Origin of the sequence: Bacteroides acidifaciens (assembly GCF_024623065.1) — a bacterium.
Taxonomy (GTDB): Bacteria; Bacteroidota; Bacteroidia; order Bacteroidales; family Bacteroidaceae; genus Bacteroides; species Bacteroides acidifaciens.
Genome location: NZ_JANJZR010000007.1, coordinates 56,793 through 100,227, shown reverse-complemented (window position 1 = coordinate 100,227; position 43,435 = coordinate 56,793). Strand labels below are relative to the sequence as shown.

Genomic DNA, 43,435 nt, shown 5'->3' with positions numbered 1-43,435 from the left:
TTCGGAATCGCTCAGCGTCAATTTCTTGATTTTCATTTATCATGCGGTTTTGTTCGAGGCAAAGATAATGTAATTTCAACATAGGTGAAATAATTATGAATAACTACTTATTAAGGAAGAACATTCGCAGTTTGCCATGGCAGGGGATCATACGGCCTTTTGGATTCCCGGTGACTATGATACGCAGGAATATGACTATACCGAGTCCAAACTTTCGGAAATCCGTGGGTTATTGCAGGGAGCAATTACCGGAAACGCTTCTCAAACTTCTTTTTCGCCGACAGGCGTACAGACTTCTCTGCAAATGAAAACAGCCGACGGCCTGTACATCAACTTGCACGAAGCAGCTTTGGTAGACTATTCTTGTATGCATTTGAATCTCGACGATAAGAATTTGATTTTTGAATCATGGCTGACACCTGACGCCAAAGGGGATAAAGGATATATGCAAGCTCCTTGTCGGTCACCTTGGCGCACAGTGATTGTCAGCGATGATGCCCGCGATATTCTGGCTTCCAAATTGACGTTGAACCTGAACGAGCCTTGTGCTTACGAAGATGTTTCCTGGATTAAGCCGGTGAAGTATATCGGTGTATGGTGGGAAATGATTAGCGGTAAAAGCTCATGGGCATATACGGACGATGTTTATTCTGTGAAACTTGGTGAGACGGATTATTCAAAGACAAAGCCGAACGGACGGCATGCTGCGAATAATGACAATGTGAAACGTTATATTGACTTTGCGTCTCTGCATGGATTTGACCAGGTACTGGTGGAAGGTTGGAATGAGGGTTGGGAGGACTGGTTCGGCCATTCCAAAGATTATGTTTTTGATTTTGTTACTCCTTATCCCGACTTCGATTTGAAAATGCTCAATGCTTATGCGAAGGCAAAAGGAGTGAAGCTGATGATGCATCACGAAACTTCTGCTTCCGCGCGCAACTATGAACGTCATTTGGATACTGCTTATCAATTTATGGTAGATAACGGATACGATGCTGTCAAGAGTGGTTATGTAGGTAATATCATTCCTCGTGGAGAACATCACTACGGACAATGGATGAACGATCATTATCTGTATGCAGTGAAGAAAGCGGCGGATTACAAGATTTGTGTAAATGCGCATGAAGCGGTTCGCCCGACGGGATTATGCCGTACTTATCCCAATCTGATTGGCAATGAATCGGCACGCGGTACGGAATATGAGGCCTTCGCAGGCAATAAGCCGTTCCATACGACACTGCTTCCTTTCACCCGTCTGATTGGCGGCCCGATGGATTATACTCCGGGCATCTTCGATACAAAACTTTCTTTCCTGCAAGGCGACCATAGTTTTGTGCGTACCACGCTGGCAAAACAACTAGCTCTTTATGTCACGATGTATAGCCCGTTGCAGATGGCAGCCGATTTTCCGGAGAATTATGAGCGCCACTTGGATGCTTTCCAATTTATTAAAGATGTAGCGCTCGATTGGGACGACAGTAAATACCTGGAAGCAGAACCGGGGGATTATATCACTGTAGCCCGTAAGGCTAAAGGCACTGATAACTGGTTTGTGGGCGGTATCACCGACGAAAATCCCCGCACTTCTACGTTCACGCTCGATTTCCTTGAACCGGGAAAACAATATGTAGCTACGCTGTATGAGGATGGCAAAGACGCGGATTTTGAAAAGAATCCGACTTCTTATCAAATAAAGAAAGGTATCGTAACCGCTAAAACCCGTATTTCGGCGAAACTTGCCCGGAGCGGTGGATTTGCTTTGAGTCTGATCGAAGCAACCCCGGCAGACAGGAAGATAATTAAGAAATGGAAATAAGATTCAGGTAGAGGGATTGTGTTCGGATTTCCCGCTTTTAATAAATATTAGTTATTGCCCCGCGAAGAAATATTAAACTTTGCGGGGCTCTTTTTTTATCAGACGGATTCTTTTTTGTACTTTTGCGCATCTTTTTTAAAACATCATCAATAAAGAGAACGACATGGGAGGTTTTTTCGGAACAGTCTCGAAAACTAGTTGCGTGACTGATTTATTCTACGGTACAGATTATAACTCACATCTGGGTACAAAGCGGGGAGGACTCGCGACATATAGTAAGGAAAAAGGGTTTATCCGTTCCATTCATAATTTGGAAAGTACCTATTTCCGAACCAAGTTCGAAGGAGAACTGGACAAGTTTAAAGGAAACGCCGGTATCGGCATCATCAGTGACACAGACGCACAACCTATCATTATCAACTCTCACCTCGGCCGCTTCGCCATTGTTACCGTCGCAAAAATAACCAATATCCAACAATTGGAAGACGAACTTCTCAGCCAGAATATGCACTTCGCCGAACTTAGTTCGAGCAGTACCAATCAAACGGAACTTATCGCGCTGCTTATCATACAAGGCAGAAACTTTGTCGAAGGGGTCGAAAATGTGTTCAAGCATATCAAAGGTTCTTGTTCCATGCTTATCCTGACGGAAGATGGAAGTATCATCGCTGCCCGCGACCAGTGGGGACGTACTCCGGTGGTAATCGGCAAGAAAGACGGTGCTTATGCTGCGACAAGCGAATCGTCCAGTTTCCCGAATCTGGATTATGAGATTGAGAAATATCTGGGGCCGGGTGAAATTGTCCGTATATATGATGACCACATTGAGCAGCTTCGCAAACCGAATGAGGATATGCAGATTTGTTCGTTCCTGTGGGTGTACTACGGTTTCCCGACTTCCTGCTACGAAGGCAAGAATGTGGAAGAAGTCCGTTTCACAAGCGGATTGAAGATGGGGCAGATGGACAAATCCGAGGTCGATTGTGTCTGTGGTATCCCGGATTCGGGAGTAGGTATGGCTTTAGGATATGCCGAAGGAAAAGGGGTGCCCTATCATCGCGCTATCTCGAAATACACGCCGACATGGCCCCGTAGTTTTACACCCAGCAATCAGGAGTTGCGTTCGCTGGTTGCTAAGATGAAGTTGATTCCGAACCGTGCGATGCTTCAGGGAAAACGTCTGTTGTTCTGTGACGATTCAATAGTCCGCGGTACGCAGCTACGTGACAATGTGAAGATTCTATATGATTATGGAGCAAAAGAGGTACATATGCGTATCGCCTGTCCGCCGTTGATTTATGCTTGTCCGTTTGTGGGATTCTCTGCTTCCAAGAATGCGTTGGAATTGATAACCCGCCGTATTATCAAGGAACTGGAGGGTGATGAAAATAAGAATTTGGAAAAATATGCCACTACCGGTTCGCCCGAATATGAAAAGATGGTCAGCATCATTGCCGAGCGTTTCGGGCTGTCTTCCTTGAAGTTCAATACGCTCGAAACACTGATTGAAGCTATCGGATTGCCCAAATGTAAAGTGTGCACACACTGCTTTGACGGCAGCAGCCACTTTTAAAAAAGATTATACAATAAAAAAGAGCCGTGAATTGCTTTGTAATTCACGGCTCTTTTTTTACCTTTACGGCATTGTAAACTATCAAATAGTAAGTAGTAAATCGTTAAATCGTAAATAAAATGACTTTAGTAGACAGATTTTTAAAGTACGTGAGCTTCGATACACAATCTGATGAATCGACAGGGCTTACTCCCAGTACTCCGAAACAGATGGTATTCGCCGAATATCTGAAAGCGGAACTGGAATCTTTGGGATTGGAGGATATTACTTTGGACGGACATGGCTATCTTTTTGCTACGCTTCCTGCCAATATAGATAAAGAAGTGCCGACTATCGGATTCATAGCCCATATGGATACAAGTCCTGATATGAGCGGCAAGGATGTGACTCCGCGCATCGTTGAAAAGTATGATGGTTCGGACATTGTGCTTTGTGCGGAAGAGGATATAGTCCTTTCTCCTGAGCAATTCCCGGAATTGCTGCAGCATAAGGGGGAAGACTTGATTGTAACCAATGGGAAGACTCTGCTCGGTGCTGATGACAAGGCTGGTATTGCAGAAATCGTATCGGCAGTGGTTTATCTGAAAGAGCATCCCGAAATCAAACATGGAAAGATTCGTGTCGGTTTCAATCCTGACGAGGAAATCGGCGAAGGCGCTCATAAATTCGATGTTGAGAAGTTCGGTTGTGAGTGGGGATATACAATGGATGGCGGTGAAGTGGGAGAGTTGGAGTTTGAAAACTTCAATGCTGCTGCCGCTAAAGTTATTTTTAAAGGGCGTAATGTGCATCCCGGATATGCCAAGAACAAGATGATTAACTCTATCTATCTGGCTAATCAATTTATCAACTTGCTTCCTGCACAGGAAAGGCCGGAACATACTACGGGATATGAGGGTTTCTATCATCTGATAGGAATTCAGGGTGAAGTGGAGCAAAGTACTGTTTCTTATATCATCCGTGACCATGACCGTGCTAAATTTGAAGACCGCAAGAAGGAGATGGAACGTTTGGTGGCTCAAATGAACGAAGAATATGGCGAAGGTACGGTGACTCTTGAGTTGCGCGACCAATATTATAATATGCGTGAGAAGATAGAACCGGTAATGCATATCATCGACACTGCTTTTGCCGCAATGGAAGCTGTGGGCGTGAAGCCGAACGTGAAACCGATTCGTGGTGGTACGGATGGCGCGCAACTTTCTTTCAAAGGGTTGCCTTGTCCGAATATCTTTGCCGGCGGTTTGAATTTCCACGGACGCTACGAGTTTGTTCCTGTTCAGAACATGGAAAAGGCTATGAAAGTCATCGTGAAGATTGCCGAACTGGTTGCTTCCAAATAAAAAGTCTTGCTTGGACTGCTTCCTGATAGCACATAATACTTGATTCTTAATACTTGAAACTTAATACTTTAAAATAATGAAAACCACTCCGTTTACAGAGAAACATATAGCACTCGGTGCTAAGATGCATGAATTTGCAGGTTATAACATGCCTATTGAATACTCCGGTATCATTGACGAACATCTCACTGTTTGTCAGAATGTCGGTGTGTTCGACGTGTCCCATATGGGAGAATTTTGGGTGAAAGGGCCGAATGCGTTGGCTTTTCTTCAAAAAGTAACTTCCAATAATGTGGCGGCACTGACTCCGGGAAAGGTACAGTATACTTGTTTTCCTAATGAAGAAGGTGGTATCGTAGATGACTTGCTGGTATATCATTTTGAACCGGAAAAATATATGCTGGTAGTCAATGCTGCCAATATGGAGAAAGACTGGAACTGGTGCGTTTCACATAATACGGAGGGTGCGGAACTGGAAAATTCTTCAGATAATATCGGGCAGCTTGCCGTGCAAGGCCCGAAAGCGATTCTTGCTTTGCAGAAGTTGACGGATGTTGATTTGTCGGCTATTCCGTATTATACGTTCAAGGTAGGGAAGTTTGCGGGTGAAGAGAATGTAATTATCTCCAATACGGGTTATACCGGTGCGGGAGGTTTTGAGATTTACTTCTATCCGGATGCTGCCGATGCTATTTGGAGGGCTGTTTTCGAAGCGGGTGAGGAGTTTGGCATCAAGCCTATTGGTTTGGGAGCCCGTGACACGCTCCGGTTGGAAATGGGATTCTGCCTGTATGGTAATGACCTGGATGATACGACTTCTCCGATAGAAGCCGGATTGGGATGGATTACTAAGTTTGTAGAGGGTAAGGATTTCATTAACCGTCCTATGCTTGAAAAGCAGAAAGCGGAGGGGACTACCCGTAAGTTGGTTGGTTTTGAAATGATTGACCGCGGGATTCCCCGTCATGGCTACGAACTTGTTAGTCCGGAGGGGGAGAAGATTGGTGTAGTGACTTCGGGCACTATGTCGCCTACCCGCAAGATTGGTATCGGTATGGGGTATGTGAAGCCTGAATATAGTAAGGTGGGTACGGAAATCTGTATCGATATGCGCGGACGTAAATTAAAAGCAGTAATAGTAAAACCACCTTTCAGAAAATAAGATTTTAAATCTGTCTTGTTTGATTAGGCCCCGGATAAGTTCTGAATTTATCCGGGGCTGATTGGTTTTATGCGGGTTATTTAAAACATATCCGTTAATATGTTGTTTATACCATAGATTTATTATAATTTTGTCAGCAAATATGATGAAATAATGTCTCAATTACCTACCCTGATAGCTGACCTTGCACTGATATTGATATGTGCGGGTATTATGACTTTGTTGTTTAAGAAGTTGAAGCAACCTCTAGTCTTGGGATATGTGGTTGCCGGTTTCCTGGCGAGCCCGCATATGCCTTATACACCTTCCGTGATGGATGCTGCGAATATCAAGACATGGGCGGATATAGGTGTTATCTTCCTGCTGTTTGCTCTTGGACTGGAATTTAGTTTTAAGAAGATTGTGAAAGTGGGCGGTTCTGCTATTATTGCCGCTTGTACTATTATCTTCTGTATGATTTTGTTGGGAATAGGCGTTGGCATGGGCTTTGGCTGGCATCGGATGGACAGTCTGTTTCTGGGTGGTATGATTGCGATGTCTTCCACTACCATTATTTATAAGGCATTCGATGATCTCGGATTAAGAAAAAAGCAATTCACCGGATTGGTGTTGAGTATCTTGATTTTGGAAGATATTCTTGCTATTGTGCTGATGGTAATGCTTTCTACTATGGCGGTAAGCCATAATTTTGAAGGTACGGAGATGTTGGAGAGTATCGGCAAACTGGCATTCTTCCTTATTTTGTGGTTTGTAGTCGGTATTTATCTGATTCCGGAATTCTTGAAACGTTGCCGTAAGCTGATGGGGGAGGAAACGTTGCTTATCGTATCTCTGGCGCTTTGCTTCGGTATGGTGGTAATGGCTGCCAATACGGGATTTTCTGCTGCATTCGGTGCATTTATCATGGGCTCTATTCTGGCGGAAACGATTGAAGCGGAATCTATAGACCGGTTGGTGAAACCTGTAAAGGACCTTTTCGGAGCAATCTTTTTCGTTTCAGTGGGCATGATGGTGGATCCTGCAATGATTTTGGAATATGCTGTGCCTATTATTGTCATTACTATGGCTGTCATTTTGGGGCAGTCCATATTCGGAACTTTTGGGGTGATACTCTCTGGTAAACCGTTAAAGACGGCTATGCAATGCGGATTTAGTTTGACTCAGATTGGTGAATTCGCCTTTATTATAGCATCTCTGGGAGTCTCTTTGCATGTGACGAGTGACTTTTTGTATCCGATAGTGGTGGCAGTCTCTGTCATAACCACTTTTCTTACTCCTTATATGATTCGCCTTGCCGAACCTTCTTCTTCTTTTGTGGACGCCCATCTTCCCACTTCGTGGCAAAAACTCCTGATGCGCTACTCTTCCGGATCGCAGACTGTGCTCAACCATGAGAATTTGTGGAAGAAGCTGATATTGGCGATGGTACGTATTACGGTGGTTTACTCTATTGTCAGTATATCGATTATCGCGCTTTCTTTTCGCTTTGTCGTGCCTTTCTTTAAGGAGAATTTGCCGCATTTTTGGGCATCATTGCTGGGGGTGGTATTTATCATTCTTTGTATCGCTCCTTTCTTGCGGGCTATTATGGTGAAGAAAAACCATTCGGTGGAATTTATGACATTGTGGCATGATAGCCGGACTAACCGGGCTCCTTTGGTATCGACAATCGTTATACGTATTATGATAGCGGCGCTTTTTGTTATCTTTGTCATTTCCGGTTTGTTCAAAGCGTCTATCGGATTGGTTATCGGAGTTGCTGTCCTTGTTGTGTTGTTGATGGTATGGTCGCGCCGTTTGAAAAAGCAATCCATATTGATTGAACGCCGTTTTTTTCAGAATCTTCGTTCCAGAGATATGCGTGCGGAATACTTGGGGGAGAAGAAACCGGAATATGCCGGACGTTTGTTGTCGCATGACCTGCATCTGGCGGATATGGAAATTCCGGGAGAATCCAACTGGGCGGGAAAGACATTGATGGAATTAAATTTGGGGAAGAAGTTTGGCGTCCATGTCGCTTCCATTCTCCGAGGTAAAAGGCGGATTAATATACCGGGTGGTTCTGTCCGCCTGTTCCCGATGGACAAGATACAGGTGATAGGAACGGACGAGCAACTGAGTGTATTCAATGAAGCTATGCAGAATGGAGCCAAGATAGATTGGGAGATATATGAAAAGAGTGAAATGACTTTGAAGCAGTTTATCATTGATAGTGATTCTGTTTTCTTGGGCAAAACACTCCGTGAATCGGGAATCCGGGATAAATACCATTGTATGATAGCCGGTGTGGAAAGCGAAGACGGGTCATTGATGGTTCCCGACGTAAATATACCGCTCAAAGAAGGTGATGTGGTATGGGCGGTAGGAGAAAAAGAGGATGTATACCAATTAGTCAATCAAAAAAAAGAAAAAGTACAAGCCGGATAAAAATGGATTCCTTATTTTTGCAGCGATAAAAACTTAAAATTATAATAATATCATGAAGAGCGATCCGAAAGAATGTCTGTATTGCCAGAATAATGAAACGCTGCATAATCTGATGATTGAGATTGCGCAGCTGAGCGTATCACGTGTATTCCTGTTTAAGGAACAAACATATCGTGGACGTTGCCTTGTTGCTTACAAAGACCATGCGAACGATTTAAATGAATTGAGTGATGAAGACCGTAATGCTTTTATGGCAGATGTAGCGCGTGTTACTCGTGCCATGCAAAAAGCTTTCCAACCGGAAAAGATTAATTATGGTGCATACTCGGATAAATTGTCTCATCTGCATTTTCATTTAGCGCCTAAGTATGTGGATGGTCCTGATTATGGAGGTGTATTCCAAATGAACCCAGGGAAGGTTTATCTGACTGATGTGGAATATCAGGAATTGATTGATGCTGTTAAAGCAAATCTATAAACAGCAATTTACCGGCGTAGCGCCGGAGCAAGGTTTCCCTGCGGGATGTTGTCATTTTTAGGAGCTCACCACGGATTACACAGATTCACACAGATTAAATAAATATGTAATCAGTACCCTAATTCGCTATGGGGATTCAACGAAAATGAAAATAATCTGTGTGAATCTGTGTAATCCGTGGTGCCTCTTAAATTCCTATTTATTATTCTTCACTGTCGAAATCGAAATCAAAGTCGAAATCATCCATGAATTCCGGAGTTGTAAATTCTTCCAGTTCCCGGCGGTCTTTCTTGGTCGGTCGTCCGGTTCCACGTGCACGATCTATGAATCCGCTGATTTTACTCATTTCAAGCAGTTCGTATTGATCGGGAGTAGTTACGTTTTCCATCATTTCCGATACAAGTTTGGCACCCACACGCTTTTCTATAGTTTGCAATACCTTGAATGAATAAGTGATGGGTGGTTTCTTCACCTGAATAACATCTCCCGGTTTTATCATACGGGCAGCTTTGGCTAGAGAACCGTTGATGGTAATACGTCCTTTTTTGCAGGCTTCTGCTGCAATTGTACGTGTCTTGAAGATGCGGACAGCCCACATCCATTTATCTATTCTTGCTTCGGCCATTTTAGTTAGTTATTTAGTGATAAATAATTCTTTGGTTAGTATTAGTTGACCTTGTCATTTATTGCTAACCATTTATTGTCATCTTTATTTTTTAGGGGGACTAGTCCATTATTTCTTATTAAACTGGTTCATTGTGATGTCGATTCCGGCCAGACAGAAACTCTTGATAATATCTCCTGCCATTTCCAGCCTTTCGCCCATTGTCTTCCAGTCTTCATCCGTGAAGTGTCCGAGTACATAATCAATCTGTCCGCCGCGTGGAAAATCGTTTCCGATACCAAAGCGTAAACGGGCATAATTCTGAGTACCCAAAGTGGCGGCGATATTCTTTAGCCCATTGTGTCCGGCATCGCTTCCTTTGCCTTTCAGGCGTAATGTGCCGAAGGGGAGAGCCAGATCATCTACTACGATCAGTACATTTTCCAAAGGAATATTTTCTTTCTGCATCCAATAGCGAACAGCCAGTCCGCTCAGGTTCATAAAAGTCGATGGCTTAAGCAAAACCAACTGGCGTCCTTTGATAGAAAAACTGGTAGTGAATCCATATCGTCCATCCATAAAAGGAGGAGCGTTATTGATTCTGGCCAATGTTTCTACTGCCATAAATCCGATATTATGTCGGGTTTCATGATATTCGGGACCAATGTTTCCCAGTCCGACAACTAAGTATTTTATCATTGTTTTTCCGTAAACAGTTCATTAATATAGAAAGCGAAACGCAGATTAATACAAATTAATGCAGACTGAACATCTGCTTTAATCTGCATTAATCTGCGTTTGAAGTATATCTCTTTACAGGGATAATCTCAATTACTTACCAGCGGCTGCTGCTGCACCTCTTGCTGCACGAGTCAACTTAACAGCACATACAACGGCTTCTTTAGCACTGATCAGTTCAAGACCTTCGTAGCTCAGTTCGCCAACTTTAACAGTCTTACCCAATCCCAGGTGAGAAACGTTAACTATCAGTCTTTCAGGAATTACATTGAACAAAGCTTTCACTTTGATCTTACGCATCTGTAATGCCAATTTACCACCGGCTTTAACACCTTCTGCAAGGCCTTCCAACTGTACTGGAACTTCCATTACGATAGGTTTAGCTTCATCAATCTGATAGAAGTCAACGTGCAGGATAGTATCTTTTACCGGGTGGAACTGAATGTCTTTCAAGATAGCGTTTACTTTTTTGCCATCGATATCCAGGTCTACTACGTAGATGTGCGGAGTATAAACCAGGTTGCGAAGTCCTTCGTTTGTTACAGTGAAGTGAACAACTTCATTACCACCATACAATACGCACGGTACACCACCGTTCTTACGGATTACTTTCAAAGCTCTTGCTTGTTCTGAAGAGCGTTCTGCAATAGTTCTTGCAGTTCCTTTTACTTCAATTGATTTCATTTCTTAAAAAAATGTGTTACTCTAAATTAAGTTAGTTTGCTTAATTCACCATCACACGATGTGGATTATCACACGATGTTGCAAAAAGCGGTGCAAAAGTACGTCTTTTTTTTGAATAATCAAAGAGTTACTTTCTTAAAAGTCGATGTCAATCTTAATTTCACTTTCTAATTTGTCCTCTTGTACTTCTTCGGCAGCTTTCCGTTCGTTATTTTCATCAGCTTCTGCGGTGATACGGCTGATATGCTCGTTCATGTCGTTGCGTTCTATGAAGTTGACAGCTTCTTCAAGTCCTGCCATAAACTTCTGAAAGTCTTCCCTGTATAAGAAGATTTTGTGCTTCTCGAAACTGACTTGAGAATCATCACCTTCTCCCGTTATCACTTTCTTACTCTCTGTAATAGCCAGGAACATCTCATCTTTACGATTCTTTTTTACGTCGAGGTAGTAGATGCGTTTACCTGCTTTAATAGACTTGGAAAATACAATCTCCTTGTCATTCATGTCTGCGCTCATTTTCTTTTTTAAATCTTCCATATCTTACGATCTGTTTATAATCGGCCTCAAAATTGGATATTTTTTTTAAACTGTCAAAAGAAAAAGCGCAGAGAATGAAATACTGCATTAAAAAATGTGATTTATTTGTGGAAACTCGCTAAAAATATCTACTTTTGCAATTCGATAACAACAGTATTAATTTGAATTATGATCAACAGAGTTCTTATTCGTCTTAAGATTATACAGATAGTATATGCCTATTATCAGAATGGCAGCAAAAATCTAGACTCAGCGGAGAAAGAGTTATTCTTTAGTCTTTCAAAGGCGTATGACCTTTACAACTATTTGCTAATGCTGATGATAGCATTGACAGAGTATGCACAAAAGCGCATTGATGCGGCAAAAGCCAAACTGGCACCCACAGCAGAAGAGTTATATCCCAACACAAAGTTTGTGGACAATAAATTTATTGCCCAGTTGGAAGTTAATAAACAACTGGCAGAATTTATTGCCAATCAGAAGAGGACTTGGGTGAACGACCAGGACTTCGTGAAAGAGCTCTACGAGAAAATTGTGGGAACCGATATTTATAAAGATTATATGGCTTCTGATGACAATTCGTATGAAGCAGACCGTGAATTATGGAGAAAAATCTATAAGACATACATCTTTAATAATGATTCTCTCGATCAGGTATTGGAAGACCAGAGTTTGTATTGGAATGACGATAAGGAAATCGTAGATACATTCGTCCTGAAGACAATCAAACGCTTTGACGAGAAGAAAGGCGCGAATCAGGAATTGCTTCCTGAATTTAAGGATGACGAAGATCAGGAATTTGCGCGTCGTCTGTTCCGCCGCACTATTTTGAATTCTGATTATTACCGTCACTTGGTAAGTGAGAATACGAAAAACTGGGATTTGGACCGTATTGCATTTATGGATGTTATTATTATGCAGACGGCATTGGCGGAAATTTTAAGTTTTCCAAACATTCCGGTCAGTGTTTCGTTAAATGAATATGTAGAAATTGCGAAACTGTATAGTACATCCAAGAGCGGTAGCTTTATTAACGGAACATTGGATGGAATAGTTAATCAATTGAAAAAAGAAGGTAAGTTGACTAAAAACTGATACCTTTGTCCATATAGTAGAAACTAAAACAGATTATTTATGAACGTATTGACTGTATTATTGCAAGCTCCTGCCGGTGCTGCCGCAGACGGAGGTATGATGTGGATCATGCTGATAGCAATGTTTGTTATCATGTATTTCTTTATGATCCGTCCTCAAAATAAGAAGCAGAAAGAAATAGCTAATTTCCGTAAATCTCTTCAGGTAAATCAAAATGTGATTACTGCAGGAGGTATTCATGGAACAATCAAGGAAATTAATGACGACTATATAGTACTTGAGATCGCTTCTAATGTAAGGATTAAAATAGACAAGAATTCTATATTCGCTGATGCTTCAGCGGCTAGCAATCAGTCTAAATAAATAGTCGGTAAAGAAATGCCTATGTTTGATCGTAGGAAAATAAGATATACATATTTAAAACTATCTAAGAGAATTAAGGATTTTCTGCTCAGTGATAAGAGCAGGGAGTTCTTAATTTTTTTAGTCTTCTTCTTGATAGCCGGTGGTTTTTGGTTGCTTCAGACATTGAACAATGATTATGAAGCGGAATTTTCTATTCCGGTACGTATTAAAGACGTTCCTAATAATGTAGTACTGACTTCGGAGCCCCCTTCCGAACTTCGCGTTAGAGTGAAAGATAAAGGTACTGTTCTCCTTAATTATATGCTGGGAAAAAGTTTTTTTCCGGTAAATTTGAGTTTTTCCGATTATAAAGGGAAAAATAATCATGTGAAGATTTACGCATCCGATTTTCAGAAAAAGATATTGAGTCAGTTGAACGTATCTTCCAGAATACTTTCCATTAAGCCTGATACGTTGGATTATATTTATTCCGAAGGGAAATCCAAGCAGGTGCCTGTCCGCTTTCAGGGAAAAGTGACTGCCGGACTTCAATATTATGTTTCTGATACGATTTGTAGTCCGGATTCTGTATTGGTCTATGCCCCGGAAGGAATTTTGGATACGATAACCACTGCTTATACTCAGAAGATAAATCTGGAGAATATATCCGATACCACCCGCCGACAGGTTTCTTTGGCTTCGGAAAGAGGAGTGAAGTTTGTCCCGACTTCGGTTGAGGTTACTTTTCCGGTCGATATTTATACGGAGAAGACGGTGGAAGTGCCCTTGTATGGGATTAATTTCCCGGCGGATAAAGTGTTACGTGCTTTTCCTTCAAAGGTTCAGATTACCTTCCAGGTAGGGTTGAAGCGCTTTCGCAGTATAAAGGCGAGTGATTTTGTGATTAATGTCTCTTATGAGGAATTGCTTAAATTAGGTTCGGATAAATATACGGTCAAACTGAAGTCTTTCCCGAACGGCATCAACCAGATACGTATTGTCCCCGAACAAGTTGATTTTTTGATAGAACAAGTATCTTCAAATGGCGATTAAGATTGGTATAACCGGTGGCATCGGCAGTGGGAAAAGTGTAGTTTCCAGACTGCTGGAAATAATGGGAATCCCTGTTTATATCTCGGATACAGAAGCGAAACGCATCACGAATACCGATGAAGTGATTCGCCGGGGGCTTTGTTCCTTGGTGGGGCATGAAGTGTTTCAAAATGGAGAATTGAATCGCCCTTTGCTGGCATCCTATATGTTTGGGAATCCGGAGCACATAAAAGAAGTGAATGAAATCATTCATCCGCAGGTGAAAGAAGATTTCCACCAATGGGCTATCCGGCAGCAGGAGAACCAACCGCTGGTTGGCATGGAATCTGCCATTCTTATTGAAGCCGGATTTAGAGGTGAAGTCGATTTTCTGGTCATGGTCTATGCGCCGCTGGAAGTAAGAGTGGAGCGTGCTGTAAAACGTGACGGCTCATCAAGAGAATTGGTGATGAAGCGTATCGAAGCTCAAATGAGTGATGAAGTTAAGAGAAATCATGCTGATTTTGTGATAGTGAATGATGATGAAACACCGTTAATTCCACAGGTTTTGGAGCTTATTTCTTTGCTATCTAAAAATAATCATTACCTTTGCTCCGCAAAAAAATAATTAATAAACAAAAGGTTATATACTATGTTGAAGACTATCTTGTCTATCTCCGGTAAACCGGGATTGTACAAACTTATTTCGCAAGGAAAAAATATGTTGATTGTCGAATCAATCAATGCTGAGAAGAAACGTTTCCCCGCTTATGGTAATGAAAAAATTATCTCACTGGCAGATATAGCAATGTACACGGATGATGCGGAAGTTCCTTTGTACGATGTGCTGGAAGCAATCAAGGAAAAAGAACAATCGGCAGCAGCTTCTATTGACCCCAAGAAAGCTACACCCGAACAGTTGCGTGAATATTTGGCGGAAGTATTGCCGAACTTCGATCGTGAACGCGTGTATGTAGCGGATATTAAGAAGTTGATTTCCTGGTATAATATTCTGATTTCTAATGGCATTACAGAATTCAAACCGGAAGAAGTTAAAGAAGAAAAGGAAGAGGCAGCTGCAGAATAGCCAGTGCCACTTGTTTTGAAAGACTAAGGAACATGATAATCAACTTTTAAATGATTATCATGTTTTTCTTTTATATGGGTGCTTGTGAATTCAAGAAAATCTAGTATATATCGGGTAGTCTTTTCTTTAAATAAATGTCTTCTACTTATACTGTAAACAATGATGCTTTTTTATGTATCTATGCACCGTTCATTAATCCGAACTGTCAACCTGAAGTTCGGAGAGGGGCATATACGGAAATGTAAAAGTCGGTAGGTCTTTATCAGACCTGCCGACTTTTACATTTTGCATGCTGCTGTTTAATTTCGGAATACCAGTCCGTCTCCACCAGCATCAACGATAATTGCTCTGCTTCGGTCTACCTCCTGAGATAGTAGCTTTTTGGATAGATCATTCAGCAGATAACGTTGGATAGCCCTTTTTACCGGACGCGCTCCAAATTCAGGATCATAACCCACTTGCGATAAGAAGTTCAATGCTTCTTCTGTCAATTGCAGTTCCACTCCATTCTCTGCAAGCATCTTCTGTACTCCCTTAATTTGTAAGAGCACGATTTGCCTGATTTCTTTTTCGTTCAATGGTAAGAACATAATCGTTTCATCAATACGGTTCAGGAATTCCGGACGAATCGTCTTTTTCAACATATTCATCACTTCCTTCTTCGTTTCTTCGATTACTTCTTCCTTATTGGAACCATGCAACTTCTCCATCTGACTTTGTATATATGAACTGCCCATATTTGAAGTCATGATGATAATGGTATTTTTGAAGTTGACCACCCTTCCTTTATTGTCAGTCAGTCGTCCGTCATCCAATACCTGCAACAAGATATTAAAAACATCCGGATGGGCTTTCTCTATTTCGTCAAATAAAACAACAGAGTAAGGTTTTCGCCGTATAGCTTCTGTCAACTGACCACCTTCATCGTATCCAACGTATCCCGGAGGCGCTCCGACCAAACGGGAGACACTATGTTTTTCCTGATACTCACTCATATCGATACGAGTCATCATCGTTTCGTCATCAAACAGAAACTCTGCCAATGCCTTTGCTAATTCGGTCTTACCTACGCCGGTGGTTCCCAAGAAGATAAATGAACCGATCGGACGTTTCGGATCTTGCAATCCGGCACGACTACGACGCACAGCATCTGCCACCGCTTCGATGGCTTCGTCCTGACCGATAACCCGTTGATGCAGTTCTTCTTCCAAGTGCAACAGTTTATCTTTTTCACTTTGCAGCATCTTGCTGACAGGGATACCAGTCCAGCGGGAAACAACATCAGCAATGTCTTCAGCGTCTACCTCCTCCTTAATCATGGCTTTATCGCCTTGCATATCACGCAGTTTCTTTTGAGTATCTTCTATTTCTTTATCCAAAGCCTGAAGTTTGCCATAACGGATTTCGGCTACTTTACCGTAATCGCCTTCACGTTCGGCTTTTTCTGCCTCGAATTTCAAGTTCTCTATTTCTACTTTATTCTGCTGAATCTTATCCATCAGCGTTTTCTCACTTTGCCATTTAGCTTTGAATGATTTTTCCTGTTCTTTGAGCTCGGCAAGTTCCTTGCCTATGATTTCCAATTTCGGTTTATCGTTTTCACGTTTGATAGCCTCGCGCTCAATTTCCAGCTGCTTGATTTTACGGGAAATCTCATCCAGTTCTTCAGGAACAGAATCTACCTCCATACGCAGTTTGGCTGCGGCTTCATCCATCAGGTCGATGGCTTTATCCGGCAGGAAACGGTCGGTGATGTAACGGCTACTCAATTCGACGGCTGCAATGATTGCGTCGTCTTTGATACGTACGTGATGATGGTTCTCGTAGCGTTCTTTCAATCCGCGAAGGATGGAAATGGTACTCAAGTTATCCGGTTCGTCCACTTGCACGATTTGGAAACGACGCTCCAATGCTTTATCCTTTTCGAAGTATTTTTGATACTCGTCGAGGGTGGTTGCTCCGATGGAACGTAGTTCTCCACGAGCTAAGGCGGGCTTTAGAATGTTGGCGGCATCCATGGCACCTTCACCTTTTCCGGCACCTACCAGCGTATGAATCTCATCAATGAACAGAATAATATCACCTTCTGATTTCTTCACCTCATTGACAACTGCTTTCAATCGTTCTTCAAATTCACCTTTATACTTTGCGCCGGCAACCAATGCTCCCATATCCAGTGAATAAACCTGTTTGTTCTTCAGGTTTTCGGGCACGTCTCCGCGAAGGATACGATGTGCCAACCCTTCTACAATAGCCGTTTTACCGGTACCCGGTTCACCAATCAGAATTGGGTTGTTCTTTGTACGGCGGCTCAATATCTGTAATACCCGGCGGATTTCTTCATCACGTCCGATTACAGGATCCAGCTTGCCGCTACGGGCAGCCTCGTTCAGGTTGATGGCATACTTTTCCAATGATTGATAAGTATCTTCACTGGATTGTGATGTTACCTTTTCTCCTTTTCTCAATTCGCTGATAGCGTTGCGCAATTCTTTTTCCGTCATACCAGCATCTTTCAAAATCGTGGAGACGGTACTCTTAACAGTCAGCAATGCCAGTATGATAGGCTCCAACGAAACAAACTCGTCGCCCATTTCTTTAGAATACTGTGTTGCTTTTTGCAGCACTTCGTTGGATTCACGACTTAGATACGGTTCTCCGCCGGATACTTTCGGCAGTGAATCGATTTGCTTGTCGGTCACAATAGCTACTTGCTGTCCATTCATGCCAAGTTTTTGGAAGAGGAAATTGGTGACATTCTCGCCTACTTTCATCACTCCCTGCATGATGTGGACAGGTTCAATGGCTTGTTGTCCCCGGCTTTGTACCAGGTTTACGGCCTCCTGTATCGCTTCTTGAGATTTGATGGTAAAATTGTTAAAGTTCATATCTTTTTTCTCCTTTCTTATTTCACGTTTTTAATAACACCTCAAAAGGCGCAAAAGATTTGCCAAGTATAAAAATATGACAAAATAGCATGAGTATTAAGGGGTTAAAGGACAAAATGACCTTTTTACCTGGATATGACTGACGGATTTACCATATACTCCACAGAATAGGATGGACTTCAGAATAAGATGGGTTTTCAATGAAGTTTACTATTCTGTGGAGAAACAATTGTTAGAAGATTCTTATCGGGAAGAAGTCTCTAAGCTCTCTTTCTACTTTTTTTGCATTAAATTTGTGTGCGTTGAAATTCTTTCCCAACCATTCCCGATATTCTTTTGCGGCTTTTGAGTGTGGTTGTTTTAATGCCTCCAACATCTCTTGGTAACCATATATTCCTCCGCAATCTTCGGGCGGGCATGCATTTGCTCCGTCTATGAGAAAGACGCCTTGTGTTTCGTCCTTTTTATATGCTTGTTGCGATTCCAGGGTAATCCGATGCATCCAGCTATCTCCGAAATCATATTCATATTTAATATGTGAACCTTTTCGGGTAAGGAGCTCTCCTAAAGAGAGAGAGTAGGAATTGACTGTATTATCGAGATTAAACCAAAAATCGTCATCGGATTCTTCGGTTGTATATATTGTTTTCCCTTTTTGAAACAGATGCAAGTGATAGCCTTCCCATCCCATTGCGGTATTTATGACTTCCGCAAAACTTTCCAGACGGATGTTGGAAGGAACTTCCACTATACGATATATTTCCGGGTCGGAATCAATCAAGGAAATTTTTATATTGAGTTTTTTAGAAGTTTGTTCTTCCATGTAGAAAGATTTGTCGTATTCTTCATCATCAAACTCGTCATCGTATTCATCATCAAACTTGTCATCGTCAAATTTATGATTCTCATAGAAGGCAGTGAGCTCATTCAACAAGCTCATTAGTTCTTCCATACTGTCCACTTCCAATCCCTTCAGTTCTGCACGTGGCATTTCTTTTTTTATTTCTTTGATTCCTTTTCTCGTTAATGTATTGGGTATTTTGAATCGTTTATAGATTTTTTCCAATATAGGCAACGTTTCTATGCCACGAATATTCATCAACGTATCTGTGATATAATCAATGATCGCGAGATTATTATCTTCCCCACGCTCAAACCGATCATAATAAGAATTCAATAATTGGCAGAACCAGTTAATAATTTCCAATCTTCGTTCAGGGTTGCTTATGGCAATTTGTGCGACAGCACTACAAATATCTTCTTTTCCGAAAGGAGCGATTCCGTTTTCATTCATGAAACCAAGTAGCAAAGGCAATTGGTTCTGCCCAAGTTGGTAAATGATGGCAATGGTAGCTTCATCCTGCATGAGGTGACAATAGGAAGAGAGAAAAGTCGGACTTTGCCGCATTATTTCCAAGATGATATTTAAAGAAGATTCCATTCGGTAATGTTCCATCGCCCAGTAGATATACCATAACTTAAACTTTCTTTCCTCTTCTTCTATTTCGTTTTCGAGAGGTCCCTGATACTGGATAAATAGTTGCAGGATAAAGTTGCGCAAATCTTTTTCTAATTCGGCGGCGGGTACTGTCGTGCAATCTTTTTTAAACTCGTCCAATGGGTAGTCTTTGCGTGTCTTCATATCCCAAAGCCTTTGCAGGTAAGTTGCAATAGGGGTTGCTTCCGAGCTATAGTCTGGTTGCTGATAGTCATAGAAAGCTTCTTCCATTTGTTGGTAGAGTTTCTCTAATCCGTTATTGCTTAATATATTTATCAATTCCTGTTGTTCTTCAGGTGTAAACAAGTTTAATACTTCAGTGATAATCGCATCGAGGCCAATCGAAGTTTGGTTCTTTTTTTTGTTCATTATAGTGTTATTTAGTAAAATTACCAATTTTCTCCAAAGGTACGCTTCTTTATTGAGTAATAGCCTGATAATTTCTCTTTTTTTTAAATATTCTTTCCGGAGAAGATAAGAAAGTTTATCTTTGCCCTATAGTAGAGAGTAAATCTGTTTTCTAATTGATGACTAATGATATGAATGATAAGCCACAAATAAAATTATCGGAGACAGTGGTGCTGATTGATGCCGCTTTCCTGAATTTTGTAATTACGGATATGAAGAAATACTTCGAAGCGACTTTGCAACGTACTTTGCAAGAGATAGATCTTTCGATGTTGACTACCTATCTGACTTTGGATGCCGGGATTGCGGAAGGAAAAAATGAAGTGCAGTTTCTTTTTGTTTATGATAAAGAGTCAGCTAATCTTGTGCATTGCCAGCCTTCTGACTTGGAGAAGGAGTTGAATGGAGTTGCTTTTCAAAGCCCTTATGGAGAGTATTCGTTTGCCAGTGTTCCGTCGGAAGGGATGGTGTCGAGAGAGGACTTGTTTTTAGACTTATTATCCATTGTAGCCGATTCGGCCGATGTAAAAAAAATGATTCTGGTATCTTTCAATGAAGAATATGGAAAGAAAGTGACTGATGCATTGAATAAAGTGCAGGGCAAGGAGATTGTCCAATTCCGCATGAACGAACCGGATGCTCCGGTAGCTTATCAATGGGATATGTTGGCTTTTCCTGTCATGCAGGCATTGGGAATCAGAGCCGATGAATTATAACCATAACTACCCGTTTCAGTCACTAATCGCTAATCACTAATCACTAAATAAGTTAATCACTATTTTTCCATGTCCGATTTTCGTTTAAAAGTATTTCAGAGCGTGGCGAATAATTTAAGTTTCACGAAAGCTTCGCAAGAGTTGTTTGTCAGCCAGCCTGCCATCACTAAGCACATTCAGGAACTGGAAGCTTATTATCAGACCCGTTTGTTCGATCGTCAGGGCAGCAAGATTTCGTTGACTAAGTCCGGAGAATTATTGTTGAAACATAGCGAAAAGATTTTGGACGATTATAAACAGTTGGAATATGAGATGCATCTGTTGCATAATGAGTATATCGGCGAACTGAAGCTGGGTGCCAGTACTACGATTGCGCAATATGTACTTCCTCCTTTGTTGGCGGAGTTTATAGCCAAGTTTCCACAGGTCAATCTTTCTTTGATTAATGGAAATTCGCGTGGAGTGGAAGCTGCTCTGCAAGAACATCGGATTGACTTGGGATTGGTTGAAGGAATCTTCCGTTTGCCTAATCTGAAGTATACTCCATTTTTGCAAGACGAACTGGTTGCCGTGGTTCATACGCATAGTAAATTGGCTGTTTCGGATGAGATCACTCCGGAAGATTTGCCCAATATCCCCTTGGTTTTGCGGGAGAGGGGTTCGGGAACGTTGGATGTGTTTGAACGTTCCCTGTTACACCATAATTTGAAACTTTCTTCTTTGAATGTATTGATGTATCTCGGTAGTACGGAGAGCATCAAGCTTTTTTTGGAACATGCAGATTGTATGGGAATTGTTTCTATCCGTTCGGTTTATAAGGAATTGGTTGCCGGTAATTTTCGTGTAGTTGAGATAAAAGGAATGCCCATGCAGCGCGAGTTTAATTTTGTGCAACTGCAAGGGCAGGAGGGAGGTTTATCCCAAGTTTTCATGCGATTTGCCGGACATCACCGTAAGAATTTGTAATCAAACCTCTTCCATACGGACTAATTCCCAACCACAGAATTGCATGACAATGCAGTGAAGTTGAGTTCCCTGACATAGTTGGCGAACTTTCGGACCGGCGGCATAACCGTGAATTTGTTCTACGGCTTCCTGCCATTGTACGGTGCCTTGGGTGTCGTATTTTTCTTTCGGCAGATATTTTAATTCCAAGATATAGCTATGCGCTACTTCTGCGTAACGTTGCAGATCGGGCATCAGAAACATATCGCAAAAGCCGTGATTCAGTTCTACTTCAGGCATCGTGAAGTAGTAGGCATTCACGCTGAGGTAAGCGGTGAAGAATCCCTGAATGTTACGTTCGCCCTCGATGCTGCTGCGTACGGAAGTATTCTCCTTATAAGCTTTGGCTATGAATTCCAATGCCGGTCGCCATTGTCCGTCAAAAGCCATATCATTGAATAAAATCTCTATATCTATCAGGTTGATATAATGGTGATTCTGATATTCTTCCAGGATATATTCATAATATTGTTTGCGGACATTCGTGTTGGGAATTCCCAGGATAGTCAGATTTCCACGTGTTCCGATGATAGTTAGCATACCATAATAAAATAATAGGCTGGGGAATATTTCCGGATTCGTAATCTGATTGGCAGAAAAAGACTGGTATAGGTTAGTCATGATTTTCCCTTCTTCGGCAATTCGTTTGATAACACCTTTGCGGTTACCGTCAAGACGGTCAAGCTGAATCAGTTTTTTCATTTTATTGTAGTCCGTACGGGTATTAGGATCAATCATCTGTTCAGGAGATTCTCCTAACTGGATTCGATTACGTAGGTAATAGAGTACCATGTCGCAATTAAACATTTTAGGATCTGACTTTAGACTTTGGCGAGCAAAACAATAATTGTCATACCATGGCTTCATCTCCTGAATCATTTCTTCAATGTCTCCTTGTAACTGCCCTGCTTCCTGATAATATCGGAACATCGTGCGTACGTCTTCTTCAGAAAATCCCAACATTTGATTAAACAGTGGATTAGTGCTGATGTTCCAACCTATGTTATATCCGCTTGACAAGTCGTCCAAAGTGACGGGGCTGACCCCAATCATGAATATACGGTCGAACATTCCTTTATAATTCTTGAAGGCATCTCTGTAGAATCCGCTGGCATGGGTGATGGCGTGGTATATCTCATTTCCTTTCTCGTTGAGTACGACATTGGTGAAATTGTCATACTCATCTATAATAAGGTATAGGGGATACCCTTGACGGCGTGCCTCATCGTCTAGTATATGCAGTTTGTCAATCCCTTTTTTCGCTGTGCTGAAACGCTCAATAAACTCATCCGTGTAGTATTCACGATAACGGTTCAGAAAGCCATCCAGTTGCACTGCGCTATACGAATCAAATCTTTGCGGCAGTTCATCAATGTTGCCGCCAATCTTGGAAAAGTCAAGATAAAGCATCTGATATTTGCCTTGAAGCGGAGTTGCATGCTGCCCGATCCAGAGATTCCCGAAAAGTTGCCGGAACTTATCTTTCTGTGAAAGGTCGTAATATGAACGGAGCATGCTCAGCAGCAGGCTCTTGCCAAAGCGTCTCGGACGGATGAATATCAGATAGTTGGCTTGATCTTCCAACATGGGGATATACATTGTTTTATCCACATAATAGCGGTTTTGCGTGATTACATCCTCAAAATTGGACATACCATAAGGAATTCCTTTTATTGTTTCCATAACTTTTTCAGATTGTTTCTTCTTGTTTTCCAAACAAATAATTACCAAAGATAGTTCTTTTGAAATGGATATTCCATTCTTTTGCGCTTATTTTTTTATCTGTGTTATAAACGCAGTTTTTTTAACGTCATTGATTATCTTCTACTAGAAAAGAAAAAACGTTTTTATTTCTCATATTCTCATGATTTTATATTAATCTGCATATAATCAGAATGTTATAGTATGAGAAATGTTCTCGATAAATCGCATTTCTCATCATTTCCTGGTGAAATAAGCCTTAAAACAGTTATTTCTCATAGTTTTTTAAGTCATTTCTCATACTATTTTGATCCTGTTCAGCTATTTCTTTCTTTATATATACCCTATGTGCTCCTCTTCCGGCGATTCCTATGCCCGAATCGGGTTGATGTCCCCATTTTCTCAATTCATTGGTAGCAGCAGTTTGAAGCAATCCGGTCAGTTTGCGGTATTCCCATACGGTGAGGAACGGATTCTCGTCAAGGTACTTTATTGCTAACGCCAGTCGTTGTTCCGGTGTGAATTTCTCCGAAGAACGTTGCCGCTTCCAGGGTGCTCTTTCCAGCCGGCATCTTTCACTGATGTTGCTAATCATCGTCCTGTCTACCCGGAAATTAACACCACCTATAAAGATGCTCTGTGCATTACGATGCTTTCCACCCTCTTCCGGGTCTTCGCGTTCCTTGTCTCTGCCCAAGGTAAGCGACGGGGTAAATGTACCTATTCCGTCTATCTTCACCGAACGTCCTTCCGCCATCAGATGTGCCATTTCAATAGCCGTCTGAAGCAGTACGCCTTCTATGTCTCCGACATTGAAACCGCTTACATCGCTCACCCGTTGCGCCAATTCTTTTAGACTTGCATTGTCTATCCGTGCAAATCTGGGATAAGTAATTCTTTTGCCTGTTTTTTGGAGATCGGGCATCTCTTCCATGATGTAACGTGCCATACATTCTTTGTTTTAAAGCGTTAGTAGATGGGCTCTTGTCTATTAAGAGAAAACTTCCTTTGCATTAAGTGCAAACTTCTTTTCTCCTAATCTTAAAGTTCCTTTTGATTAATCATAAACTATAAATGCAAGTTCTGTTTTTATAAATGAAGCTTGCAATTATAAAAATGAAGCTTGCGTTTTTATAATCAAAGCTTGCATTTATAGTTTATAATTAGACAAAGATAAGTTTTCTATTTGATAAAAGGAAGTTTATAATTAATAAAATGGAAGTTATTCGTTAATAGGCTGGACGAGAAGTACTGCTTCTTATGAAGTTGTCGGTAGGTTGGTACGGAAGAATGTAAGAAGGAACTCGATATGATGGCGAAGGAGGGTGTTTGAATGTAGAGGTGTTGGGTGAAAATATTGATATAAAGTAGGATATTTAATTTTATTTTCATAGTTTTGCAATGTTTCTCACGCCGATACCTCAATTCGTGAGGTCAGGGTGGTGTGGGAGATGTATTATATAAAGAAAGGCGTTTACTAAACGCTTTGTCTTTGACACTTCGAAACTTCGCAACTTTTGAATCATCGTCAAAAACAAAGCAACAGTAGATGGCTGCGGGATATGCTATTACTTTCTGATATATCTTTTCAATAGAAAAGATATATTGGTTGTTATACATATCGGCGTGGGCTTCTGCGTTGCTCGTTCAGACGGTGATGGGCAATGCGAAGGCCTCGAAGTGTGGGACGAGTGACAGGTACAGATTCCCGCGCTTTTTCTTTATAATAGTATGTCTTTTTCATTTACGAACCGTCTAGTTTGGGGAGTCTGCGGACAACATAGAATATTTATGAGTCAAAAAACACGACCATTGTTTTTGCAGACTAATCTATTACGTATGTTATTAGTTGGCATAGTATCTATTGTATTATTTTGCATATGGAGTTGTGGAGATAATAAAATAGAGATAAAATGTGAACAGTTAAAATTGAATGAAGTAGAAAAGCCTCTATTGAGAGTTTATGTAGAGAATTCTGGAAGTATGGATGGCTTTATGTGCGATGGATCTGAGTTGAAAGATGCTATTTATGGGTATATTAGTAGGTTAAGTAGCTTTTCCGATAGCACAGAACTGAATTATATTAATTCTCAAATAATTCCTTATAAAAAGGAACTTAGAACTTTCATCAGAGACTTAACCCCTATTTCTTTTCATAGTGCAGGTGGCAATACCGGCAGTTCTGATATTGCAGATATGTTTGATAAAATATTGTCAGATACTGATGATAATATTGTGTCAGTATTTGTGTCCGATTGTATTCTTGATATTCCAGGAGGAGATGCTTCTAATTTTTTTGTAAATAGACAAATTGATATACAAAACGCATTTATAAAACAATTGAATAAATGTAAGGATTTAAGCGTTGAAATATTAAGATTGGAATCATCTTTCAATGGATGGTATTATTACGCTTATGGAAGAGAGTTTTTGAAAGATGTAAAGCGACCTTATTATATGTGGGTGATAGGAAATAAAAATCATCTGTCTCGGTTGAACAAGAATGTTCCTTTATCAGATATGCAGCATGGGGTGAAAAATTATTTTGCTTATTCTACCCCAAGTGAGATTCCTTTTGAAATAACCAATAAGTCTGGAATTAAAAATGGCAATACCAGTATATGTAACCTTGATTCTGATGGGAAATACAGGTTTCTGATAAAGACCAATATGTCTGTCACATTACAAGATGAACAGACAATTTGTAACGTGGGAAATTATGGAAAACTAAATTCTTTTGTTAATATAGAACGAATCGATAGAATATCTGCAAAAGAGTCTTTTTATACTCATCTGCTGACGGTTGCGATTGATCGGGAAAGCGTGAATTCTGTTGGTGAAAAATTATCTTTAGTTTCATTGGAAAAACCTGATTGGTTAGAAAATGCTAATGATGATTCGGGAAGAGAGGTCACAATGAATATGGATAAAACAACAGGTATAAAATATATAGTACAAGGAGTGGCTGATGCCTATAAAAGTAATAAAGAATTGGCTGAAATTAAATTTGTAATTAGTAAAAAATAGAAAGGAATTCTTATGGGACAATTTTTTGGAAGTATTTATTGCTGGTTTGAAGATTTCTTTGGGTTAGTGCTTGCAGATTATATGTGGGGATTGGCTTCTCCTGCACAAACTGCAAATCTGTTTATAGGCATCGGTTTGTGGATGTTTGGAGTTACATTTGCGATGTCTATAATCTTTTATTACGTTGTAAATCATCCGCAACTAAATCATTGGTGGGGATGGCTTATCTTTCTTATAATTAATGCATTGATTAATGGTATTTTAGGATGGCAATGGGTACTTGCTGATTACTATGCAGGAAAAATGCATACTATATGTCCGTTGACAAATCAAGAAATCCCTTTGGATATTGATAGTTCGAATTGCATCTGTTTTGGAATTTCGAATATGATATTATCAGTATTGGTCTTTTTTATAATTTCATGTATCATTAAATGGTGGAGTACTAATGTTTCGGCAGCACCATTTGTAAAGTAAATATTTTATGTCTAAACTGTATGTTTTTGGAATAGGAGGAACAGGCTCGAGGGTGCTTCGTTCTTTTACAATGATGTTGGCGGCCGGAGTCAAGATTGGAGCCAATGAGATAGTACCTATAATAATAGATCCGGATGTATCAAATGCGGATTTAACCCGTACGGTTACTTTGATGAATACTTATCGTGCTGTACGCTCGGAATTGCAGTTCTCAGATGAAGATGAAAACATGTTTTTTCGAAAAGAGCTTTCTCAAGTATTAGGCAATTACACTTTAAGAATACATGACACTGATGATAAGACTTTTCAGCAATTCATTGATTTGCCTTCAATGGATAAGGCTAATAAAGCAATGATGAAAATCTTATTTTCAGACAAGAACTTGAATTCGTCAATGGATGTAGGATTTAAAGGCAATCCCAATATTGGTAGTGTTGTACTGAATCAGATAGTTAGGTCAGTGGATTTTGAAGATTTTGCAAATTCATTTGAAGCTGACGATAAAATATTTATTATTAGTTCTATTTTCGGTGGAACTGGAGCCAGTGGTTTCCCGTTGTTGTTGAAAACGTTGAGAACTGGAGACTCGTTTTCGAATCATGATTTAATTAATAATGCGGAAATTGGAGCTATAACAATTCTTCCGTATTTTAAGCTGAAAAGTGATGATGCAAGCGAGATTGATTCATCAACATTTATTTCAAAAACAAAATCGGCATTGGCTTATTATGAGAATAATATTAGTAAAAATGGGTCAATAGATGCTTTATATTATCTTGCAGATGATATAACTAATACTTATGACAATCATGAAGGAGGTACTGCGCAAGAAAATGACGCACATCTAATTGAATTTTTGGCTGCTACTGCTATTGTGGATTTTAGTAATAAACAACATCCGAATACAGTAAATAAAGAACTTGGGTTGAAAGATATAGAAGATGTTGTGTCATTTAATTCATTTTATGATACTCAAAAACATTTGTTGTTTGCTCCATTAACGCAGTTTATTTTGATGACCAACTGTTTGGATAACAAATTTGACTATTTTAGTTCTACTGCTTTTAATGCCAATAATGGAAACTTTGAAGATTTGTATGATAGTACATTTATGTCAGAATTAAGAAGTCTGTTGGTTAAATATTATGAGTGGCTTAAAGAAATGAAAGGAAATAAACGCTCGTTGGATTTATTTAATCTAAATACTGGTGATAAACCTTTTGATTTGGTTACTGGAGTTAACCCGGCCAAAATCATGAGTATGTATTCTAATTATGATTTAATTATCGGTCGACTTAATTCTTCTGTGAAAAAATGTAAGAGTAAAGAGCAGAAGAATAAGTTTTTGGAGATGTTCTATATAGGTACAAGAACGTTAGTGAAGGACAAATTTAAAATGTAATTGATATGTCAAAGATTTTTAGATTATATAAAGAGGGAACAAGTACTTATACAGGTTGGAACGAAACCCCTTCTTTTCCATACAATTCAGCAAATAGAGATACTATTGACGACCCGGATGGAGCTTCTGCAAAGAATGAAATAACTTCTATACCTTCTCCTTTTGCTCGTATTGATTTGGTAAAAACGGCTTTTAAGGAAGTTTGCAAACTTGACAAAAAGACTAAGAAACCGGAACTTGATGGAAAGACTATTTTTCATAAAATGGTTTCAGATGCGTTGGATATTGGTGAGATTTTCTTCAATATAGATAAGTATAAGAATAAAATAGAAATTCTGACTTGGGATCCTTCTATAATGATTAGTGCATTGGAAAATAATGGTAGTAATGGTCATCTATATCTTGCGGATGCTTTACGTAAATACATGAAATCGGACTCAAAAACATATAATTTCGATAAATTGCAAAACATATATTTACTTAATTATATTGATGGACCTGACGAATTGAATATTATTGGTGCGACTTCTCCTGCGACATTGTTTTTCAGTTCTGCAAATAAATTAGATTATATCAATGATATATATTTTGCAGAAGACAAACCGTTCGATTTGGACTTTCAGCCATTGTATAAGAGGGATTTTGAATATGTAAAAGCATGGTTTACCCTACGTAAAGTTATCCCTTATTTTTCTACTCTTTTTCCTGAATTGGAAACATATTTGAATCTGACTTTTAAAGCTATTACAGATACAAAGCAAAAAAACGAATTAAATAATCTGACAGCAGCAAGCGGTGAACTGTTTTCTACAATTGATGTTGTTTCCGACCAACAGAATAATTCGGTAGAAGTGCTTGGATATGTTTTATTTAAGAAGTTAAATAAACCGGTAACAAGAGAGAGTGATTTTGCGATACGTTTGAATGATAATTCTATAGAAGGTATTCTTCCTTTGGTATTGCCGGTGGAAGCAGGAAATAAATATAGTAGGCTGCAATATACAACAGGGAAATGGGGAAAAAGCAATGTAGCTCCTTATGTGGCTGAGGTGATAGATTTGAATAAACGTATTCTTCCATTCGATGGTGTTCAAGCTCCTTATTTAACCATTAGTGATTTCTTGGAAGATACCATAATCAGAGTTCCACATACATTGAATAAGAATAGTTTTTATGGTGGCAATATAATGATTGATGAACCTAAATTGTCCTATTTATTGCCGCTCAAGACTTTATTCTTTAAATATTTTAGTGTTTCGGATTTACAGACTCCTTTATCCGATGGGAAGCCTATGTTTGAGATGCAAATGGTGGCTGGTGGTTCGGTTAGGGCGGTACTGAGAGTACCTATTGTTGGGAATGCTGGTGTTTCATATATAGAATATAGCAGAATTTATTATAAAGTGAGAAACGCCAACATTGAGAAAAATGAAGGCGGAATGGTTGAATTTGATTTCACTGGATTGATTATGCCTATTGTTCGGTTTACTAATCCGGAAGATGCTTATTATACGGTTTCTTGTATTTGTACGTACTCGAGAAATTTTAAAATGGAATTCTTTAATGGTGCTGATAAGATTAATTCTGTTGCAAAGCCATCATGTCGGAATGAGAGTGACTCTGAAACTGGTAAAGCTGAAATATATACCATAGAAAAGAGCAATTTTGATTATATTCAAGTAAGTGATAAAAATGGTTTCTGTGGAGTCCTAATTCCTAAATATAAAATTCAAAAAGATATTGATACATATGAGTTTGCTATTGATTTAGGCACATCCAACACTCATATCGAATATTGTAAAGAAGGAGAATTTCCTGAAGTTTTTGGCTTTGATAAAAAGGATAGCCAAATATGTGAAATATTCGTGCCTTCTTTGGTGAAAGGAATGCAAGCGCAGGATGACTTGATTTGGGAAAAACAGTTGATAGAAAAAGATTTCTTACCGGAAGCACTGGGGGAAGGGGATTTCAAGTTACCGACACGGACAGTATTATCTTGCTCTAAAACTATAGATTGGACGGGAGTGGTGAAACCTTATGAATTAATTAATATACCATTGACCTATGAAAAGCGTCATGATCTACCATATAATAACATTAAATACAATATTAAGTGGGGAAGAGGCAATGAACAGCGTGTTATTGAGTCATATATTGAATGTTTGATGTTAATGATTAGGAATAAACTCCTATTGAATAATGGAAATCTGAAACAAACTAAAATTATTTGGTTTTATCCCATTAGTATGGCTCCTAAAAGATTGCGAAGGTTGCAACAGACTTGGAACACGTCTTATGAAAAATATTTTGGAAAAGGCTCTACTAATTGTATGACAGAGTCAGCAGCTCCAATACAATACTTTTTTAGAAGATATGCTAGTGCCACTAATTTGGTCAATGTTGATATTGGGGGAGGTACTACGGATATTGCATTTGCTAAAAATAAGGAAATACAGTTTGTAACTTCTTTTAAATTTGCTTCCAATGCACTGTTTGAAGATCCTTTCTCTGATTTGAATAAAAATAATGGTATTATCGATTGGAGTAAGGATAGTATACTTCAATTGATTAAAGATAAAGGACTAAATGAACTGGAACGCATCTTTAAGAGTCCTAATAATGCAAATCCTGCAAATTTGGCATCCTTCTTATTTTCATTGAAAGATAATTCAATGATTAGAGGGATTGATTCTAAATTGATTGACTTTAATTATATGTTGCAAGAAGACGAAGAGTTTAAAATTGTATTTATATTGTTTTATACTTCCATTATATATCATATTGCCAATATTGTTAAAGTGAAGAAACTATCGTTGCCCCGGCATATAACCTTTAGTGGGAATGGAAGTAAAGTAATTAAGGTGGTGTCTACTGATAGTAAGCTGTTAGCAAAATATACAAAATTGATATTCGAAGAAGTGACAGGCGAAAAATATGTGGGTGAATTGGATATCTTAGGTTTGGATAAAGATGCTAATCCTAAGGAAGTTACTTGTAAAGGAGGAATAATAGGTTTTAAAGAGAATAATGAGCGTGATAAGATTATTGTATTCAAAGGATGTGGTAGCGGGTTTGTAGATGAGTCGGATACTTATGATCGGGTTGATGATGATTATATCCGGAATACGGTTGAGGCGGTGCGCAAATTCTTTGATTTTGCTTTGAATACAATGAATGGCGTTTTTAATTTTGATGAAAACTTTGGCGTAACTCTAAGTTCGTTGAATATAGCTAAAGATGTTTGTTATAAAGACATTTCAACTTTCTTGGAGAAAGGAATAGCTCAACGTAGAGAGGAAGTAGAAGGGCAGGATAAAATAGAAGAAACATTCTTTTTCTATCCGATAAAAGGTGTTTTAAATGTTCTTTCGCAGGCAATATATGAGTCGTTGCAAAATAATATAGAAAAATAGAATATGAAAAGTTATGTAGTATTGTTTTTATTCTCATTTTGTTTATGCATTGTGGGGTGTGAAGCTAAGCAGGCTACCGATTCATCTTCGAATAAAGAAAGTCAGGTTATAGCCTCAGTTAATGATATAGTGAGTTCTAAAACAGATTCTTTAGGAAAATGTCTAGAAGATTTAAAAGAAAAGATAGAAGACCAAAATGCTGAAATATCTAGTCTTAATGCCGAAGTACACAATCTTAAGGAGGATGAAAAGGAGATAAGTTATTGGTGGTTGATTGGTACTGCAATGTTTTCTGTTTTTATATCTGCTTTGCTATTCGTTTTACTATTCGTTGTATGGATGAAAAAGAAATATCATTTTTTGAAAGAAGATATTCGACGTATTATAAATGATAAAGTAAAGGGATTTGAAAAAACAAAATCTAACAATGGAAAGGAAGTGAAGGTTGTATCTATAGAAAAAGAGTTGAGACAACTTCAAAACGAGCAGTCTAAACTTAGGATTGAATTATTGAATATAAAAAGCCAGGTAGATGATAATCAATATGGTGTTGTTAAGAAAACAGAAGTACTTAAAGAAGTAACGCCTAAAGAAGTTAAACCTACTAAAGTCGGATACTTTGGTATGGTAAAAGGGGAAGGCTTTTTCAACGATGTATATACATCTAATCAAGATGAATGCCGTTTTAAAGTCTGGTATAATAACACTGAAACGGAAGCAGAGTTCGAACCTGTAAATTTGAATCGTATTCGTTCTATTGATGGAATAGAAAAGGCTGTGGATTATAAGGATGATGAGGTTTCGTTATCTGACGCTTCTTCGTTTTATGTAATAGCGAGAGGCAAAGTGACTAAAAAAGATGACCTTTGGAAGGTTGAATCTCCTGTAGAGATAAAATTAAAAAGATAGGATATGAGTATTATAGTGCCTATAGTGGTATTTGCAATTATTTGTGTACAAATATTGTTTTTTGTACTCAATTTGTATCGTATGTACGAATTTAGAGATGTTTTTAAATTTGAATCATCTTGGCGTATTGATAAAAATGAAGAGACCGGTTTTGTATGTGGTATAGAGGGGAGTGGTAACAGGATTTTTAGCTCAATAAAATTGTCAATCAATAAGTATTTGAGTAATAATTCGGGTTCTGTTATTGATTTTCATTTGTTGAAAGATGCAGCAGACCGGCATTGTGATTCGGTGGAGAATGACATAAGTACACAAACTCCTATTCCTCTGTATTGTGGGCTTGCAGGAACGATGGCCGGTGTGATTTTAGGCTTAATACCGTTGATATCCTCTGGAGCATTGATTTATCTTTTGGGTGGTGAACTTTCCTTGAATATATCAAAAGAGGAAATGGATAATTTGGCTGCTTCCGGAATAAATGAATTGTTGGCAGGAGTAGCTTGGGCTATGGCAGCTAGTATATGTGGTATTATGTTGACTACTATTAATTCTTTGTTATTCAAAAGCTGTAAATTGAAGGAGGAGAATGGTAAAAGTACTTTTTTAGCTTGGATGCAATCTCGCTTGTTGCCGGAGCTCCCCTCGGATACATCAGATGCTTTGAATAGGTTAGTTAAGAATCTTAATCTTTTTAATCGAACTTTTGCTGAGAATACATCCGACCTTAAAAGCACACTTATTAAGGTTAATGATGCATATAAGATTCAATCTGAGATTATACAAACAGTGCATGACATGGATGTCATGAAAATGGCAAAAGCTAATGTTAGGGTTTTAGAGGAATTACAGCAGTGCACTGATAAATTGGAACTGTTTAATTCATATCTTGATAATATTCATGGTTATACAGATGCTATAAATACTTTTACAGCTTTGTTTCAGCAGGAGAGCAATAGGTTGCATGTACTTGAGGAAATACAACAATTCTTCATGCGTCATAAAGCGGAAATAGCAAAAGATACGGCAGATGCAGATGTTGCTTTAAAAGAAGCTTTGAGTGTAATGAGAGATTCTACGGTTGCTAACGTTGAGGAGTTGAATAAACATTTTGTCACTCAATCAGAAACATTCAAAATAATATTGCAGGAGGAAAAAGAGGCTTTTGAAGAATTGAATAATGACATAAAATGGAGATTTCATGAATATATTAGTGAAAGTATTACATCGCTTAAAGATTTTAATAAACAAATGAAAGCTCAATTCAATAGTCAAATGCAACAAAACTCGGTGTTAATGAAGAATTTGGAACCAATAGCAAATATTCCTGTTCAATTGGATAATTTATTTAATCAAATGGAACAATCAAATAGCTCGTTGGCGAAAGAAATATCACAAGGTATGGACAAGGTGGCTCATTCTATGGGACGTGCTGATGATGGAAAAGGAAAGAGCAGTGTTTCTCTCCAAGTATTTCCTTCTTGGGTTAATTGGGTTATAGTAATCTGCATAATAGTAATGGCTCTAGCCTGCGTAATTAATACTGTATATAATATGATTCCTCAAACAGCCGCAGAAAAGGAACTGGTAGATAATAATATGAAACATGATATGGAACAGGTTAAAAAAGACGATTATGCAATGGTCGGAAAAGATAGTGTAGATGCGCATAATGATACGATAAGTAATACGAGATCATTAAATCCATAGCATTAAAAGGAGGAGTTTATGTCTCAAAAGAAAGAATCATTTTTTTGGACGAGTTATTCGGATTTGATGACAAGTCTTTTTTTTATAATGCTTGTGCTTTTTATTTTGGTAATTGTTCTGTTACATAAACGTATGGAAGTTACTGAGCGCCAATTAGCAGAAATAAAAAAAGTAGAGCAATCGACTAAAGATCTGAACCGTAAATATTTTACTTATCGGTCTGATTCAAAGAAATATGTGCTAAATATTGCAGTCTCTTATCCTGTTGGTATTAGTGATATTACTAAAATAGATGTTGCTGATAAAGAGAAGTGTCTGGAGGATTTATATCAGGCAGGTAAAGAAGTTGAATCCTTTTTGAAACGTAATCATGAGAATAAATATATTCTAATCGTTGAGGGACAAGCATCTAAAGATAATTATTTGTTTAACTATGAATTAAGTTATCAACGAGCATTGGGGTTGATAAAATATTGGTACGATAGAGAATTGAATTTTGGAGATAATTGCGAAATCCAAATATCAGGAAGTGGAGACGGACGTTTGAAGACAAACTCAATGAGAGAAAAGAACGAAATCTCTAATCAAAGATTTTTGATTCATATACTCCCTAAAAATATATTTGAAAATGATAAGTAAATATTGTATTGGATTGTTTATGGCTTTATTCGTTTGTTCTTGTGCACATAAGTCAGGGCATGGTGAAAGAAAAAGCGATAAAAAAGTGATAGGATTGAATAACAAAAGAGAAATCATTCAACCTGAAAAAGGTAAGGAAGATGATGCTTCTGTTAAAAGAATTGAGCATAAAGGAAACAGGATGGAAGGGACGGAGGTATTTCGAAAATACAACTCAGCTGTTTTTATGGTTTTTACATCTGACGGAAGAAATACTTATCAAGGGTCCGGCTTTTTTATAAATGCGCATGGGTTGGCTGTAAGCAACTATCATGTATTTGAAGGGACAGGGATGGGAATCGAACAGATAAAATTGGCAGGAAGTGATGTTGTTTATAAGGTGGCAACAGTAATACACAAAAGTTCAGATAGTGATTTTATTCTTTTTAAAGTTGATTGTAATAATACGAATTATATTCCTATTGCAAATAGTAAACCAAGTGTGGGGGAGAAAGTTTTTGCAATTGGTAGTCCACGGGGACTTGAAAATACTTTTTCTTCAGGGGAGGTGTCACAATGGCGTGAACGGAATCTGATGCAAATTAGTGCATTGATAGATCATGGAAGTAGTGGAGGAGCTTTAATCAATGAGTATGGGGAAGTCGTAGGCATCACATCTGGGACATTTTATGATGGTTCGCAAGCAAATTTGAATTATGCTTGGAGCATTGATGTAGTTAAACCTTACATAAGAATAACAAATTAAAATAGAAGTTTTTTCGAGCATATAATTAATGAACATAAAAATGGATACAATCATAGAATTTGATATACCACAAGATCGTTCGGCTAATCTTATCAAAGTGATAGGCGTTGGGGGAGGTGGCGGAAACGCTGTAGAGAATATGTATAAACAAGGAGTGTGTGATGTCTCTTTTGCGGTGTGCAATACGGATAGTCAAGCGTTGGTACGTTCGAGTGTGCCAGTCCGTATTCAACTTGGAGAGGAAGGATTGGGCGTAGGAGGCAAACCTGAAAAAGGGAAACAAGCAGCCGAAGAGAGCATAGGAGAACTTAGACGTTTGTTTGATGATGAAACGGAAATGGTCTTTGTGACTGCTGGAATGGGAGGTGGTACAGGGACAGGAGCAGGACCCGTGATTGCTGGTATAGCTAAGGAAATGGGAAAACTTACGGTCGGGATTGTGACTATTCCGTTTGCATTTGAAAAAAAAGTTCGGATTCAAAAAGCGTTGCAAGGGGTAGAAATGATGCGGGAGAATGTAGATGCTTTGCTTGTAATCAATAATGAGCGTTTGAGAGATATTTATGATGATGGAATTACCACTGTCGAACAAGGTTTTTCTAAAGCAGATGAAGTGCTGACGGTTGCAACAAAAAGCATTGCCGAAATTATTACTATCAAAGGGATTGTAAATCGAGACTTTTGTGATGTACATACAGTGATGAAAGACGGAGGAAGTGCTATTATGTCGACTGGAAGAGCAAGTGGAGAACATCGGTTGGAGAAGGCAATGTATGAAGCATTAAAATCTCCTTTGCTGGATAATGTAGATATAGAGAAATCACAGAAACTGCTTTACATTATTTACTCTTGTGATGATTGTCCAGTAACAATGTCTGAAATCACTGATGTGAACAATTTTATGGATAGTTTGTCTTCTGACATTGAGGTTTTGTGGGGATTGTATCGCGATAATACATTAGGAGAAGATGTAAAGGTCACTATTATTGCTACAGGATTTGATCGAATGGATGCAGAGTTGCCGGATAAAAAAACTGATGATGTAAAACAGGAAAGATTGAACGAATTGATGGAGTACTATTACGGCAAGAAAAAGAAAGTTCCTTCTGTCGAAAATTCAAAACTAGAACCTGAACCAATGCCTGAACCTGAACCAGAAACTGATTTTGATTCTGATTCAGAACCGATGCACGTTGACCCTATCGTGACTCCATCGAATGGAACATCTTGGCTGGAACGTTTGAAGATTCTACTTGAAAATACGATGGGGGATACTTTTGATTGATAATGAGGAAAAAGAACGGATTAGGATTAAAGGTTTTAGTAATCAGGAAAGATGAAGAAAAGTATTTTTAGCAATATGGGTTGTTTTATCTATATATGCATCTTGTTTATAATATTTGTTATAATAAAGGCAGCATGGGTGCGTCATTTTGATAGTGATATAGAATCTTTTGACAAGGAGAAAATAGATATTCTTCAAAGACGCAACTATTTAATAAAAAAAATAGTAACAGAACCACAAACATTGATTAATGAAATGCCAACGGCTATTGGTGATCAATTCCAAGGTGAGTGGGCTTTGTATTCATGTTCCATGTTAGTTAAATCACTCTCCAATATTTCGTTGCTTTATCCTGAAACGAAAGAGGGTTCCATTGTACAAATTGATAGTCTTATTTCGATAGTGCTTTCGCCTGAAATCAGATGGTATGATACGTTAAGATGGGGAGAAGACCCTTTGACGAATTTAGATGGTGATAATAGTCATATTTCTTATTTAAGTCATCTTGCTTGGATGATTGGCAATTATAAAAAGGTTGGCGGTGATGGTAAATATGACGAGTTATATCATTCATTGTGTAAAACGATGAGTCGTAGAATAAAAGCAAGTGATATTTTGAATTGTCCGACATATCCGGGAGAATACATATATGTTCCGGATATGCTTGTTGCGATAGTCGCATTGTCAGAATATTCGAAGTATTATAATGGAAAATATTCAGCAATAGTGAATCAGTGGATTCATAAAGCTCAAGCGGAATGGCTTGATAAAAATACCGGATTGTTGGTGTCATGTCTATCAGAACTGACAGGAATCATAGAAGATATGGATGTCAAAGGGGCTTATTCGGCTCTTAATTGTTATTATTTGGCACTTATAGATGATAAATTTGCGAAGTCTCAGTACGAACTGTTAAAAAAGTATTTCATAAAAGAATCACCGATATTCGGGTTGAAGGAGTATCACAACTATTCTCCTATATTGGGGTTTGATATAGATGCTGGACCTATTTTGTTTGGCCTAAGTCCGTCAGGAACTGCTTTTGCCGTAGGAAGTGCAACTTATTTTGGAGACTCCGTCACACGAAAAAAAATTCTGAAAACTGCCGAAATAGCAGGTAGTACATGTGTGTGGAATGAAGATAGGCATTATTTGTTAGCAAATGTGGCATTGGTAGGAGAAGCGATTATGTTAGCTATGAGGACTACGGTTAATTTTTCAATGACTGTTAGTAAGTAATTTCCCATATTCATATTGTTTTGTTCTGTAGTATAGTTAATGGATTTATGTTCATTTCATTTTATTGCAATGTATCCAAAAAAGAGTCCCACTCCCTGTAATGGAATGAAACTCTATTTGTCTATGCTAGTATAAATAGTTTTTACTGAATTACATATCTTCTATAGATAGTCCTCTATAAATAATCTCGTACCCTTTAAATGAGTCGACGGCTTTGAAGAACAATTCAGATTTGTTCTTCAGAACATTTTCATCAAAGTTTTTCGCTTGTCGCTTAACCTCGATAAATTCAATCTTGTTGTCCAACTCGTCCTCGGCTACAATATCAATCTCGTTTTCGCCTTTTCGGTCATGCCAATATCCAAGTCGAGTGTATGCTCCCGATTCTTTCAGCACTTCATTAAAGTAGCTTTCAAGAGACTTTCCGCTGACTGTTGTAAAATCACGCTCTGCTATCGCTTTTAATTTATCATTACCGCCTGCCTCGATGATGTGCGCATATTTGTATATGAATCGGAACCAAAATTTCAAGAACTGGTCGTTGATGGCATAATGCACATTTTTATTGCTTGACTTCTCGTAAATAGGTTGCATCTTACTTATCAAACCATACTCTTCACTTAGATTTTTCAAGTATCCTGATAATTCTTTTATATTGAGAGCATTCTCAAGTTCTGAACGTGTGTTTTTACCTTGAGCTATAAGTGTTAGAATCGAGAAATAGATACCGTAATCTTTTCCAAACTCATCGACAAGCATATTCTTACCTTCTGGCAGAAAATAGGAATCTCGTTCAAAAAACATATCCATCATTTTCTTTTCGGTAAACTTTTTTCTGTCGATAAACAACTCAACATACTTAGCCACACCGCCAGTCAGAGTATAAAGAGCCAACAAATCTGATTTCTTATAGTCGGGGCAATATTCAGACATGATTTCTTTTAGGACTGAAGGCTTAAAAGGTCGAATATGCATTGTTCCTGTTTGTCTACCAAAAAGTGGTTGCTTCTTATCCTTGAATATCTTATTCATCAAGGTGTTCACAGAGCCTGCTACAATCAAGTTGATGTGAGCCTTATTTTTATAACTATCCCATATGTTTTGCATATCGGAATAGATAGATTGATTTACCCGATAGAAATCCTGAAACTCATCAATGAAAAGGTTGATGTGCTGATTCTGGGACAATTCCATAATGAATTTGAATACGGCTGCAAAAGACATTCCCTTGCTGTCAAGCATTGGTATGTTGAGTTTTGTGCGAATCTCATCAACGAATATCTCGCATAGGTCAGCTTCCGCTTTACGAGCAACAAAAAAGTATAGCATTGTTTTGTTCTCATAAAACTTCTTAACCATCTCGGTCTTACCAATACGACGTCTTCCCGTAATGATGGTAAATTGGGCTACTTCATCAGACAATTCCTCAATTTCTCTAAGCTTTTTAAACTCTTGTTCTCTATCAAAAAATCTCATATCTATAAGTTTTATCGTAATATTCATTACCGTAACAACGGTTACGATAATGCAAAAGTACAAATAGATTTATCATTCGTACAATAAATCCATAGTTTTTATAGGTTTTTCGGCAAATAAATATAATATTGGTTATTATCAAAGTAATATGGGTGCGTCATTTTGATAGGCAGTTATGTTAGCTATGAGGACTACGGTTAATTTCTTAATGACTGTTAGTAAGTAATTTCCCATATTCATATTGTTGTGTTTTCGCTTTTAACTTCCTCCGTTGTCTCAAGCGTGATTTCATTAGGCTTATTATAGGCGGTATCAAGTAATAGTGTCACAATACTAACGTATGCCCACAGTGAATATTGTTTAAAAGTCTTTGATTCTCATATTTCTTTCCGTATATTTGTCTATCTATCATCAAAGGCAAGAACTTAACGGATATGGAAAAGTTTAACTTACAGCGGTTTCTCGATGCTCAGCAAGGCGATTATGAACGTGCCCTCACAGAAATCAGAAACGGGCGGAAGTATTCTCATTGGATTTGGTATATATTTCCTCAACTGAAAGGGTTGGGTATGAGTTATAATTCACAATATTATGGAATCAGTGGCAAGGAAGAGGCCGAAGCATATCTGGCTCATCCGGTTTTGGGTGAAAGGCTGCGTGAAATTACATCTGCTTTCTTGCAATTGAAAAGTAAGACAGCCGAGGAGGTTTTCGGTTCGTTGGATGCGATGAAGGTGCTTTCGTGTATGACACTATTCAATGAGGTTGCTCCGGGTGACTTGTTCCGGCAAGTGATAGACCGGTATTATCAGGGCGAAACGGATGAGATGACAAAAAGAATGTTGGATAAATAATTAAATATTACTGTTATGGGCTGTTTGATGAATTTATTATGGCTGTTGCTTGGTGGTATTTTTACGGCAGTAGAATACCTTGTCTCAAGTATATTGATGATGATTACTATCATCGGCATTCCTTTTGGGATGCAAACATTGAAGTTGGCAGGACTTGCTTTGTGGCCTTTCGGCAAGGAAGTGAGAAGCGGAAGTCGTTCCAGTGGTTGTCTTTATATATTAATGAACGTGATATGGATATTCGTGGGTGGCATTTGGATTTGTTTGTCACATTTGGTCTTTGGGGCGATTTTGTGTATAACTGTTATTGGGATTCCATTTGGTTTACAGCACTTTAAACTGGCTTCATTGGCGTTGACTCCTTTCGGAAAGGATATTGTAACTGTATGAAAATAGTCTGAAGCAGATTATCTATAACTAAAAGTTATAATACATAATTAGAAACTATTAGTGTGTCTTGATTGTTTCCCGTACCTTTGCATCCCGAAAACAATTAAAGATAAAACTATATGATTTCAACAGCTACAAAAACGTTGCGGACGAATAACAAGACAATTTACGTCGCGTTACTTTCTACTTTGACTTTTTTTCTCTTTTTAGATTATATTCCGGGATTGGAAGCATGGTCGGCATGGGTGACGCCACCGGTTGCTTTATTTCTCGGACTAATTTTTGCATTGACCTGCGGACAGGCACATCCGAAATTTAATAAGAAAACCTCTAAGTATTTATTACAATATTCAGTTGTCGGGCTGGGATTTGGAATGAATCTTCATTCGGCTTTGGCTTCCGGTAAGGAAGGCATGGAGTTTACTGTAATATCTGTTATTGGTACGTTGGTGATTGGTTGGTTTATCGGTCGTAAGTTGTTCAAAATAGACCGTAATACTTCTTATCTTATCAGTTCGGGAACTGCTATCTGCGGGGGGAGTGCCATTGCGGCAGTAGGACCGGTGCTGAGGGCGAAAGATAGTGAAATGTCTGTTGCATTGGGTACTATCTTTATCCTGAACGCAATCGCACTCTTTATATTCCCGATGATTGGGCATGCTTTGGATATGGATCAACAGAAGTTCGGAACATGGGCGGCGATTGCCATTCACGATACAAGTTCGGTTGTCGGTGCAGGTGCTGCGTATGGTGAAGAAGCCTTGAAAGTGGCTACCACTATCAAGCTGACCCGTGCGCTTTGGATAATTCCTATGGCTTTTGCCACCTCATTTATCTTTAAGAGCAAAGGACAGAAAATCAGTATTCCCTGGTTTATTTTCTTCTTTGTATTGGCAATGGTAGTGAATACTTATTTGCTTGACGGAGTACCACAGTTGGGGGATGCAATCAACGGGATAGCCCGTAAGACCTTGACGATTACTATGTTCTTTATTGGTGCTTCTCTTTCTATGGATGTGTTAAGGGCAGTTGGGATTAAACCATTGGTGCAGGGAGTCTTGCTTTGGATAGTGATTAGCTTGAGTACGTTGGCTTATATTTATTTTGTATAGAGAGAGAATATTGTATAAAGAGAGAATACAAATAGTAGATATAGAAAAGTGGGAGAATATCGCATTACACGAATATTCTCCCACTTCTTTATGGATATGGTTCTGTCTTATAAAGCCGGAGACTGTTATTCTTTTTTCTTCAATGCTTCGAAAATCAGTCCTTCCAGTTCATCGGCAAGTTCAGGATTGTCAGCGATACATTGTTTTGCAGCATCACGTCCTTGTCCTAATTTTGTGTCATTGTAGCTATACCATGAACCACTCTTCTTGATGATTCCCAAGTCGGCGCCCAAGTCGATGATTTCTCCGGAGTGGGAGATACCTTCACCAAACATGATGTCGAATTCTGCTCTACGGAAAGGAGGAGCTACTTTATTCTTCACAACTTTTACTTTAGTCAGTTTACCCAGGATTTCTTCACCGTCTTTGATTGGTTGGCTGCCACGAATATCCAAACGTACGGAAGCGTAGAACTTCAGTGCATTACCACCGGTAGTTGTTTCGGGATTACCAAACATTACACCGATCTTTTCACGCAACTGGTTGATGAAGATACAAGTCGTACGTGTCTTGCTGACAGCCGAGGTCAATTTGCGCAATGCTTGAGACATCAGACGTGCCTGAAGACCTACTTTGTTGTCACCCATGTCACCTTCGATTTCTGCTTTGGGAGTCAATGCGGCCACAGAGTCGATAACGATGATGTCGATAGCAGAAGAACGGATCAACTGTTCTGCGATTTCCAACGCCTGCTCACCGTTATCAGGTTGGGAGATATACAAATCGTCAATGTTTACTCCCAGTTTGGAAGCATAGAAACGGTCGAAAGCATGTTCGGCATCAATGAAAGCAGCGATACCTCCGGCTTTTTGTGCTTCAGCAATGGCGTGGATGGCCAATGTCGTTTTACCGGAAGACTCCGGACCATAGATTTCAATGATTCTACCTCTAGGGTAACCTCCAACGCCAAGTGCCACGTTCAGGGCAATAGAGCCTGTCGGGATCACTTCTACTTGTTCAACACTATCATCACCCATTTTCATGATAGAACCTTTACCGAAGCTCTTTTCTATCTTTTCCATGGCAGCCTGTAAGGCTTTTAGTTTTTCGCTTGATGCCATTTTATTATCTGTTTCAAAATTAAGTTCGTCTTTCTTTGCCATACCTTATTCTTATATAATTAATGGAGTTATTGATTTAAAATCTGTGAGGCATGTTCTTTGGTCTTCACTTCTTTGGGAGTGATGATCCGTTCTACGATTCCTTCTTCATTAATCAGGAAAGTAGTGCGGAGAGTACCCATATATGCACGTCCGTACAGTTTCTTTTCTCCCCACACCCCAAACTCTTCTACCAACTTCTTCTCAGTATCGGCAATCAGAGTGAAAGGAAGGTTGTTTTTCTCTATGAATTTCTGATGCGACTTTTCATTGTCTACGCTGACACCGATTACTTCATAGCCGGCCTTGCGCAGTTCGGAATAGTTGTCGCGCAGATTGCACGCTTGTGCGGTGCAACCCGATGTGCTGTCTTTCGGATAGAAATACAACACAATCTTTTTTCCTTTGTAAGCACTCAGACGGATTTCTTCACCTTTCTCATTGATGCCTAAAACTTCCG

General features: G+C 39.0%; 37 protein-coding genes and 1 pseudogene (1 of these 38 running past the window's edge). 26 read left to right on the top strand and 12 right to left on the bottom strand.

Translation table 11 applies throughout. From position 1 onward, the window contains the following. Window positions 1-106: 106 nt before the first annotated feature. The 6 genes and pseudogenes from NSB03_RS03605 to NSB03_RS03580 form a co-directional block, all read left to right on the top strand. Window positions 107-1,819 (top strand): annotated as a pseudogene (locus tag NSB03_RS03605) (glycoside hydrolase family 97 protein); the annotation flags it as partial. 163 nt (window positions 1,820-1,982) lie between these two features. After that, on the top strand, window positions 1,983-3,392 hold the full coding sequence (locus tag NSB03_RS03600; protein ID WP_024986438.1) for an amidophosphoribosyltransferase: 1,410 nt from the start codon (window positions 1,983-1,985) through the stop codon (window positions 3,390-3,392). 119 nt (window positions 3,393-3,511) lie between these two features. Next, complete coding sequence (pepT, locus tag NSB03_RS03595) at window positions 3,512-4,735, top strand: peptidase T (RefSeq protein ID WP_024986439.1); 1,224 nt, start codon at window positions 3,512-3,514, stop codon at window positions 4,733-4,735. 76 nt (window positions 4,736-4,811) lie between these two features. After that, a complete protein-coding gene (gcvT, locus tag NSB03_RS03590; RefSeq protein ID WP_136014033.1) occupies window positions 4,812-5,897 on the top strand; it encodes a glycine cleavage system aminomethyltransferase GcvT in 1,086 nt (361 codons plus the stop codon). A 153-nt stretch (window positions 5,898-6,050) separates the two neighbouring features. Then, window positions 6,051-8,324, top strand: a complete 2,274-nt coding sequence (locus NSB03_RS03585) for a monovalent cation:proton antiporter family protein (protein ID WP_136014032.1) — start codon at window positions 6,051-6,053, stop codon at window positions 8,322-8,324. A gap of 52 nt (window positions 8,325-8,376) precedes the next feature. After that, complete coding sequence (locus NSB03_RS03580) at window positions 8,377-8,802, top strand: HIT family protein (protein ID WP_024986440.1); 426 nt, start codon at window positions 8,377-8,379, stop codon at window positions 8,800-8,802. Between the two features lie 202 nt (window positions 8,803-9,004). On the opposite strand, the gene NSB03_RS03575 is transcribed toward NSB03_RS03580, so the two are convergent. The 4 genes from NSB03_RS03575 to NSB03_RS03560 form a co-directional block, all read right to left on the bottom strand. After that, complete coding sequence (locus tag NSB03_RS03575; protein WP_024986441.1) at window positions 9,005-9,427, bottom strand: RNA-binding S4 domain-containing protein; 423 nt, start codon at window positions 9,425-9,427, stop codon at window positions 9,005-9,007. A gap of 108 nt (window positions 9,428-9,535) precedes the next feature. Further along, window positions 9,536-10,102, bottom strand: a complete 567-nt coding sequence (pth, locus tag NSB03_RS03570) for an aminoacyl-tRNA hydrolase (protein ID WP_162222418.1) — start codon at window positions 10,100-10,102, stop codon at window positions 9,536-9,538. A gap of 135 nt (window positions 10,103-10,237) precedes the next feature. Continuing rightward, entirely contained in the window at window positions 10,238-10,828 is a 591-nt protein-coding gene (locus NSB03_RS03565; protein WP_024986442.1) for a 50S ribosomal protein L25/general stress protein Ctc, read from the bottom strand. A gap of 135 nt (window positions 10,829-10,963) precedes the next feature. Further along, window positions 10,964-11,365, bottom strand: a complete 402-nt coding sequence (locus NSB03_RS03560) for a PUR family DNA/RNA-binding protein (protein WP_024986443.1) — start codon at window positions 11,363-11,365, stop codon at window positions 10,964-10,966. Between the two features lie 168 nt (window positions 11,366-11,533). Between NSB03_RS03560 and nusB the strand changes: the two genes are divergently transcribed. The 5 genes from nusB to NSB03_RS03535 are packed head-to-tail and all read left to right on the top strand — an operon-like array spanning window position 11,534 to window position 14,924. Beyond that, complete coding sequence (gene nusB / locus NSB03_RS03555) at window positions 11,534-12,460, top strand: transcription antitermination factor NusB (protein WP_024986444.1); 927 nt, start codon at window positions 11,534-11,536, stop codon at window positions 12,458-12,460. A 39-nt stretch (window positions 12,461-12,499) separates the two neighbouring features. Continuing rightward, the gene (yajC, locus tag NSB03_RS03550) at window positions 12,500-12,823 is read left to right on the top strand and encodes a preprotein translocase subunit YajC (RefSeq protein WP_024986445.1); all 324 of its coding nucleotides are present in this window, start codon (window positions 12,500-12,502) and stop codon (window positions 12,821-12,823) included. A gap of 21 nt (window positions 12,824-12,844) precedes the next feature. Beyond that, a complete protein-coding gene (locus NSB03_RS03545) occupies window positions 12,845-13,858 on the top strand; it encodes a CdaR family protein (protein WP_024986446.1) in 1,014 nt (337 codons plus the stop codon). Continuing rightward, on the top strand, window positions 13,848-14,465 hold the full coding sequence (coaE, locus tag NSB03_RS03540) for a dephospho-CoA kinase (RefSeq protein ID WP_024986447.1): 618 nt from the start codon (window positions 13,848-13,850) through the stop codon (window positions 14,463-14,465). Before NSB03_RS03545 ends, coaE begins: the two co-directional genes overlap by 11 nt. A gap of 24 nt (window positions 14,466-14,489) precedes the next feature. Beyond that, a complete protein-coding gene (locus tag NSB03_RS03535) occupies window positions 14,490-14,924 on the top strand; it encodes a DUF5606 family protein (RefSeq protein WP_024986448.1) in 435 nt (144 codons plus the stop codon). 299 nt (window positions 14,925-15,223) lie between these two features. Here NSB03_RS03535 and clpB read toward each other — a convergent pair whose 3' ends face one another. Both clpB and NSB03_RS03525 read right to left on the bottom strand, forming a co-directional pair. Next, window positions 15,224-17,812: an ATP-dependent chaperone ClpB gene (clpB, locus tag NSB03_RS03530; protein WP_257466215.1), complete on the bottom strand. Its 2,589-nt coding sequence runs from the start codon at window positions 17,810-17,812 to the stop codon at window positions 15,224-15,226. A 232-nt stretch (window positions 17,813-18,044) separates the two neighbouring features. Further along, window positions 18,045-19,679 carry a plasmid pRiA4b ORF-3 family protein gene (locus NSB03_RS03525; protein WP_024986449.1) on the bottom strand — a complete coding sequence of 545 codons (1,635 nt, stop codon included), beginning with the start codon at window positions 19,677-19,679 and terminating at the stop codon, window positions 18,045-18,047. Between the two features lie 170 nt (window positions 19,680-19,849). On the opposite strand from NSB03_RS03525, the gene NSB03_RS03520 reads away from it, so the two are divergent. Together NSB03_RS03520 and NSB03_RS03515 are read left to right on the top strand one after the other, a co-directional pair. Beyond that, complete coding sequence (locus NSB03_RS03520; protein WP_257466214.1) at window positions 19,850-20,434, top strand: DUF6621 family protein; 585 nt, start codon at window positions 19,850-19,852, stop codon at window positions 20,432-20,434. Between the two features lie 69 nt (window positions 20,435-20,503). Beyond that, complete coding sequence (locus NSB03_RS03515) at window positions 20,504-21,400, top strand: LysR substrate-binding domain-containing protein (RefSeq protein ID WP_024986450.1); 897 nt, start codon at window positions 20,504-20,506, stop codon at window positions 21,398-21,400. Here the strand turns inward: NSB03_RS03515 and NSB03_RS03510 are convergent, their stop codons facing one another. The 3 genes from NSB03_RS03510 to NSB03_RS03500 form a co-directional block, all read right to left on the bottom strand. Then, a complete protein-coding gene (locus NSB03_RS03510) occupies window positions 21,401-23,122 on the bottom strand; it encodes a PD-(D/E)XK nuclease domain-containing ATP-binding protein (RefSeq protein WP_024986451.1) in 1,722 nt (573 codons plus the stop codon). Window positions 23,123-23,408: 286 nt separating this feature from the next. Beyond that, on the bottom strand, window positions 23,409-24,089 hold the full coding sequence (locus NSB03_RS03505; protein ID WP_024986452.1) for an HU family DNA-binding protein: 681 nt from the start codon (window positions 24,087-24,089) through the stop codon (window positions 23,409-23,411). A gap of 663 nt (window positions 24,090-24,752) precedes the next feature. Continuing rightward, a complete protein-coding gene (locus tag NSB03_RS03500; protein WP_257421842.1) occupies window positions 24,753-24,884 on the bottom strand; it encodes a hypothetical protein in 132 nt (43 codons plus the stop codon). A gap of 47 nt (window positions 24,885-24,931) precedes the next feature. Here NSB03_RS03500 and NSB03_RS03495 point away from each other — a divergent pair, with 47 nt between their 5' ends. Genes NSB03_RS03495 through NSB03_RS03450 form a run of 10 tightly spaced genes read left to right on the top strand, consistent with a single transcriptional unit; the run spans window position 24,932 to window position 37,983 of the window. Beyond that, window positions 24,932-26,167 (top strand): hypothetical protein, encoded by a 1,236-nt coding sequence (locus tag NSB03_RS03495; RefSeq protein WP_128824237.1) that lies wholly within the window; start codon window positions 24,932-24,934, stop codon window positions 26,165-26,167. A gap of 12 nt (window positions 26,168-26,179) precedes the next feature. Continuing rightward, complete coding sequence (locus tag NSB03_RS03490) at window positions 26,180-26,644, top strand: hypothetical protein (RefSeq protein ID WP_024986454.1); 465 nt, start codon at window positions 26,180-26,182, stop codon at window positions 26,642-26,644. 7 nt (window positions 26,645-26,651) lie between these two features. Beyond that, the gene (locus tag NSB03_RS03485; RefSeq protein ID WP_257466213.1) at window positions 26,652-28,046 is read left to right on the top strand and encodes a hypothetical protein; all 1,395 of its coding nucleotides are present in this window, start codon (window positions 26,652-26,654) and stop codon (window positions 28,044-28,046) included. Window positions 28,047-28,051: 5 nt separating this feature from the next. Then, window positions 28,052-31,459 carry a hypothetical protein gene (locus NSB03_RS03480; RefSeq protein ID WP_257466212.1) on the top strand — a complete coding sequence of 1,136 codons (3,408 nt, stop codon included), beginning with the start codon at window positions 28,052-28,054 and terminating at the stop codon, window positions 31,457-31,459. Window positions 31,460-31,462: 3 nt separating this feature from the next. Continuing rightward, window positions 31,463-32,368: a coiled-coil domain-containing protein gene (locus NSB03_RS03475; RefSeq protein WP_024986457.1), complete on the top strand. Its 906-nt coding sequence runs from the start codon at window positions 31,463-31,465 to the stop codon at window positions 32,366-32,368. A 3-nt stretch (window positions 32,369-32,371) separates the two neighbouring features. After that, entirely contained in the window at window positions 32,372-34,075 is a 1,704-nt protein-coding gene (locus NSB03_RS03470; RefSeq protein WP_024986458.1) for a hypothetical protein, read from the top strand. An 18-nt stretch (window positions 34,076-34,093) separates the two neighbouring features. Further along, on the top strand, window positions 34,094-34,714 hold the full coding sequence (locus tag NSB03_RS03465) for a hypothetical protein (protein ID WP_024986459.1): 621 nt from the start codon (window positions 34,094-34,096) through the stop codon (window positions 34,712-34,714). Beyond that, the gene (locus NSB03_RS03460) at window positions 34,704-35,459 is read left to right on the top strand and encodes a S1C family serine protease (protein WP_128824238.1); all 756 of its coding nucleotides are present in this window, start codon (window positions 34,704-34,706) and stop codon (window positions 35,457-35,459) included. Before NSB03_RS03465 ends, NSB03_RS03460 begins: the two co-directional genes overlap by 11 nt. Before the next feature lie 40 nt (window positions 35,460-35,499). Next, complete coding sequence (ftsZ, locus tag NSB03_RS03455; RefSeq protein WP_024986461.1) at window positions 35,500-36,744, top strand: cell division protein FtsZ; 1,245 nt, start codon at window positions 35,500-35,502, stop codon at window positions 36,742-36,744. 51 nt (window positions 36,745-36,795) lie between these two features. After that, window positions 36,796-37,983 carry a hypothetical protein gene (locus NSB03_RS03450; protein WP_128824239.1) on the top strand — a complete coding sequence of 396 codons (1,188 nt, stop codon included), beginning with the start codon at window positions 36,796-36,798 and terminating at the stop codon, window positions 37,981-37,983. 150 nt (window positions 37,984-38,133) lie between these two features. Here the strand turns inward: NSB03_RS03450 and NSB03_RS03445 are convergent, their stop codons facing one another. Next, entirely contained in the window at window positions 38,134-39,459 is a 1,326-nt protein-coding gene (locus tag NSB03_RS03445) for an ATP-binding protein (RefSeq protein ID WP_257466217.1), read from the bottom strand. 434 nt (window positions 39,460-39,893) lie between these two features. Here NSB03_RS03445 and NSB03_RS03440 point away from each other — a divergent pair, with 434 nt between their 5' ends. From NSB03_RS03440 to NSB03_RS03430, 3 genes are all read left to right on the top strand, one after another. Then, complete coding sequence (locus tag NSB03_RS03440) at window positions 39,894-40,313, top strand: DUF1810 domain-containing protein (RefSeq protein ID WP_024986463.1); 420 nt, start codon at window positions 39,894-39,896, stop codon at window positions 40,311-40,313. 15 nt (window positions 40,314-40,328) lie between these two features. Continuing rightward, window positions 40,329-40,703, top strand: coding sequence for a YccF domain-containing protein (locus NSB03_RS03435; protein WP_024986464.1), 375 nt, complete (start codon window positions 40,329-40,331; stop codon window positions 40,701-40,703). Window positions 40,704-40,822: 119 nt separating this feature from the next. Continuing rightward, a complete protein-coding gene (locus NSB03_RS03430) occupies window positions 40,823-41,815 on the top strand; it encodes a YeiH family protein (RefSeq protein ID WP_024986465.1) in 993 nt (330 codons plus the stop codon). Window positions 41,816-41,940: 125 nt separating this feature from the next. On the opposite strand, the gene recA is transcribed toward NSB03_RS03430, so the two are convergent. Together recA and bcp are read right to left on the bottom strand one after the other, a co-directional pair. Beyond that, window positions 41,941-42,978, bottom strand: a complete 1,038-nt coding sequence (recA, locus tag NSB03_RS03425; protein WP_024986466.1) for a recombinase RecA — start codon at window positions 42,976-42,978, stop codon at window positions 41,941-41,943. A 26-nt stretch (window positions 42,979-43,004) separates the two neighbouring features. After that, window positions 43,005-43,435: the 3' portion of a thioredoxin-dependent thiol peroxidase gene (gene bcp, locus NSB03_RS03420; protein ID WP_065538116.1), read on the bottom strand. Its footprint extends 25 nt past the window's final position; only the last 431 of its 456 coding nucleotides appear in the window; its start codon lies beyond the right edge, outside the window; it ends in the stop codon at window positions 43,005-43,007.

Bases quoted from the DNA above. Each gene is read 5' to 3' on its own strand.
- NSB03_RS03465 (WP_024986459.1), top strand. From the start codon at position 34,094: ATGTCTCAAAAGAAAGAATCATTTTTTTGGACGAGTTATTCGGATTTG.
- NSB03_RS03435 (WP_024986464.1), top strand. From the start codon at position 40,329: ATGGGCTGTTTGATGAATTTATTATGGCTGTTGCTTGGTGGTATTTTT.
- ftsZ (WP_024986461.1), top strand. From the start codon at position 35,500: ATGGATACAATCATAGAATTTGATATACCACAAGATCGTTCGGCTAAT.
- NSB03_RS03520 (WP_257466214.1), top strand. From the start codon at position 19,850: ATGAATGATAAGCCACAAATAAAATTATCGGAGACAGTGGTGCTGATT.
- NSB03_RS03505 (WP_024986452.1), bottom strand. From the start codon at position 24,089: ATGGCACGTTACATCATGGAAGAGATGCCCGATCTCCAAAAAACAGGC.
- gcvT (WP_136014033.1), top strand. From the start codon at position 4,812: ATGAAAACCACTCCGTTTACAGAGAAACATATAGCACTCGGTGCTAAG.
- NSB03_RS03470 (WP_024986458.1), top strand. From the start codon at position 32,372: ATGAGTATTATAGTGCCTATAGTGGTATTTGCAATTATTTGTGTACAA.
- NSB03_RS03495 (WP_128824237.1), top strand. From the start codon at position 24,932: ATGAGTCAAAAAACACGACCATTGTTTTTGCAGACTAATCTATTACGT.
- NSB03_RS03510 (WP_024986451.1), bottom strand. From the start codon at position 23,122: ATGGAAACAATAAAAGGAATTCCTTATGGTATGTCCAATTTTGAGGAT.
- NSB03_RS03545 (WP_024986446.1), top strand. From the start codon at position 12,845: ATGTTTGATCGTAGGAAAATAAGATATACATATTTAAAACTATCTAAG.
- NSB03_RS03560 (WP_024986443.1), bottom strand. From the start codon at position 11,365: ATGGAAGATTTAAAAAAGAAAATGAGCGCAGACATGAATGACAAGGAG.
- yajC (WP_024986445.1), top strand. From the start codon at position 12,500: ATGAACGTATTGACTGTATTATTGCAAGCTCCTGCCGGTGCTGCCGCA.
- NSB03_RS03475 (WP_024986457.1), top strand. From the start codon at position 31,463: ATGAAAAGTTATGTAGTATTGTTTTTATTCTCATTTTGTTTATGCATT.
- NSB03_RS03440 (WP_024986463.1), top strand. From the start codon at position 39,894: ATGGAAAAGTTTAACTTACAGCGGTTTCTCGATGCTCAGCAAGGCGAT.
- NSB03_RS03500 (WP_257421842.1), bottom strand. From the start codon at position 24,884: ATGAAAAAGACATACTATTATAAAGAAAAAGCGCGGGAATCTGTACCT.
- NSB03_RS03535 (WP_024986448.1), top strand. From the start codon at position 14,490: ATGTTGAAGACTATCTTGTCTATCTCCGGTAAACCGGGATTGTACAAA.
- NSB03_RS03580 (WP_024986440.1), top strand. From the start codon at position 8,377: ATGAAGAGCGATCCGAAAGAATGTCTGTATTGCCAGAATAATGAAACG.
- NSB03_RS03515 (WP_024986450.1), top strand. From the start codon at position 20,504: ATGTCCGATTTTCGTTTAAAAGTATTTCAGAGCGTGGCGAATAATTTA.
- recA (WP_024986466.1), bottom strand. From the start codon at position 42,978: ATGGCAAAGAAAGACGAACTTAATTTTGAAACAGATAATAAAATGGCA.
- NSB03_RS03490 (WP_024986454.1), top strand. From the start codon at position 26,180: ATGGGACAATTTTTTGGAAGTATTTATTGCTGGTTTGAAGATTTCTTT.
- pepT (WP_024986439.1), top strand. From the start codon at position 3,512: ATGACTTTAGTAGACAGATTTTTAAAGTACGTGAGCTTCGATACACAA.
- NSB03_RS03430 (WP_024986465.1), top strand. From the start codon at position 40,823: ATGATTTCAACAGCTACAAAAACGTTGCGGACGAATAACAAGACAATT.
- NSB03_RS03480 (WP_257466212.1), top strand. From the start codon at position 28,052: ATGTCAAAGATTTTTAGATTATATAAAGAGGGAACAAGTACTTATACA.
- nusB (WP_024986444.1), top strand. From the start codon at position 11,534: ATGATCAACAGAGTTCTTATTCGTCTTAAGATTATACAGATAGTATAT.
- NSB03_RS03565 (WP_024986442.1), bottom strand. From the start codon at position 10,828: ATGAAATCAATTGAAGTAAAAGGAACTGCAAGAACTATTGCAGAACGC.
- NSB03_RS03600 (WP_024986438.1), top strand. From the start codon at position 1,983: ATGGGAGGTTTTTTCGGAACAGTCTCGAAAACTAGTTGCGTGACTGAT.
- NSB03_RS03485 (WP_257466213.1), top strand. From the start codon at position 26,652: ATGTCTAAACTGTATGTTTTTGGAATAGGAGGAACAGGCTCGAGGGTG.
- NSB03_RS03585 (WP_136014032.1), top strand. From the start codon at position 6,051: ATGTCTCAATTACCTACCCTGATAGCTGACCTTGCACTGATATTGATA.
- NSB03_RS03525 (WP_024986449.1), bottom strand. From the start codon at position 19,679: ATGAACAAAAAAAAGAACCAAACTTCGATTGGCCTCGATGCGATTATC.
- coaE (WP_024986447.1), top strand. From the start codon at position 13,848: ATGGCGATTAAGATTGGTATAACCGGTGGCATCGGCAGTGGGAAAAGT.
- NSB03_RS03575 (WP_024986441.1), bottom strand. From the start codon at position 9,427: ATGGCCGAAGCAAGAATAGATAAATGGATGTGGGCTGTCCGCATCTTC.
- NSB03_RS03450 (WP_128824239.1), top strand. From the start codon at position 36,796: ATGAAGAAAAGTATTTTTAGCAATATGGGTTGTTTTATCTATATATGC.
- clpB (WP_257466215.1), bottom strand. From the start codon at position 17,812: ATGAACTTTAACAATTTTACCATCAAATCTCAAGAAGCGATACAGGAG.
- NSB03_RS03445 (WP_257466217.1), bottom strand. From the start codon at position 39,459: ATGAGATTTTTTGATAGAGAACAAGAGTTTAAAAAGCTTAGAGAAATT.
- NSB03_RS03460 (WP_128824238.1), top strand. From the start codon at position 34,704: ATGATAAGTAAATATTGTATTGGATTGTTTATGGCTTTATTCGTTTGT.